This is a genomic window from Rhizobacter sp. Root1221 (assembly GCF_001425785.1).
Taxonomy (GTDB): Bacteria; Pseudomonadota; Gammaproteobacteria; order Burkholderiales; family Burkholderiaceae_C; genus Rhizobacter.
In genome coordinates this window covers 1-55756 of the sequence record NZ_LMDI01000029.1, presented here as the reverse complement: position 1 = coordinate 55756, position 55756 = coordinate 1, and the positions used below count along the sequence as shown (strand labels likewise).

At 65.8% G+C, this 55756-nt stretch carries 52 protein-coding genes, 3 tRNA genes and 1 pseudogene (1 of these 56 cut by a window edge); 14 read left to right on the top strand and 42 right to left on the bottom strand.

The window, feature by feature from the left end; genetic code table 11:
* Nucleotides 1–600, bottom strand: the 5' portion of a protein-coding gene (locus tag ASC87_RS19905) for a TetR/AcrR family transcriptional regulator (protein ID WP_056666191.1). It extends 57 nt beyond the left edge of the window; the window shows 600 of its 657 coding nt (coding positions 1–600); the start codon lies at nucleotides 598–600; its stop codon lies off the left edge, out of view.
* A gap of 92 nt (nucleotides 601–692) precedes the next feature.
* Here ASC87_RS19905 and fabF point away from each other — a divergent pair, with 92 nt between their 5' ends.
* On the top strand, nucleotides 693–1991 hold the full coding sequence (gene fabF, locus ASC87_RS19900; RefSeq protein ID WP_369820778.1) for a beta-ketoacyl-ACP synthase II: 1299 nt from the start codon (nucleotides 693–695) through the stop codon (nucleotides 1989–1991).
* Nucleotides 1992–2126: 135 nt separating this feature from the next.
* On the opposite strand, the gene ASC87_RS19895 is transcribed toward fabF, so the two are convergent.
* Both ASC87_RS19895 and ASC87_RS19890 read right to left on the bottom strand, forming a co-directional pair.
* Entirely contained in the window at nucleotides 2127–2675 is a 549-nt protein-coding gene (locus ASC87_RS19895) for a kinase inhibitor (RefSeq protein WP_056666188.1), read from the bottom strand.
* A gap of 62 nt (nucleotides 2676–2737) precedes the next feature.
* Complete coding sequence (locus ASC87_RS19890) at nucleotides 2738–3754, bottom strand: alpha/beta hydrolase (RefSeq protein WP_369820777.1); 1017 nt, start codon at nucleotides 3752–3754, stop codon at nucleotides 2738–2740.
* A 242-nt stretch (nucleotides 3755–3996) separates the two neighbouring features.
* On the opposite strand from ASC87_RS19890, the gene ASC87_RS19885 reads away from it, so the two are divergent.
* The 3 genes from ASC87_RS19885 (at nucleotide 3997) to ASC87_RS32015 (ending at nucleotide 6735) form a co-directional block, all read left to right on the top strand.
* Nucleotides 3997–4935 (top strand): AraC family transcriptional regulator, encoded by a 939-nt coding sequence (locus ASC87_RS19885; RefSeq protein ID WP_082568785.1) that lies wholly within the window; start codon nucleotides 3997–3999, stop codon nucleotides 4933–4935.
* 494 nt (nucleotides 4936–5429) lie between these two features.
* Nucleotides 5430–6104 (top strand): hypothetical protein, encoded by a 675-nt coding sequence (locus ASC87_RS19880; protein WP_157604152.1) that lies wholly within the window; start codon nucleotides 5430–5432, stop codon nucleotides 6102–6104.
* A gap of 151 nt (nucleotides 6105–6255) precedes the next feature.
* Nucleotides 6256–6735, top strand: coding sequence for a hypothetical protein (locus ASC87_RS32015; protein ID WP_157604151.1), 480 nt, complete (start codon nucleotides 6256–6258; stop codon nucleotides 6733–6735).
* Nucleotides 6736–6900: 165 nt separating this feature from the next.
* Here the strand turns inward: ASC87_RS32015 and ASC87_RS19870 are convergent, their stop codons facing one another.
* From ASC87_RS19870 to ASC87_RS19855, 4 genes are all read right to left on the bottom strand, one after another.
* The gene (locus tag ASC87_RS19870) at nucleotides 6901–7545 is read right to left on the bottom strand and encodes a glutathione S-transferase family protein (protein ID WP_056666173.1); all 645 of its coding nucleotides are present in this window, start codon (nucleotides 7543–7545) and stop codon (nucleotides 6901–6903) included.
* Between the two features lie 98 nt (nucleotides 7546–7643).
* Nucleotides 7644–7730, bottom strand: a tRNA-Ser gene (locus ASC87_RS19865).
* Between the two features lie 28 nt (nucleotides 7731–7758).
* Nucleotides 7759–7835: transfer RNA gene (locus ASC87_RS19860), tRNA-Pro, on the bottom strand.
* Nucleotides 7836–7987: 152 nt separating this feature from the next.
* A tRNA-His gene (locus tag ASC87_RS19855) sits at nucleotides 7988–8062 on the bottom strand.
* Between the two features lie 721 nt (nucleotides 8063–8783).
* Between ASC87_RS19855 and ASC87_RS30895 the strand changes: the two genes are divergently transcribed.
* A complete protein-coding gene (locus tag ASC87_RS30895) occupies nucleotides 8784–10337 on the top strand; it encodes an ankyrin repeat domain-containing protein (RefSeq protein ID WP_082568784.1) in 1554 nt (517 codons plus the stop codon).
* Between the two features lie 66 nt (nucleotides 10338–10403).
* Here ASC87_RS30895 and ASC87_RS19840 read toward each other — a convergent pair whose 3' ends face one another.
* Both ASC87_RS19840 and ASC87_RS19835 read right to left on the bottom strand, forming a co-directional pair.
* Nucleotides 10404–10787, bottom strand: coding sequence for a hypothetical protein (locus ASC87_RS19840; protein ID WP_056666164.1), 384 nt, complete (start codon nucleotides 10785–10787; stop codon nucleotides 10404–10406).
* A gap of 11 nt (nucleotides 10788–10798) precedes the next feature.
* The gene (locus ASC87_RS19835) at nucleotides 10799–11149 is read right to left on the bottom strand and encodes a hypothetical protein (RefSeq protein WP_056666161.1); all 351 of its coding nucleotides are present in this window, start codon (nucleotides 11147–11149) and stop codon (nucleotides 10799–10801) included.
* Nucleotides 11150–11549: 400 nt separating this feature from the next.
* Here ASC87_RS19835 and ASC87_RS19830 point away from each other — a divergent pair, with 400 nt between their 5' ends.
* Entirely contained in the window at nucleotides 11550–12497 is a 948-nt protein-coding gene (locus ASC87_RS19830) for a PEP-CTERM sorting domain-containing protein (protein WP_056666158.1), read from the top strand.
* A gap of 107 nt (nucleotides 12498–12604) precedes the next feature.
* Here the strand turns inward: ASC87_RS19830 and ASC87_RS19825 are convergent, their stop codons facing one another.
* The 4 genes from ASC87_RS19825 to ASC87_RS19810 form a co-directional block, all read right to left on the bottom strand.
* A complete protein-coding gene (locus tag ASC87_RS19825; protein WP_056666156.1) occupies nucleotides 12605–13483 on the bottom strand; it encodes a hypothetical protein in 879 nt (292 codons plus the stop codon).
* Between the two features lie 112 nt (nucleotides 13484–13595).
* Nucleotides 13596–14042, bottom strand: coding sequence for a hypothetical protein (locus ASC87_RS19820; RefSeq protein WP_056666153.1), 447 nt, complete (start codon nucleotides 14040–14042; stop codon nucleotides 13596–13598).
* Nucleotides 14043–14403: 361 nt separating this feature from the next.
* Nucleotides 14404–14970: a hypothetical protein gene (locus tag ASC87_RS19815; RefSeq protein WP_056666149.1), complete on the bottom strand. Its 567-nt coding sequence runs from the start codon at nucleotides 14968–14970 to the stop codon at nucleotides 14404–14406.
* Between the two features lie 42 nt (nucleotides 14971–15012).
* The gene (locus ASC87_RS19810; protein ID WP_056666146.1) at nucleotides 15013–17007 is read right to left on the bottom strand and encodes a serine hydrolase; all 1995 of its coding nucleotides are present in this window, start codon (nucleotides 17005–17007) and stop codon (nucleotides 15013–15015) included.
* 716 nt (nucleotides 17008–17723) lie between these two features.
* On the opposite strand from ASC87_RS19810, the gene ASC87_RS19805 reads away from it, so the two are divergent.
* A complete protein-coding gene (locus tag ASC87_RS19805) occupies nucleotides 17724–18302 on the top strand; it encodes a PEP-CTERM sorting domain-containing protein (protein WP_056666141.1) in 579 nt (192 codons plus the stop codon).
* A gap of 74 nt (nucleotides 18303–18376) precedes the next feature.
* Here the strand turns inward: ASC87_RS19805 and bioB are convergent, their stop codons facing one another.
* From bioB to ASC87_RS19755, 10 genes are all read right to left on the bottom strand, one after another.
* A complete protein-coding gene (bioB, locus tag ASC87_RS19800; RefSeq protein WP_056666138.1) occupies nucleotides 18377–19432 on the bottom strand; it encodes a biotin synthase BioB in 1056 nt (351 codons plus the stop codon).
* A 16-nt stretch (nucleotides 19433–19448) separates the two neighbouring features.
* Nucleotides 19449–20345 carry a hydroxymethylglutaryl-CoA lyase gene (locus ASC87_RS19795; protein ID WP_056666135.1) on the bottom strand — a complete coding sequence of 299 codons (897 nt, stop codon included), beginning with the start codon at nucleotides 20343–20345 and terminating at the stop codon, nucleotides 19449–19451.
* Nucleotides 20345–22345: an acetyl/propionyl/methylcrotonyl-CoA carboxylase subunit alpha gene (locus ASC87_RS19790; RefSeq protein WP_056666132.1), complete on the bottom strand. Its 2001-nt coding sequence runs from the start codon at nucleotides 22343–22345 to the stop codon at nucleotides 20345–20347. Before ASC87_RS19790 ends, ASC87_RS19795 begins: the two co-directional genes overlap by 1 nt.
* Nucleotides 22346–22357: 12 nt before the next feature.
* On the bottom strand, nucleotides 22358–23152 hold the full coding sequence (locus ASC87_RS19785) for an enoyl-CoA hydratase/isomerase family protein (protein ID WP_056666128.1): 795 nt from the start codon (nucleotides 23150–23152) through the stop codon (nucleotides 22358–22360).
* 7 nt (nucleotides 23153–23159) lie between these two features.
* On the bottom strand, nucleotides 23160–24767 hold the full coding sequence (locus ASC87_RS19780; protein ID WP_056666125.1) for a carboxyl transferase domain-containing protein: 1608 nt from the start codon (nucleotides 24765–24767) through the stop codon (nucleotides 23160–23162).
* 22 nt (nucleotides 24768–24789) lie between these two features.
* Entirely contained in the window at nucleotides 24790–25431 is a 642-nt protein-coding gene (can, locus tag ASC87_RS19775; protein ID WP_056666123.1) for a carbonate dehydratase, read from the bottom strand.
* A gap of 7 nt (nucleotides 25432–25438) precedes the next feature.
* Nucleotides 25439–26614, bottom strand: a complete 1176-nt coding sequence (locus ASC87_RS19770; RefSeq protein WP_056666120.1) for an isovaleryl-CoA dehydrogenase — start codon at nucleotides 26612–26614, stop codon at nucleotides 25439–25441.
* A 32-nt stretch (nucleotides 26615–26646) separates the two neighbouring features.
* Nucleotides 26647–27858 carry an ABC transporter substrate-binding protein gene (locus ASC87_RS19765; RefSeq protein ID WP_056666119.1) on the bottom strand — a complete coding sequence of 404 codons (1212 nt, stop codon included), beginning with the start codon at nucleotides 27856–27858 and terminating at the stop codon, nucleotides 26647–26649.
* A gap of 73 nt (nucleotides 27859–27931) precedes the next feature.
* On the bottom strand, nucleotides 27932–28603 hold the full coding sequence (locus ASC87_RS19760) for a glutathione S-transferase family protein (protein ID WP_056666116.1): 672 nt from the start codon (nucleotides 28601–28603) through the stop codon (nucleotides 27932–27934).
* A 13-nt stretch (nucleotides 28604–28616) separates the two neighbouring features.
* The gene (locus tag ASC87_RS19755; RefSeq protein ID WP_056666113.1) at nucleotides 28617–30350 is read right to left on the bottom strand and encodes an AMP-binding protein; all 1734 of its coding nucleotides are present in this window, start codon (nucleotides 30348–30350) and stop codon (nucleotides 28617–28619) included.
* A 130-nt stretch (nucleotides 30351–30480) separates the two neighbouring features.
* On the opposite strand from ASC87_RS19755, the gene ASC87_RS19750 reads away from it, so the two are divergent.
* On the top strand, nucleotides 30481–31500 hold the full coding sequence (locus tag ASC87_RS19750) for an AraC family transcriptional regulator (RefSeq protein WP_056666110.1): 1020 nt from the start codon (nucleotides 30481–30483) through the stop codon (nucleotides 31498–31500).
* A 66-nt stretch (nucleotides 31501–31566) separates the two neighbouring features.
* On the opposite strand, the gene ASC87_RS19745 is transcribed toward ASC87_RS19750, so the two are convergent.
* Entirely contained in the window at nucleotides 31567–33147 is a 1581-nt protein-coding gene (locus tag ASC87_RS19745) for a tannase/feruloyl esterase family alpha/beta hydrolase (protein ID WP_056666106.1), read from the bottom strand.
* Between the two features lie 203 nt (nucleotides 33148–33350).
* Between ASC87_RS19745 and ASC87_RS19740 the strand changes: the two genes are divergently transcribed.
* On the top strand, nucleotides 33351–34094 hold the full coding sequence (locus tag ASC87_RS19740) for a Crp/Fnr family transcriptional regulator (RefSeq protein WP_056666104.1): 744 nt from the start codon (nucleotides 33351–33353) through the stop codon (nucleotides 34092–34094).
* Nucleotides 34095–34128: 34 nt separating this feature from the next.
* Here the strand turns inward: ASC87_RS19740 and ASC87_RS19735 are convergent, their stop codons facing one another.
* The 6 genes from ASC87_RS19735 to ASC87_RS32010 are packed head-to-tail and all read right to left on the bottom strand — an operon-like array spanning nucleotide 34129 to nucleotide 39533.
* On the bottom strand, nucleotides 34129–34500 hold the full coding sequence (locus tag ASC87_RS19735) for a c-type cytochrome (protein WP_235582222.1): 372 nt from the start codon (nucleotides 34498–34500) through the stop codon (nucleotides 34129–34131).
* Nucleotides 34501–34513: 13 nt separating this feature from the next.
* Entirely contained in the window at nucleotides 34514–35620 is a 1107-nt protein-coding gene (locus tag ASC87_RS19730) for an XdhC family protein (RefSeq protein ID WP_082568782.1), read from the bottom strand.
* A gap of 8 nt (nucleotides 35621–35628) precedes the next feature.
* The gene (locus ASC87_RS19725; protein WP_056666102.1) at nucleotides 35629–37869 is read right to left on the bottom strand and encodes a xanthine dehydrogenase family protein molybdopterin-binding subunit; all 2241 of its coding nucleotides are present in this window, start codon (nucleotides 37867–37869) and stop codon (nucleotides 35629–35631) included.
* 12 nt (nucleotides 37870–37881) lie between these two features.
* Complete coding sequence (locus ASC87_RS19720) at nucleotides 37882–38355, bottom strand: (2Fe-2S)-binding protein (protein ID WP_056666099.1); 474 nt, start codon at nucleotides 38353–38355, stop codon at nucleotides 37882–37884.
* A 45-nt stretch (nucleotides 38356–38400) separates the two neighbouring features.
* Nucleotides 38401–39390, bottom strand: coding sequence for an aldo/keto reductase (locus ASC87_RS19715; protein WP_056666097.1), 990 nt, complete (start codon nucleotides 39388–39390; stop codon nucleotides 38401–38403).
* On the bottom strand, nucleotides 39387–39533 hold the full coding sequence (locus ASC87_RS32010; protein ID WP_157604150.1) for a hypothetical protein: 147 nt from the start codon (nucleotides 39531–39533) through the stop codon (nucleotides 39387–39389). Before ASC87_RS32010 ends, ASC87_RS19715 begins: the two co-directional genes overlap by 4 nt.
* A gap of 113 nt (nucleotides 39534–39646) precedes the next feature.
* Between ASC87_RS32010 and ASC87_RS19710 the strand changes: the two genes are divergently transcribed.
* Nucleotides 39647–40537, top strand: coding sequence for a LysR family transcriptional regulator (locus tag ASC87_RS19710; RefSeq protein WP_056666092.1), 891 nt, complete (start codon nucleotides 39647–39649; stop codon nucleotides 40535–40537).
* A gap of 89 nt (nucleotides 40538–40626) precedes the next feature.
* On the opposite strand, the gene ASC87_RS19705 is transcribed toward ASC87_RS19710, so the two are convergent.
* Complete coding sequence (locus tag ASC87_RS19705; RefSeq protein ID WP_056666089.1) at nucleotides 40627–41640, bottom strand: alpha/beta hydrolase; 1014 nt, start codon at nucleotides 41638–41640, stop codon at nucleotides 40627–40629.
* Nucleotides 41641–41791: 151 nt separating this feature from the next.
* Nucleotides 41792–42262, bottom strand: a complete 471-nt coding sequence (locus tag ASC87_RS19700) for a MarR family winged helix-turn-helix transcriptional regulator (protein WP_056666087.1) — start codon at nucleotides 42260–42262, stop codon at nucleotides 41792–41794.
* A gap of 515 nt (nucleotides 42263–42777) precedes the next feature.
* On the opposite strand from ASC87_RS19700, the gene ASC87_RS33620 reads away from it, so the two are divergent.
* The 3 genes and pseudogenes from ASC87_RS33620 to ASC87_RS19685 all read left to right on the top strand — a co-directional run bounded on the left by ASC87_RS33620 (nucleotide 42778) and on the right by ASC87_RS19685 (nucleotide 46868).
* Complete coding sequence (locus tag ASC87_RS33620) at nucleotides 42778–45255, top strand: fibronectin type III domain-containing protein (RefSeq protein ID WP_157604149.1); 2478 nt, start codon at nucleotides 42778–42780, stop codon at nucleotides 45253–45255.
* A gap of 238 nt (nucleotides 45256–45493) precedes the next feature.
* Entirely contained in the window at nucleotides 45494–46300 is an 807-nt protein-coding gene (locus ASC87_RS19690) for a CsgG/HfaB family protein (protein ID WP_056666084.1), read from the top strand.
* 68 nt (nucleotides 46301–46368) lie between these two features.
* Nucleotides 46369–46868, top strand: a pseudogene (locus tag ASC87_RS19685) (O-acetyl-ADP-ribose deacetylase).
* A gap of 62 nt (nucleotides 46869–46930) precedes the next feature.
* Here the strand turns inward: ASC87_RS19685 and ASC87_RS19680 are convergent.
* The 9 genes from ASC87_RS19680 to ASC87_RS30880 form a co-directional block, all read right to left on the bottom strand.
* A complete protein-coding gene (locus tag ASC87_RS19680; RefSeq protein ID WP_157604148.1) occupies nucleotides 46931–47944 on the bottom strand; it encodes a right-handed parallel beta-helix repeat-containing protein in 1014 nt (337 codons plus the stop codon).
* A gap of 163 nt (nucleotides 47945–48107) precedes the next feature.
* The gene (locus tag ASC87_RS19675; RefSeq protein WP_056666081.1) at nucleotides 48108–48866 is read right to left on the bottom strand and encodes a 2OG-Fe(II) oxygenase; all 759 of its coding nucleotides are present in this window, start codon (nucleotides 48864–48866) and stop codon (nucleotides 48108–48110) included.
* Entirely contained in the window at nucleotides 48863–49615 is a 753-nt protein-coding gene (locus tag ASC87_RS19670) for a Stf0 family sulfotransferase (protein WP_056666076.1), read from the bottom strand. The genes ASC87_RS19675 and ASC87_RS19670 overlap by 4 nt, the downstream gene beginning before the upstream one ends.
* Nucleotides 49612–50499 carry a polysaccharide pyruvyl transferase family protein gene (locus ASC87_RS19665; protein ID WP_056666073.1) on the bottom strand — a complete coding sequence of 296 codons (888 nt, stop codon included), beginning with the start codon at nucleotides 50497–50499 and terminating at the stop codon, nucleotides 49612–49614. Before ASC87_RS19665 ends, ASC87_RS19670 begins: the two co-directional genes overlap by 4 nt.
* Complete coding sequence (locus tag ASC87_RS19660; RefSeq protein WP_056666070.1) at nucleotides 50496–52220, bottom strand: ATP-binding cassette domain-containing protein; 1725 nt, start codon at nucleotides 52218–52220, stop codon at nucleotides 50496–50498. Before ASC87_RS19660 ends, ASC87_RS19665 begins: the two co-directional genes overlap by 4 nt.
* On the bottom strand, nucleotides 52217–53281 hold the full coding sequence (locus tag ASC87_RS19655; protein WP_056666067.1) for a glycosyltransferase family A protein: 1065 nt from the start codon (nucleotides 53279–53281) through the stop codon (nucleotides 52217–52219). The genes ASC87_RS19660 and ASC87_RS19655 overlap by 4 nt, the downstream gene beginning before the upstream one ends.
* 275 nt (nucleotides 53282–53556) lie before the next feature.
* A complete protein-coding gene (locus ASC87_RS19650; RefSeq protein WP_056666064.1) occupies nucleotides 53557–53988 on the bottom strand; it encodes a hypothetical protein in 432 nt (143 codons plus the stop codon).
* A gap of 226 nt (nucleotides 53989–54214) precedes the next feature.
* Complete coding sequence (locus ASC87_RS19645; RefSeq protein WP_056666061.1) at nucleotides 54215–54490, bottom strand: YgjV family protein; 276 nt, start codon at nucleotides 54488–54490, stop codon at nucleotides 54215–54217.
* Nucleotides 54491–54517: 27 nt separating this feature from the next.
* Nucleotides 54518–54727 carry an SEC-C metal-binding domain-containing protein gene (locus tag ASC87_RS30880; protein ID WP_082568787.1) on the bottom strand — a complete coding sequence of 70 codons (210 nt, stop codon included), beginning with the start codon at nucleotides 54725–54727 and terminating at the stop codon, nucleotides 54518–54520.
* A 353-nt stretch (nucleotides 54728–55080) separates the two neighbouring features.
* Here ASC87_RS30880 and ASC87_RS19640 point away from each other — a divergent pair, with 353 nt between their 5' ends.
* The gene (locus tag ASC87_RS19640; protein ID WP_056666058.1) at nucleotides 55081–55278 is read left to right on the top strand and encodes a hypothetical protein; all 198 of its coding nucleotides are present in this window, start codon (nucleotides 55081–55083) and stop codon (nucleotides 55276–55278) included.
* 90 nt (nucleotides 55279–55368) lie between these two features.
* Here the strand turns inward: ASC87_RS19640 and ASC87_RS32480 are convergent.
* A partial coding sequence (locus ASC87_RS32480; RefSeq protein ID WP_200954428.1) for a hypothetical protein occupies nucleotides 55369–55756 on the bottom strand: 388 nt, incomplete at its 5' end.

The following is a 55756-nucleotide window of genomic DNA, read 5'->3' as shown; positions in this document are numbered from 1 at the left end:
CCAGGTGACCGCAAGATGGTGGCGCAAGGTCGCGAGAATCTCGTCCGACAGCGCGGGCAATCCACGCGCAGTGGCTCGGGCGAGGATCAACCCGCCCACCATGGTCGACAGCATCGAAATGGCGCGAACCCGGTCCTCGGGTTCGGCCTGCGCGACCTCGGTGCCATCGGGCCGCCGCTGCGCGAAGAGCGCCATGTAGCGCCCGATGCCTTGGGCGAAGGCGTCGGCGATCGCACCGGTTTCGCGTGCCGCGTCTGCCGCCAGCGCCGCCACCGGGCAGCCTTGGCCCACGCTGTCGCGGTGCCGTGGCGACAAGTAGTTTGTCACTCCGGTTCGAAGGAACCTGCCGGCGCCTGCGCTCGCATCGGCAGCGGGGGGCTCCAAATCGGAGAGTTCCCACTCGAACGCGTATTTGGCGGCCTCGGCCGCCAGCGCGTCCTTCGATTCGAAGTGCCGGTACAGCCCGCCGTGGGTGAGCCCGGCCTCGCGTGTGATGTCGGCCACGCCCACGCCGGTGAAACCGCGCTCGCGGTACAGCCGGGCCGCGGCCTGCAGGATGGACAGGCGGTTCTCGGTCACTTGCGCCTTCGAGACTTTCATGAAAATCCTTTCGTGTGCACATGGCACTGCATTTTGATGACGATCATACGCAATACCGTATGATGCTGATCATCATCAATAGGCTGGCCAGGATGGAATCCATGCACATCACTCTCGCTGCGAACCACCGGATCGTCGTCACCGGCATGGGAATGGTCTCGCCGCTGGGTTGCGGCGTCGAGCTGGCCTGGCAGCGGCTGCTGGCCGGCCAGTCAGGCTTGCGCCTGCTGCCGGATTCGATGACGGCCGACATCGCGGCCCGCGTGGGCGGTGTGGTGCCTGATGTGCACGAGGATGTGTCCGGCGGCTTCGACATCGACCGCTTCGTGTCAACCAAGGACCAGCGCAAGATCGACCGCTTCATCGCCTTCGCGCTCGCCGCAGCCCAAGAGGCACTCGGGCAGGCGCAGTGGGCTCCGGTTGACGAAGCGTCCCGGCGGCGTACGGCCACGGTCATCGCGTCGGGCATTGGTGGCTTTCCGGCGATTGCGGGCGCGGTGCGCACGTCCGAGACGCGCGGACCGAAGCGTCTGTCGCCGTTCACGATCCCCTCGTTCCTGGTCAACCTTGCCGCGGGCCACGTGTCGATCAGGCACGGCCTGAAGGGGCCCGTTGGTGCCCCGGTGACGGCTTGTGCCGCGGGCATCCAGGCCATCGGCGACGCGGCACGGCTGATCCGCTGCGGCGAGGCCGACATCGCGGTATGCGGTGGCGCCGAGGCCGCCATCGATCGCGTCAGCCTGGGCGCCTTCGCCGCGGCGAAGGCCTTGTCCACCGGCTTCAATGACACACCAACCCGCGCATCGCGACCTTTCGACCGCACCCGCGACGGTTTCGTGATGGGCGAAGGCGCTGGCATGCTGGTGATCGAATCGCTCGAGCACGCGCTTGCGCGCGGGGCCATGCCCCTGGCCGAACTCATCGGCTATGGCACCAGCGCCGATGCGTTTCACATCACCTCCGGCCCCGAAGATGGCAGCGGCGCGCGACGCGCAATGCAGACGGCGCTGACGCAGGCCGGCCTGGCCACGGCCGACCTGCAGCATCTCAACGCTCACGCCACCTCGACGCTGGTCGGCGACCTGGGCGAATTGGCCGCTGTGCGCGACCTGTTCGGCGTCGACGCCTCACTCGCCATCACCTCCACCAAGTCGGCGACGGGCCACTTGCTGGGCGCCGCCGGTGGCGTAGCGGCGATCTTCGTGGCCCTGGCCTTGCGCGACCAGATCGTCCCGATGACGCTGAACCTCGACCAGCCGGACGAACTCGCCGAGGGCCTGGACATCGTGCATGGCGCGCCGCGCCACATGCCGATCATCCACGCGATGGCCAACGGTTTCGGCTTCGGCGGCGTGAACGCCAGCCTCGTCTTCAAGCGTTGGGTCGCTTGATGCCTGCGCCGCGTTTGCGAAACGGACTGATCAAGGCCCCGTACGCGGCGCTGGTGTTCCAGCTCCTGGGTAAAGCGTAGCTGCTGCACCTCATGATCGACCTGGCGCTCAAAGCGGCGGTCCCCCAACCCTCTTCTATCGCGTGGAGACGGGAACAAGCTCCGCTGTCGCGGCACCGTTCAGATTCAGCAGGTAGCCGACCAAGGCGCCGCTCGATTCTGAGTCGATCGGCAGTCGATCCACCTTCACGGCCCAGACCTTGAACTGATACCGGTGGGTCTTGTCCCCGGCTGGCGGGCATGGACCGCCGTAACCTGGGCCGCCGAAGTCCGTTCGGCCCTGAATTGCTCCCTTGGGGAGATTCAAACCGCTGCGGTTGCCCGCATCGGGCGCCAGGCTGTGAACGTCCTTCGGGATGTTCACGACCGTCCAATGCCACCAGCCGCTCCCAGTGGGCGCGTCGGGATCAAACATGGTGATGGCGAAGCTCTTCGTCGATGCGGGCTCGCCGGACCAGGACAGCTGAGGGGACCGGTTCCCGCCTGAGCACCCGGAGCCAACCAGCACCTGTGAATCCTTGACCTGCACTCCGGTGCTGACATCATCGCTTGTAAGGCGAAATACTTGCGCATGGGCGGCCATCGACAGCAGCGAGGCCGTCGCAGCAACGAGCAATCTGTTCATTTCCATTGTCTCCAGTTTGAGATGAAGTCACGACGCTTCCCGAAGCGCCGCGGACACTTCGGTCACTTCAGGTTCGACTTGAAGAACTCGGCCAGCTTGCCGAACGGGATCAGGTTGGTACGGTCATACAGGTCGACGTGGCCGGCGCCGGGAACGACATACAGTTCCTTGGGTTGTCCGGCGCGTTGAAAGGCGTCCTCGCTGAATTCGCGCGAGTGCGCCTCCGATCCCGTGATGAACAGCATGGGCCGCGGCGAGATGGTCTCCATGTCGTTGAAGGGGTAGAAGTTCACGAACTTCACCTCGCTCGAGATCGGGCGGTTCTGCGTCAGTTCGAGGGTGCGGCCTGCGGGGACCGCCGCGCCGCGCGGCGTGCGGTAGTAGTCCCAGAACTCCTTGCGCGTGTCGTCGGCGTCGGCAGGGAGCTGCAGGGGCAGATAGTCGACCCACTTGGTCGGACCGCCGGTGAACTCCACGTAGCGCTGCTCGGCGGCGCGGGCGATCATTGCCTTGCGTTGTTCGAGTGACTGACCCTTGCGCAGGCCGTTGCGGGTGACCGCACCCATGTCGTACATGCTGACGGTGGCGATCGCCCTGAGGCGGGGATCGATCTTGGCGGCGCTGATGGCGAAGCTGCCGCTGCCACAGATGCCCAGCACACCGATGCGCTTGCGGTCAACGAAGGTGCGCGTGCCGAGATAGTCGACGGCCGCGTTGAACGACTCGGTGTACATCTCCGGCGCGACGGCGTTGCGAGGCTGGCCGTCGCTCTCGCCCCAGAAGGACAGGTCAATGGCCAGGGTCACGAAGCCCTGTTCGGCGAGCTTCTGACCGTAGAGGCTCGAGGTCTGCTCCTTCACGGCGCCCATCGGGTGGCCAACGATGATCGCCGGGCTCTTGGCGCTGGGATCCACGCCTCTGGGGATGTAGAGGTTCCCCACGACGTTCATCTGATACTGATTCTTGAAGATGACCTTTTGTGCGGTCACCTTCTCGCTCTTGTAGAAATTGTCAGCGCCATTCGACATGTCAGCTCCTATTGCGGTTAAAGATGCGATGGAAAGCCCGAGGGCCAGCATGAGTCGTTTCATGAATAATCCTTGCCAGTTATTTGGTTGGCGACGCTGCGCGAAGCGCTGCTTCGTCAGGCCGCCGCCGGCGCCGCCACCACGTCGACGTCGTTGTCAGGATTCTGAAGAGACGTTCGAATTTCCGTTATTGCATTTCGTCGGTTTTGTTGCCTGATTCGATGAATCGGAATCGCTTTCCACGCATGAAAAGGTCGTGCCTCCTACACTGAAGGCCAGACGAAGATCGGCACATGACTACTTCTCGAATCAGCACCAGCGCGACGGCTCCACTGATCACCGCCATGGTCGACGCCATCGCATCCCGTACGTCGGGAACGGGCGACTTCGACACCGCCATCCCGGGGCTGACGTTCTTCCGCCGAGAGGTTCTTGCTGGTCCGACTGTGTGCATGACGGAGCCCAGCGTCGTGCTCGTGGCCCAAGGTGCGAAGCGGCTCTGGCTCGGCGGCACGGCCTACCGTTACGACGCGGATCACTTCCTGCTCACATCGCTGGACCTGCCCGCCAACTCCGAGGTGCTCGAAGCCGACTCGCGCAAACCGTGCTTGGGACTGACGATGAAACTCGACCTGCGGGTCGTGGCTGACCTGATTGCGCAGGGGAGTATTCCTCCGACACGAGATCGAGCCGTCGGTGCGTGCGTGGGCATCGGCGACGCAACGCCCACTCTCCTGCGTCCGTTTGACCGGCTGCTCGGACTACTTGACGAGCCCGACGCCATTCCCGCGCTCGCGCCGCTCATCCAGCGCGAGATTCACTATCGTCTGCTTGTCAGCAGCCAGGCTGCGAAGCTGCGTCGGATTGCCTTGGTAGATGGTCAGGGGCATCGCATTGCCAAGGCGATCGACTGGGTGAAGCTGAACTATGCGGAGCCGCTCCGTGTGGAGGACCTCGCCGCCCGGGTTCAGATGAGTGCCCCAACGTTCCGCCAACACTTCCGGCAACTCACGGCCATGAGCCCCCTGCAGTATCAGAAGTGGCTCAGGCTCAACGAGGCCAAGCGTCTGATGCTGAATGAGCACTTGGACGCTTCCAGTGCGGCATTCAAAGTGGGCTACGAGAGCCCGTCCCAGTTCAGCAGGGAGTACCGCCGACTGTTCGGCAGTCCTCCCAAGAAGGACGTCTCATCGCTGCGTGGCCTGGCCGTAGCACCCACCTCTGGCCAGTAGAGGCGCGGTGAGTGACGGCGGTGGCATCCAGTGCTGAATGACCGACCAGCGTCGGGTCAGCTCAACATAGGGCGATGTGGCCGATCGCACCATTTCCTGAAGTGAGGATCTGGCTCGATTCATGTTCGATCAGATTGCCGGCCGGCAATATGTCCAGCAAGCACCGGGTACCAGTTGGCGCTGATCAAACGGCCCCGTTCGTTCGAGCTGGACCCCTGCGCTATGCGACCGGAAGTGTGCTGCTGCTTTCGAGCACGTTGCGGCCCAATGAGAAAGGGTGGCGACCATGGCACCTCACGCGACGATGCCACCAGGTGAAGTCGGTGCCTCGGTCCTCTCGTGAGGACCGATTGCCCGCGTGCCCTCATTCCACATCGGCATCACCGGCATGAACGACAGCCGGTTGCCCGTTGCCTTGTCCTGCAGATTGATGATGGCCGATGAATACGTGGGGGCTACTCTGAGTCGAGCAGGCCTTAGCAAGGAGGACGGCGATGAATATCGGCTCTGTCGCACGCGCGGTGATCATCGCGCTTGTCTCCGGTGTCGCAGGGTATTCGCTTCGGCAACCCGATCCGGCACCACCGGGCGCCACCACGCATGGCGGTGAGATGGCGCATGCAAGCAGCAGGTCGAACTCGCCTCCCGCAAGCCCGTTGATCGCTGTGGCCAGCGATGGCAACGTGACGCTGCGCGTTGATCAGCAGCCGCTGGCGTGGGTGCTGGAGCAGATCGCCCTTCAGGGCGGCAACGTGAAGGCGACGGAAACTGCGGTTGCCATCCGGCCGCCTTCGTCGGCTGAGCCCTCGTGCCGGGAGCCGACGGGCGCTGATCGCATCGAGTCCGCGAAGCTTCTGCAGGAGATTGAGCGCGGCAGCGAGGAGCAGCGTGTGCAGGGCCTGCTCGAAGCCCGCTCCGCGGGTGTGTTCGTGCCGGACGGCACATTGAAGACTTTGTTCGAGACCGACGCCTCGGAGCGGGTACGCCTGCATGCGTTCGAGGCCTACCTCGAACGGCAGACGGGCGACAACGCTGCCTTGCGCCGCACGTTGGAAGCGGCTGCGCTGATCCCCAGTGCGTTGATTCAACGGGAGGCACGGGTGCGCCTGAATGAGCTGACCGACATGGAGCGCATGGAGGCATTGTTCAAGCAGCGAACCGGTTCTTGACACATCCACGACGCCTGGCGCGCAAAGGGCCTCCCTGTTCGGGTCCCGATCCCGCCGTTTCCCCTCTCGCAGCGGCAGTTCAACGGCGTTGTTCGGGTTGGCGCCGTTGGTGTTCTTCACAAACCCTCGTACCCACCATGAAGGAAGACAAATGAACATCAAGATGAACTGGCTGAAGTCACTCGCTGTTGCGGCAGTTGTCGCGATGGCCTCCGCAAATGCCTCGGCTGTCGTCGTGGCAGCCGTGACGGCCAGCGGCCACGTCTGGTTGGTAGACGCACCGTTGACTATCCCGGGGATGACAACGCCGGCATTCACACACCCAGGGGGGCAAGTGGTCGCGACGTATTCGGCCGAATGCTATGCCGCTGAAGGACCGCCAGCCAGCAACAGCAACCTCGTGGACGTCGACATCGTCGTTCTCGATACAACGCTGACGCAGGTGGCCGCGTTCTCGCCTTCACAGGAACACAGCGCCTTCTGTTCGTCCGGTGGTGCGCCGGGCACGTTTTCCATGACCGGTGTCGCCAACTTGCCCCGGGGCACGTACCGCGTCTTGGTGCGCGGCCGGTTCAGCGAGGAACGTGCGTCCGGTTGGATGGGCGCACGGTCCCTCGTCGTCTTGCGCTGACGCCAAAAGCGGGGTTCACTGGGGCGCCGGGGTCAAGTCTTGGACCTGACCCCGGCGTCCGTTCATGCCGGACCGTGGCAGACGTGCATCCACCGGACTTCGCTCGCAGCCCCCGGCGCCCTGACGAGAATCCCGTTCGCCGAGAACACAGAGGTGTGATCGCGTTCAAGCAGGGACCGGCGGCAACGCCGGCGCGCTCAGTCCGGCAAACGGGTCGGCCCACGCCGGCAGGGACATGAGCCGTCGGTGCCAAGCCTCCACGGCCGGGTAGTCGCGCAGGGGCAATCGCGCCACGTCGTTGAAGGGCAGGAAGGTGGCCATCCGGAAGTCCGCGTAGCTGAGTCCGCTGGCCAGGAGCCAGGGGCGCTGGCTCAACCGTGTTTCCAGCACCGTGGCGCTGGCATGGAAGAGGGACAGGCCCTGGGCCACCACGGCCTGGTCGACCGGCCCCAGGTTGTAGCGCTGCTTCGTGCCGCGCTCGAAATGCACCATGTCGCAGGCCTGCATGAAATGATCGCGCGTCCAACTGATCCAACGGATCATGTCCGGCATGTCGGCGCCGACCCGCCAGAAGTCCGAGCCGTGCCACTGCGAGAGGCGGCAGGCGATGGCATCCGCCTCCCACAAGGTGTCGCCATCCTCTGCGAGGATGGGCAGGCGCAGCGACGGGTTGAGGTGCCGGAACTTGTCAGCCTGACCGGGGGCGAGGGGCGCGGCCCACTCGAACGCCACCTGGGACTGCAGATGCCGGGCCACCGCGACCGCGAGGCGTGGATTGGGGTTGCGAGAGAAGTAGAGCGTGCCGTTCATGTGCAAGCCTGGAACGAGTGCCGTCTGGGACCCGCGAGTATTGGCAACCCCGCGCCCGACGTCAATCAGGAGTCCGCGGCGAGGACCGGCACGCCTTCTGGCGGAAGATGGAGGGATCGAACCTCCGAGCCCCGTGAGGAGCCACGGTTTAGCAAACCGTTGCATTGCCACTCTGCCAATCTTCCAAATGCTTGAAGCCTGAACTGCGATGACTGGTCGGGGCGACACGGATCGAACGTGCGACCACTCGCTCCCAAAGCGAGGGCTCTACCAGGCTGAGCTACACCCCGAAGAAACTCTGAAAATGCGTTGACGTGGGCCGGCTGGTGCGACTCGAACGCACGGCCTGCGGCATCGGAAACCGCTGCTCTGGCTATCGCTTGCCGGGCGATTGTTCCGATGCGGTTGAGCTTCTCGCCAACTGGCGTCCTTCAATCGTCTTTGGGGTGGCCGATGGGACTCGAACCCATAGCCGCCGGGACCACAACCCGGCGCTCCACCATTGAGCTACGGCCACACCAAAGACGACTGGATCGCAGGAGCGCGACGGAGAGATGGTGCCCAAGGTAGATGACTTCTGTCAGGATGCCGCGACAGCAGTGGATTTGTGAACGAACTGGACTACCTTGTTGTCTTTGACCATCTCTTTGATGCGCAGCATGCTCACCTCCATGGGTTGCTGACGGTTGATGAAAAATCCAGAGCTGAATTGCAAAGAGGCCCGGTCCTTGTGGGAACCGGGCCTCTCGTTCGAGAGATTCGAGGGGGTGCTTACGCGCTCCCCTTTCCCGGTTTGGTTTGATCCGCATGGCCCTGCTGATGGACCGTCTCCGAAATCGAAAGACTGGCGGCACTGTTCATGGGGTGCAGATGACGAGCGGCCCGCATGGATCCGATGGACCGCGCAATCACAATCGCACAGACGTGAGCTGGCTGCCCGGCATGGGGCGTCAGTTGCGTCGAGGATGCGGTTGCGAGTTTCACGATCAGGTCCAGGTTTCAGGTGTTCGGTTGGTGTGACCGCATTGAAGCGGTCTGTGTTCAAGCAAAGACTGCAGGTTCTTGCAGTCGACAGAAGAATAGTAAAGTAACTTTACTGTGCGCGTCAACGGGCGCGACAATGAATGTTGCAGGAAAGTGAAGACTATTTACTGACCACACCGGATCCCGCTCAATTGAGCGACCAGGCGCAAGGCAAACCGCCTGCGAATGTCACCACCACACGTTAGCGTCACGACATGACAAACGACAACCGCAACCTGAGGCCACATGAGCCAAGCGCTGCTGCTTTTTCGCAAGCCCTGGCGGCGGGCGATCCTCAAGAAGTCAAGGCCTTGATCGCGCTGGGCGCCGATCTGCACTATCGACTCGATGAGGGGTACGACGCCCTGGTCAATGCCGTGCACGGACGCAACGTCTTTCTCGATGAGAGGTTGATCGATCTGCTGCAAGTGTTGATCGACCATGGAGCCGAGCTCAGCAATGTGACCAGCTACGGCGAATCTGGACTGCGTGTTCTATCGCGGCTAGGGCGCTTTGATGCTGTGCGGCTTCTCCTGAATGCGGGTGCCGATGAGTCCCAACTGGAATGGACACCTCTCATCAAGTCGGTAGCGCTGGGTACGCTGGATGAAGTGCAAGCGCTATTGGCCGCCGGCGCGCCACTCGAGGATCGCGATCGATGGTCGCGCACGGCGTGGCTTGTCGCCTTGCAGGTCGGTGATCTCGGAAAGGCTACGCTGCTTCGGGATAGCGGTGCGGACATGGACGCGGTCGGCCGCTGCGGCACACCGCCATTGTTTTATCCGATCCAATGCCGTCGCACCAATGTTCTGCGTTGGCTATTGGATCTCGCATTCGACGTTGAGCGAACTGACGAGTTTGGCGCTACAGCGTTGATCGAGGCCGTCGAACAGGGTCACGACGAGGGTGTCGAACTCTTGCTTCAGGCTGGCGCTGCCGTTGATCGTGAGCACCATGGCGGGACCGCTCTGGGAGCCGCACGGTCTCGTCGCATGGTGATTCGCTTGCTCGACGCGAACGCGAATCCTCGGTACCTGTCGAGCGAGGGGCGCCGTGCACTGGTCGGTCTTCCTGCCGATGCGGACGAGTCCCTGCTCGATGGCGTGACGGCAGATGAGTTCTTGCGTGTACGCGGCCGCCGGTTCGGCGCGAGCAATCCAGAAAGAATGGATGAGCGGTTCTGGCTGGGAATGATCCGTTCAGGCATCACCGGTTATCAAGCGAACGAGCGGTTCAAAGGCCCTTCGTCATTCCGTGGACAGCCCGTTTGGTGCGCCCAACGCTTTGGCCAGTCGACAACGCTACTGCCTGATGGGCGTGTCGTGCAAATCGCAGGCGAGCATGAAGATCACTACGACCCAGATTTCTGCATCTACAACGACGTGTTCGTTCACGATCCGGACGGCACGATCCATGTTTACGGCTACCCCCCACACGTTTTCCCACCCACGGACTTCCACACCGCGACGTTGATCGGTGACGCGATCTACATCGTCGGATCGCTTGGCTATTCGACTCAGCGAATGCACGGGAGAACGCCCGTCTATCGGCTGGATACCCAAAGTTGGCGCATTCGGCCTGTCCAGGCGAGCGGCACGGATCCGGGTTGGATCAACGGGCATCGGGCCACGCAGTTGTCGATCCACGAGATACGCGTGAGTGAGGGGCGGGTTCTGACGCTGGAGGGCGATGAGGAGAAGCAGTCGGGCAATGTCGGGGCCTTTGTGCTCGACATTGAGCGTGGGGTCTGGCGGAAGCTGCCTGCGTAGCGGATGGCCACGTGGCGCAGGGAACGCAACAACCCCAAGGTCGTGTCGGGCCGCCGCTGACCAGGGTCACTGTCGCCCTGGCGAGAGATAACTCGCGAGGGCCATCACGCCTTCCCACGCAACTGCAGTGGCCGCCTTCAGGTTCGACACCGAATGCGTTGCCCGCAGCCTGCCATCGCCGCACACCTCCGCCACGATCGCCTTCACCTCGTCCTGAACGAGGCTGTCCGTCCGCGCAGGCGGAACGGGAGTCAGCTTGGCCAAGGCCATCCGCGGCGGTGCCGCCGCTTCTCCCGCGTGCCGCTGCTGCGGACGCTCGGTCAGTGCGGTGCGAAGCGCGTCGCTCGCGCCCGGGGCCGGCGGCATCCTCCTCTCCGCACCCGTGCCGTCGGTTGCCACATGGGGCGCCGGCGCAGCGTGGACAGGGCGGCTCAAACGATTGATCGACATGAGCGATCTCCTTAGGCTCTCAAGAATGCGGGACCGCTGCCGGCAGGCGATGCCATCTTTTGCTGCTCTTCGAGCAGCAAGTACATCAGCGGACTTTCGGAGCGTTCGGCGGGCGCATCGACATGCAGGCTGGTGGCAATCAGCAGTGCGATGGCATCCGCGCGGCAAGTGCCTCGATCCAGGTCCTGTCCTTTCATCAACTCGTCCGTCACTTCCTCGATCAACGCAAGAAAGCGGCGGATGAATTCGGGACTCAGCGCCTGCGTCCGGGAAGAAGGACGTGCCGGGTCGCGCGCGTATTCCCCGTGACCGGCGCTGTCACCAACCACGCCGCGGACCGGAATGAACCTGCCCAGCTTCATGATGCTGAAGCATGCGCGCAGTGGGCGGCATGCGCGAAAACCGACAGGGTGGCGAGCGAAGATGGATCGATGGCTCGCGCCTCCAAGCCGGTGGGGGGCGTTCGGACGTAGCGAATGTTTCTCATTTTTCAGGATCCTGGTTTGTCACCGAACGCTGCGTTTCCTCTGCGACAGGATTCGTGCACGGACAGTATCCGGTGCCGTGGCCAAGGTGGATGGGCGCATGCGAAGTCGAGAGGGGCCATGCGAAGTTGCTCGGGGGCGCGCTGAGCCGTGTCGCTTGCCGATACCTGACCCGATGCGTTGCGCTCACCGGCCCGGTCTTGTAGGGAACCTGGGGATGGCGCTGCGACCGCGCAGTGCCTATGTTGGTGGTGTCCACCGCCTCCGGAGATCCGCCATGCGAGTTTGTTCCATCCCGCGTTCCATTCGCTGCGCGCTGTGGGGCATCGTGCTGCTGCTCTCACCCGCGACGGTGCTGGCGCAACTCGAGGCTGGCACCTCTTGTGGCGCCAACTTCGAAAGCGAACCAGGACCGCGCACCGCGACCACCAGCACGTGCGAGATGCACCGCTCGTTCCCGGATGCCCTCGACCCTGCGATCATCCACCAGGGCACCGGCACCGCGGCATCGCAGGTCTCCTACGGTGTCCTGATGGCGCGCGCCTCCGCTGTGAGCGACGGAGGGGAAGCGTCCGCGTTCAGTTTCGCGGACGTGAACAGCGGCTTCTCCGTCCAGAGCGCCGACGAGTCCCGCCTCGGTGAAGAGGTCTACGTGACGTTCGGCGCGCACCGCATCGACGCCCGCACGCAGCGCGAGGCCGTTGTCCCTCGTCCCGACGGCGACATCGCCTTCGAGTCTTCCTTCGCCGCCACCACGTTGCGCTACGAGTTCGACATGTTCACCACCCTGAGCGGCTCGACGCTGCGATGGGCCTGGTCCGACGAAGCACTGGAGCGCAACGGTGCCGGAACCGAAAACGACATGAGCTCCCACGACGTCACCGGCTCCCTGACGCCCATGGTCGTGCCCATGTTCCTCGGTGAACTCGCATCGTTCAGGCTGACGCTGTCGGCAAGGAGCGACGTCCGGGGCACGGGGCACGCCCTCGTCGATGCGTTCCAATCGGCATACTGGGGCGGCATCACCGGCGTGGTCGACGCGGCCGGGCGGCCCGTCGACTACGTGGTCCGGTCACCCGATGGGGCGGACTGGGGGCGGTCGCATATCCCGGGGGTTGCCACCCCGGTGCCCGAGCCGGGCAGCGGGCTGCTGCTCGGCATGGGCGTGGCGATGCTGGTGATCGGCGAACGGCGCCGGCGTACGCTGCCCGAGGAAACCGGCTGACAGCCCCTGGTCCACTTGTGGCATCTGCTGTTGGGCCTCAGGTTTGAGTTCAGAGATGTCTGGCAGGCCCGGGGCGATTCACACCGGGTGCTCAACCTGGAGCGACCCTACTTGGTTTCCCGAGCCACCGGCCCGTTGTCGAAGGTGTACTGCTTGTCGTCCTGGAAGACGACCGCGGTGTAGACCGTGCCCGAGTCGCCCCAGCCGTTGCGCAACACCAGGTGGCCCTGCGGGTTGCGTTCGATGTCGCCGGGCAGGCCGATGCCCAGCACCCGAGACTTGACCCACGCGATGTCGCGTTTGGGCAGCGGGCCGGGGGCGAGGTCTTTCTTGATCTCGACGAGCAGTTCGGCGTAGGCGCTGCGGATGTCGGCGCGGAGCTTCTCGGCACGTTCCGGGCTCATCGGCGCGGTGAGCGTGGTGTACGGGAGGACCTCGCGGGTGTAGACGGAGTAGTTGCCAACCCAAGGTACGGTCTTGCCGGCCACGACGATCTCCGACTCTGCACGCACCTTGACCAGCACGTCGATGCCCTCCTTCTCGCCTGCGACGAAGTAGACGAGGTGGGGCTTGAGCGCGATGCTCGCGACGCCGGCCGCCCGCGGCACCTTCGCGATGGCATCGCCGATGGCCGCGGTCGACTCCGCCTTCGCGTCGAACTGGTACAGCGTCGATTGCAGGCCGGACTGGCCAGTGGCGTTGGTGATGCGGTCGATGTTGGCCGCGTTGGCGAGCGCGCCGAGCGGTCCGAAGAGGATGCCAACGGCGAGGCTGCCCCCGGAACCCTGCAGCACGTAGAGCGACTTGCCCGCGACCTCGAAGGCGCGGGGCGCGACTTCCTCCTTGGTCGGCCGAGTCTCGCTGATCGCCACCGGCTTGCCGACGAGGGAAGGGTGAACGGCGGCCACGTTGACCATCTGCAGGTTGCCGCACGCGGCGAGGAAAAGCGGGGCAGCGAGGGCCGCCAGGCGGATCGTTTGGATCAAGAGGAACTCCGTAGGGACAGGGATGGTTTCAGCGCGCCGGCACGTCAGTCGACAAGGGATGACGTGCGAGCACGCGCCGACCGCGCTTTGCCGGCTGACCGGTCGCGCGGCGTCAGTGCACCTTGCTCGGCGCCGCGAGTGCCGACCTGGCCCGCGAAGCTTCATCGGGCGAAGGCGTGTAGGTCGTCCACGCCTCGTCGGCCGTCATCCGGTACTTGACCACGCGCTGGTCGAGGTCGAACTCGTAGTGCGGGTACACCTCGCGCAGGTTGAAGAAAGTCGCGGGGGCGAAGAACAGGATGTCGAGGGCCAGGTAGCCCCCGTTGAACTTCAGCGGCAGGAGGCCGTACATCGGCTCGCGGCCCGTCGCGTCGGCGCGGAACTCGTACTGTCCGAACGTGGTGGCTGCGAACGACTCCGAGCGCGGTGCGGTCACGGCGGTGCCGGTCTTGATCGCGACCGTGGTGCCGGCCTGCGGCGACGAGATCGTCGTCATGGCAGTGCAGCCGGCCAAGGACACGGCGGTGGCTGCGGCGAGCAGGCGAATGGTCTGGTTCATGGTTTCCCTCCCTCGTGATGAATGAATGACCTCGTGCACCGCGGTTCTGGAGTCCGTCTGGTGCGAGGTGGCCAGTATTCTCGTCACGGTTTGAGGCTCAGCCGTTCAACGCTTCGCCGACTTCGCGGACAACTGCACGAACGGTGATGCTTTCGCTATCAGGGCGGGCGTTCGCGGGCTGCAGGGTTCGACACCGAACAGACCGCGCGATCCGCCAATGGCATTGCGCGACGAATCGGCACCGCCGGCGTCACTCGGCGATGGCCTCGTCGTGGCGGTCGAGCAGCAGCTGCGTCCGCTTTCGGCACCCGACCTCGGCAAGGCCCTGGCGTGCGCTGGCGCCCAAGCCAGGGCCACCCGATCAGCCCGTTGACGGCATGTCAGACACCGGATCGGGTTCGCCGGGTGTCTTGTCGTTGTCGTCAGGCTCGGTTGGCACGTTCATCGGTCCAATGCGCGGGGTGTCGCTGCCCTCCTGCGGGCCGGTCAGCACGCTGGCCGGCATGGTTGCGGCAAGGTCGACATCGCCCCCGTCGAGCGTCACCAGCGAGGCCGTGTCCGGGATCGCTGCCGACGTGCTGTTCGCCGCCGGGCTGCTCGCGGGCGGGTTGCCCGCTGGCGCAAGGGGCACCGGCGCCGCGTCCGCGGTTTCGCCGGACGGAGCCGATGTGAACCACGGATGATGCGCCGGCTGGGTGGCTGCGACGGTGGGCGGCGGTGCGTCCACGTGGGCCGGGTGCAGGGCCAGCAGCATGGCCGCGGCCGTTGCCAGCAACGCCAGGCCTGCCGCCAGCATCTTGCCCTTGTTGAGGCGCCCGCCTTGCCACGGCTTCGGTGGTTGGACGCCATGAAACCGGTTGGCGTCGGCCTCCGCGGCACGAAGACAGTTGCCGAGCGCGCTGCCGGAGAAGTTCGAGGATGGCTTCATCACTGGAGTTCCTTTGCCTGAGTGTTTCATGGCGCCCTCCGCTTACCAGGTGGCCAGTGCAGCGCGCACTTCGTCGCGGTACAGCTCGCTCGCGGCGGCGCCGTAGGCATTGGTGTAGACGGTATCGATCGGGCAATCCATGGACGGGGTGGTGCTGTCTTCGAAGCAAGTCACCGGCACGTCCGAGATGAAGCGCGCGTACGAGTAGGTGCGGAACTGCGTGATACCTGCCACCTTGATGGGGAAACGGATGAGGCCCGTGCCCGAACGGATGATCACGCGCTGTCCGCAGCCGCCATCCGCATCCGGCAGGCAGGTGCCGTAGCTGCCGCCCTTGCTCCAGTTCCGCACGGCCGCGCCGAACTGCGACGCCACGCTGGCCGACTTGCCGAGTTTGGCCGCCTCCTGGTTGATGATGACCTGCAATGCAGCACCGACACCGGTGGTCGGATTGGCCGACTCGAGGAACTCGGTGCGGCCCGAATTGGTGTTTTTCAACAGCGTGGAGTTCCAGACCCCTTCGTAGATGCGAGCCAGGTCAGAGGCCGTGGTGTCGTTGCGGCGGTTCGCCGGGTCCATCTTGTTCGTCTCGAGGTTCCGGTAGCCGCAGCCGATGTTGTGGCGCACGGTCGTTCCGGTCATGCCCACCGCGGCGGCGGTGTTGTTGAGCCCGGGGAAGCCACCCGTGCGCAGCGTCACGCCGCGGGTCGTCCGGTTGTCGGAGATGCTCATCATCTCGTCCAGGCCCTTCTCGAAGTCGTAGTCGAGGCGCATGTTCAGCGGCGTTTCGAGCGACGGATTCGGGCAGGCGTTCTTGCGCTGGGTCAGCGTACCGGAGATGTAGTCGTAGTAGATGAAGGGGGTGGGCAATGTGTCGGTACCCGCGTCGACGCGGCGGAGCGAATGCAGCAGGTGCAACGACTTCAGCGAGCTGGCCACTTCGGCGCGGCGGTGGCCGTTCAGGTCCACCTTCGTGGCGCCGCCCACTTCCTTCAGGTAAGCCGCGAAGATGCCGCGGGTCGGGTTGCCGTTCCCATCGAGAAAGGCCTTGCCGAACTCGCCGCGCATGCGGGCCGTGCTGGCGTTCGCGTTGTCGATGAAGGCCGCGTCATAGCGGCGAACGCCGGAGCCGTTGAGGTAGCTGACGATGTCGACGGGGCGGGCGGACACCTGGTTCGCATAGTTCACGAGCGCAGACATCGACGAGAACCCGTACTGGTACCACCATGCCGAGTTGTCGGCGCCGGTGTTCTTCACCTGCACGAAGTTGTAGGTCCCATCGGCCTGGCGATCCAGCTTGACGATGCGGCCACTGAACGAGCTCACCTTGGCGGCGATGTCGGCCGGCGTCTGGTTCAGCCACCACTGCCATGCCTTCGCATCGGCGCCGGTATTGGCGACCGAGATCATCGTGAACTTCTTGACGCCGTTCACCACGTAGCTGTCGAGGTCGACCAGGCGGTGACCCGTCGAGGACAAGTGGGCGCTGATCTGTGCGGACGACACACCGCCGAGGTAGCCCCAGGCGCGGGCGGCGCTGCCGGTGTTCGAGACCATCACGGCGGCGTAGCGGATTTCGCCGCCGCCGATGTCGTACGGCTGCAGGTCGATCAGGCGTGCGGTGTTGGCGTTGAGCTTGGTCTGGATGTCGGCGAACGTGAGGCCGTAGTACCACCACCACCCGGATGCCGCGTAGGCGCCGCTGTTGCTCACCATGCGCACGGAGAAGAGCGGCGCGCCATTGCTGACGGAGTTGACTTCGAGCGATGCGATGCGGGCGCCGTTGTTGGTCAGGTAGGTGCCGATCTGTGCGGCCGTGACGCCGGTGTATGCCCACCAGCCGGTCGGCTTGTTGATCGAGTGGTCGGTCGTCATCGACGTGGCATCGAGCGCCATCGGCGAGACGGCGAGCGCCGAGGACGCCACGTCGTCCTCCACGGCAAGGGGCTCGGACGCCACGGCGCCAGCGCACAGGAAGCCGGCAGCCAGGGTAGCGGCCAGGGAGCGGGTCAGAAGGTTCAGCGAGTGCATGTTCATGTCTTTCAGATCGTGATTTGGAGATCGCCCGCGAGCCACCGGTTCAGTGGCCGCTGCATGTGTTGTCGGCCTTGCGGTCGCATGCATGGAGCGGGAGGAAGAGCCCGTTGATCGGGAGAGGGCAGTGTCTGGATCCAACGTTTCAATGGCGCTTCGTTCAACGCGTGCTGGGTTTCAGATGTTCTGTCGGCACCCCCTTTCGAGGGTTCGCCGAAATCCGTACGACGCACATGCGAACGCATGGGATGGACACGTGCGGATGCAGGCGACTTCGCGGATGACCGCGTCATGCAGGAGCTGGTGGCTCACCGAGTGAGCCAGCAGTGCGGCGGCCTGATTTGTCGGTGTCCGATCGGGCCGGGAAGATCAGGTCGCCGACTTCCGGTCGACAGGTTCGACGCGACGCTCAGGGCGCGCGCTGTGTTTCAGATGTTGTGTTGGCACCCCCATCAGGGGGCGCACGGAATGCAGTGCGATGCACACGCCCACGCACCGATGGAAACGTGTGAATGCAGGCGCCGTGGCGAATGGCGGCGTGTCAGGCGCGTAGTGGCCAGCACCTGCGCGATGTGTTCAGGCCGCAGCGGCAATGGGGGTGAGTCGGGATACGATGATCGAGATCGGCAACTGCGATGGTGGCGGCTTGGCAGTGATGCAGTGCTGCTTGCGTCGCAGCCTGCCTTGTTCGACGTTTCCAACAATCGGAAGGAAGATGCATGACGACGAAGACCGCAAGATCTCGCGTATCCAAACCCCGTTCCCTCCTCGCGGCGGCTGCCGCAGCGATGGGAATGCTCTGCACGGGGAGCGCACAAGCCGCGCTGTTGTGGGACTGGGGCTATACCGGTGCGGGCGTGAATGCGTGGGGCACCCTCACGACGTCGGACGTTGCGAACAGCGAAGGATTCTTCGAAATCACCGGCATCACCGGGATGCGCAACGGCGACGTGATCAACAGTCTTCAGCCGGCCGGCACGTCGATCCCCGGTAACGAGCCGTTCCTGGTGGACAACCTGATCAAGGCCTCCGGCGGTCTGAGTGGAGACGGGTTCGGCTACGGCACGCAGTCGGGCTCGTTTGCAAATGTCTTCTTCGCTGACTGGGCATCCCCGCCCGGGGTCGTCGAGTTCGGGACGCGCCCGTCCGATCAGACAACCTCCGAGCTTGGTGTTTCATTCCGATTCGCGCCCAGTTCCGAGGTGGCGCCGAGCGTTCCAGAACCGTCCAGCGTGGCGCTTGCGGCGATTGGCGGATTGGTGCTTCTTGCGCGGCGCAGGTATGCCCGCCTGAGTTGACTTGGCATGTCAGCCAGGCGCGCGTCGAATTCATCCAGCCAGCTCATCGCCGCACGCCGCGTGCAGCAGCGAGTTCACCCGAGCGTCGACTTCGCCGACTTCATGCCCAATCTCGCGAGCAAGGCACGGTCTTGGTCCCCCTCGGGGTTGCCGGTGGTGAGCAGCTTCTCGCCGTAGAAGATCGAGTTGGCACCCGCGACGAAACACATGGCCTGCAGGGCCTCGTTCATCTGCTGCCGCCCGGCCGACAAACGCACTCGCGCGAGGGGCATGGTGATTCGGGCCACTGCAACGGTGCGAACGAATTCGAAAGGGTCGAGCTTGGCGCTGCCGGCGAGCGGCGTTCCCTCGACCGGCACCAGTTCGTTGATGGGCACGGACTCGGGGTAGGGGGCCAGATTGGCCAGCTGCGCGATCAGCCCGGCGCGTTCGGCCCGGCTTTCGCCCATGCCCACAATGCCGCCGCAGCACACGGCCATGCCGGCGTGGCGCACGTTCGCCAGGGTATCGAGGCGATCCTGGTAGACACGCGTGCTGATGATGCGGCCATAGGCCTCGGGTGCGGTGTCGAGGTTGTGGTTGTAGTAGTCCAGCCCCGCCTCCTTCAGCGCGAGCGCCTGAGGCTCGCTGAGCATGCCGAGCGTGCAGCACGTCTCCAGCCCGAGCGACTTGACCTCGCGCACCAGCGCGGCGACCTTCTCGATGTCGCGGTCCTTCGGCGCGCGCCAGGCGGCACCCATGCAGAAGCGCGTGGCCCCCGCATCGCGCGCGGCAACAGCCGCTTCGCGCACCGCGTCGACATCGAGCAGCTTGCTGGCCTCGACACCCGTGTCGAAGTGGACCGACTGCGGGCAGTAGCCGCAGTCTTCCGGGCAGCCCCCGGTCTTGATCGACAGCAGCGTGGCCAGCTCCACCTCGCAGGGATCGAAGTTTTCGCGATGCACGCCCTGCGCCTGGTACAACAGCTCCGGCAAGGGCAGCTCGAAGAGCGCCTCGATCTCGACGACCGTCCACCGGACGGAACCCGCAACAGGCGTTCTGGCCTGAACGCGAGGAGGGTGGAACGTGACCTGGTGGACCTCGGCGGGCGGGGACGCAGGGGTCGCGGTGGAAGCCTGTCCATTCAGCATTGGGTACTCCTGGATGTCAACGGCGCTTCGCGGCGAGCGCCTTGCCCACCCTCGATCCGTTGTCACGGTTCAGCTGAGCCGAGATCCACTCGCCGCAGTCCACCAAGGCATCGAGGTCGATGCCGGTATCCACGCCCATTCCGTGCAGCAGGTAGACGACGTCCTCCGTCGCGACGTTGCCCGTTGCGCCCTTGGCGTAAGGGCACCCGCCAAGGCCCGCGACCGAGCTGTCGAAGACACGCAGGCCGAACCCGTACGAGGCGTGGATGTTGGCAATGGCCATGCCGTAGGTGTCGTGGAAGTGACCGGCGAGATGCTCGACCGGCACCTCGGCCGCCACGGCTTCGAGCATGCGCAGCACCGAACCTGGCGTGGCAGTCCCGATGGTGTCGGCCACGGACACCTCGTAGCAGCCCAGTTCGTGCAAGCGCTTGGTCACCCGTGCCACCTGCAACGGGGCGATCGGGCCGTCATACGGGCATTCGACGGCACACGACACGTAGCCCCTGACCCTGACGCCCAGGCGCGCCGCGGCATCCAGGACAGGCACGAAGCGCTCGATCGACTCGTCGATCGAGCAGTTGATGTTCTTCCGTGAAAAGCCTTCCGATGCCGAGGCGAACACCGCAACTTCGGCGGCGCCTTCCGCCACGGCAGCCTCGAACCCCTTGAGGTTCGGCGTCAGCACCGGGTAGTTCATGCCGGGGCGGCGGCGCAGGCCGCGCATGACCTCGGCCTGGTCCGCCATCTGCGGCACCCACTTGGGCGACACGAACGACGTGACCTCGATGTCGCGCAGCCCCGCCACCGTGAGCCGCTCGATCAACGCCAGCTTGATCTCGGTCGGTACGTTCTGCTTTTCGTTCTGCAGTCCGTCGCGCGGACCGACCTCGACGATGCGGACGGATGCCATCAATCGGCCCCTTCGAAGTCCACCAGCTCGGCGCCGTCGGAGACCTGGTCGCCCGGCGCAAAATGGAAGGCCTTGACGACGCCCTTGCGCGGCGCGCTGATGGTGTGTTCCATCTTCATCGCTTCAAGTACGAGGAGCGGCGCACCTTTTTCGACGATGGCGCCTGGCTGGACTGCCAGGGCGATCACCCTGCCGGGCATCGGCGCGCGCAGCCCGCCCTCGACCTCCTCGCCCGCTCCACCGACATGCAGCGTGTCGACCAGCGACAGCGGCCATGAGCGGCCATCGAAGAACACGTGGCGCCGTTCGCTGCTCGCCACCACGGCGGCGCGCAAACGGCGCTCACCGAGCTGGGCCTGCAATTCACTGTCAACGCCGAGCGACCCGCGCGCGACCACCTGCAGGCCACCCACGGTCAAGCGGTGCCCGCCCGGAACAAACTCGATGCCGACCTCTTGCACGGCGTCGCCGAGACGGAAGACGAGCTGGCGGCCGGAACGCCCGTTCAAACGCCAGCCGTCGAGCGCGCGCCAGGGCGAGTTCGGGTCAGCCGACTGCGCCGCTTTCTTCTCGGCCAGGCGCCGCTCCCGCAGCAGCTCGGCGAGCGTCGCGAGCAGCCAGATGTCGGCCGGCACGTCACCCGCCGGCGGGAACAGCCGAGCCTGCTCTCGCTCGATCAGGCCGGTGTCGAGCTGGGCGTTGGCGAAGGATGGAACCGCGACCAGGCGCGCCAGGAAGTCGACGTTGCTCGACACGCCCACGACCCGGTACTGGGCGAGCGCCTGGCGCATCCGGGCAAGTGCCTCGCGCCGGTCAGCGCCCCAGACGATGAGCTTGGAGATCATCGGGTCGTAGTGCGGCGTGATCTCGTCACCCTGTTCAACGCCGGTGTCGACCCGGACGTGGTCGGACTCGGGCGGCGGCAACAGGTGCACGAGCCGGCCGGTGGAGGGCAGGAAGCCGCGGTCAGGGTCTTCCGCGTAGATGCGCGCCTCGATCGCGTGACCGTTGATCTCGAGCTGCTCCTGCTTGAGCGGAAGGGGCTCACCGCTGGCCACCCGAAGCTGCCACTCGACCAGGTCCAGCCCGGTGATCATCTCGGTCACGGGATGCTCGACTTGCAGGCGTGTGTTCATCTCCATGAAGTAGAAACCACCGTCCTGGGTCGCGATGAACTCGACCGTGCCCGCGCCGACGTAGCCCACCGCCCTGGCGGCCTCGACCGCCGCCTGGCCCATTGCCGCGCGGCGCTCGGGCGTCATGCCTGGCGCTGGGGCTTCTTCGAGCACCTTCTGATGCCTGCGCTGAACCGAGCAGTCGCGCTCGAACAGGTAGACGCAGTTGCCATGCGTGTCACCGAAGACCTGGATCTCGATGTGACGGGGCTGGAGGATGTACTTCTCGACCAGCACGTCATCGTCGCCGAACGCATTGCGTGCCTCGCGCTTGCACGACTCGAGCGCCGCTGCGAACTCGGCAGCGGCGTCAACGCGGCGCATGCCTTTGCCACCACCGCCGGCGCTCGCCTTGATCAGCACCGGATACCCGATGGACTCGGCCTGACTGGCGAGGAACAACGGGTCCTGGTTCGCGCCGTGGTAGCCGGGCGTCAGCGGCACCTGGGCTTTTTCCATCAGGGCCTTCGACGCTGATTTCAGGCCCATCGCCCGGATGGCCGATGCGGGCGGGCCGATGAACACAATGCCGGCCTTCTCGCACGCCTCGGCAAACTCGTCGTTCTCGGACAGGAAGCCGTAGCCAGGGTGAATGGCTTCGGCTCCGGTGTTTCTGGCGACTTCGATGATGCGCTCACCGACGAGGTAGGACTCGCGCGCGGCTGCAGGGCCAATCAGCACCGCTTCGTCGGCCAGGCGCACGTGCCGCGCGTTGGCGTCGGCCTCGGAGTAGACCGCCACCGTGGCGATGCCCAGGCTCCGGGCTGTCTTGATGACGCGGCAGGCAATCTCGCCGCGGTTGGCGATCAGAATCTTCTTGAACATGCCGTGTCTCCTTCAAGCCTTCGCAGGCACCCAAGCCGCCGGACGCTTCTCGAGGAACGCGCTCAGTCCCTCCTTGGCCTCGGGCATGGCGCGCAGCATCGCGATGCGGCGTGCCGTGTCCTCGAGCACCGCGTCGTCGACCGCGCGATGTGCCACGGCGCGGATCAGGTCGGTGGCGGCGGCCTGGGCGGCTGGACCACCGGCGAGCAGTGCGCCAACGATCTCCATGACCTTGGCGTCCAGCGCGTCAGGCTCGGTCACCTCGTGCGCCAGGCCCATCTCGCGCGCCCGCTCGCCGCTGATGCGTTCCGCTGTCTGGAAGTAGCGATAGGCATGGCGCTCACCGATGGCGCGCACGACGTACGGGCCGATCGCCGCAGGGATGATGCCAAGGCGCACCTCGGAGGTTGCGAAGAGTGCCTGGGTCGATGCGATGCAGATGTCGCATGCCGCGGCGAGTCCCATGCCGCCGCCGAGGGCCGCTCCGTGCACGCGAGCGAGTGTGGGCGTGGCACACGTCGAGATCGTGCGGAACAAGCTGGCGAGTTTGCGTGCATCCGACAGGTTCTCGTCCTGCGGTGCGGCGCCCTGGCGCTTCATCCAGTTCAGGTCGGCACCGGCGGAGAAGCTCTTGCCTTCACCCGCCAGCACGATCGCGCGCACGGTGGGGTCGTGGTCCAGCACGGTGAACACCTCGGACAGCTCGGCGATCAGTGTTTCGTCGAACGCGTTGTGCACTTCCGGGCGTGCCATCCACACCCATGCCGCGTCTCCGCGACGTTCGATCTTCAGAGTGGTGTAGTTCATTCCTGGCTCACATCCGGAAGATGCCGAACTTCGTCGGCGGGATCGGCGCATTCAGCGCGGCGGCGAGCGAGAGCCCGAGCACGCGCCGGGCTTGCGCCGGATCGATCACGCCGTCGTCCCACAGGCGCGCCGTGGCGTAGTAAGGGTGACCTTGGGTCTCGTACTGCGCCCGGATCGGTGCCTTGAACGACTCCTCGTCCGCAGCACTCCACGCGTTGCCCTTGGCCTCGATGCCCTCCCGGCGCACCGTGGCAAGCACGCCTGCGGCCTGCTCGCCGCCCATCACGCTGATGCGCGAGTTGGGCCACATCCACAGGAACCGCGGGGAATAGGCGCGACCGCACATGCCGTAGTTGCCGGCGCCAAAGCTGCCGCCGATCAGCATGGTGACCTTCGGCACCTGGGTGGTGGCCACCGCGGTCACCATCTTGGCGCCGTGCTTGGCAATGCCCTCGTTCTCATACTTTCGGCCGACCATGAAACCGGTGATGTTCTGGAGGAACACGAGCGGAATACCGCGCTGCGAACACAGCTCGATGAAGTGGGCACCCTTCATGGCGGATTCGCCGAACAGGATGCCGTTGTTGGCGACGATGCCCACCGGCATGCCGAAGACGCGTGCGAAGCCGGTGACAAGCGTGGTGCCGTACCGCGCCTTGAATTCGTCGAAGCGCGACCCGTCCACAACGCGTGCGATGACCTCACGCACGTCGTAGGGCTTGCGCGTGTCCTTCGGGATCACGCCGTAGATCTCCTGCGGGTCGTACAGCGGCTCCTCGCTGGCCTCGAGGGTGACGGTCGCCGGCTTGCGGCGGTTGAAGTTGGCAACGATGCGCCGCGCGATGAACAGCGCATGCGCGTCGTTCTCTGCCAGGTGGTCCGCAACGCCGGAAATGCGCGTGTGGACGTCGCCGCCGCCCAGGTCCTCCGTGCTGACGATCTCGCCGGTCGCGGCCTTCACGAGCGGCGGTCCGCCCAGGAAGATCGTTCCCTGGTTGCGGACGATGACGGTCTCGTCGCTCATCGCCGGAACGTAGGCGCCGCCAGCGGTGCACGAGCCCATCACCACCGCCACCTGCGGAATGCCCTGGGCACTCAGGTTCGCCTGGTTGTAGAAGATGCGGCCGAAGTGGTCGCGGTCGGGGAAGACCTCGTCCTGCTTCGGCAGGAAGGCGCCCCCGGAGTCGACCAGGTAGATGCACGGCAGGTGGTTCTGCTCCGCGATTTCCTGGGCGCGCAGGTGCTTCTTGACCGTCATCGGGAAGTAGGTCCCGCCTTTGACGGTGGCATCGTTGGCCACCACCATGCAGTCGACACCCTGGATGCGGCCGATGCCGGCGATCACGCCGGCGCTGGGCGCTTCACCGTCGTACATCCCGTGTGCGGCAAGCTGGCCGATCTCCAGGAACGGCGTTCCCGGGTCGAGCAACTGCGTGACGCGGTCGCGGGGAAGCAGCTTTCCGCGCGACACGTGTTTGTCGCGCGCGGCGGGGCCGCCCCCCTGTTCCACTTGGCCAGCCTTCGTGCGCAAGTCCTCGACCAGCGTCCGCATCGCCTCTGCGTTGGCCCGGAACTCGTCTGAACGAACATTGACGGCCGTCTTCAGAATCTGCATGTCTCGCTCCTTGGCGCTCTGCTCAATTGATGGTCTCAAGGGACGCCCGATAGCGTTCGTCCCATGCCTGCCCGGCGCTGACGCTCACGCCCACCCGGTGCAGCAGGCCGTCGGACAGGCCGTAGACGAGGCCATGCACTTCGACGCGCTGGCCGCGGTACCAGGCGCGCCGCAGGGTCGTCGTGCGGCACACGTTCGCGACTTGCTCCACCACGTTCAACTCGACCAGCCGCTTGCCCCGGTCTGCGTCAGTGTGTCCGTCCAGCCTGGCCTCGTGCTTGTTCGCGATGTCTTCGATGTGGCGCAGCCAGTTGTCCGCGAGTCCCGTCGATCGATGCTCGGCCACGGCTTGCACGCCGCCGCAGCCGTAATGACCGACAACCATGATGTGCTCGACCTTCAGCGTCTCGACCGCGTACTGGATGACCGACAGGCAGTTGAGGTCCGAGTGCACGACGACGTTGGCGATGTTTCGATGCACGAACACTTCTCCCGGCGCCAGCCCGAGGATCTCGTTGGCCGGCACGCGGCTGTCGGAACATCCGATCCACAGGTAGTGCGGCGACTGCTGCGTTGCCAGCCGGGTGAAGAATTCCGGGTCCCCGGCGACCTGCCGGTCCGCCCAGGCCCGGTTGTTCGCGAACAGGGTGCCGAGAGTGCACATGGCGGCCTCACAGGGTCTCGCTGTAGAGTTCGCGCCCGATCAGCATGCGCCGGATCTCGCTGGTGCCGGCGCCGATCTCGTAGAGCTTGGCGTCGCGCCACAGCCGCGGCGTCGGGTACTCGTTGATGTAGCCATTGCCGCCCAGCACCTGGATCGCCTCGCCTGCCATCCAGGTGGCTTTTTCGGCGGCGTACAGGATCGCGCCAGCGGCGTCCTTGCGCAGGGAGCGTGCATGGTCCGAACGGTCGCATGCCTGTCCCACGGCATACACGTAGGCGCGGCAGGCCTGCCACGTGGTGTACAGGTCAGCGAGCTTGCCCTGCATGAGCTGGAATTCTCCGATGCTCTGGCCGAACTGTTTTCGGTCGTGCACGTAGGGCAGGACGACATCCATGCATGCGGCCATGATGCCAAGCGGTCCGCCGGACAGGACGGCCCGCTCGTAGTCGAGGCCGCTCATCAGCACCTTGACCCCATTGCCCACGCCGCCGAGCACGTTCTCTTCCGGCACCTCGCAGTCTTCGAGGAACACCGGGTAGGTGTTCGAACCGCGCATCCCGAGCTTGTCCAACTTCGTGCCGAACGTCAGGCCCTTGAAGCGCTTCTCCAGGATGAAGGCGGTGATGCCCTTGGCGCCTTTCTCGGGATCTGTCTTCGCGTAGACGACAAGCGTGTCCGCGTCACCGCCGTTGGTGATCCACATCTTCGAGCCGTTCAGCACATAGCGGTCGCCACGCTTGTCGGCACGGAGCTTCATGCTGACAACGTCCGAGCCCGCATTCGGCTCGCTCATCGCCAGTGCGCCCACGTGTTCGCCCGATACCAGCTTGGGCAGGTACCGCTGCTTCTGCGCCGGATCGCCGTTGCGATGGAGTTGGTTGATGCACAGGTTGGAGTGCGCCCCGTACGACAGTCCGACCGCCGCAGAGGCACGCGACACCTCCTCCATGACCACCAGGTGCGCGAGGTAGCCCAGCTGAGTGCCGCCGTATTCCTCGCTGACCGTCATGCCGTGCAGGCCCAGGTCGCCGAGCTTCTTCCACAGGTCGGCGGGGAACAGGTTGTCGTGGTCGATCTGGGCGGCCCGCGGCGCGATCTCGTTCGCGGCGAAGTCGCGTACCGTGTCGCGCAGCATCTCGATGGTTTCGCCCAGGTCGAAACGGAGGCTTGGCAGGTGTGTCATGCGAATTCCTTTGCGTTAGGTGAGTCCGTGCATCACTTCTTGACCAGCGGACAGGTCGATTGCGACAGGGGTTTGAACGCCTGGTCGCCGGGGATCACGTCCCTGACGTGGTAGTAGTCCCAGGGTGCTTTCGATTCGCCCGGCTTCTTCACCTGGAGCAGCAACATGTCGTGCACCAGCCGGCCGTCCTGGCGAATCTTGCCGTTGGGGATCACGACATCTTGAACAGGCGTTTCGCGCATCTTCTTCAAGACGGCATCCGTCGAATCGGTGCCCGCGGCCTTGACCGACTTAAAGTAGTGCGTCACGGCCGAGTACACGCCCGCTTGCGCCATCGTCGGCATCCGCTTGTGCTTCTCGAAGAAGCGCTTCGACCATGCACGCGTTTGCTCGTTCTGGTCCCAGTAAAAGCCTTCGGTCAGGAACAGGCCCTGTGAAGCAGGCAGGCCGAGGCTGTGGACATCGGAGATGAACAGCAGCAGCGGCGCCACGATCTGGTTTCGCGTCAACCCGAACTCGCTTGCCTGCTTGATGGCGTTGACGGCGTCGCCACCCGCGTTGGCAAGACCCACCACCTTGGCTTTCGAGCTCTGTGCCTGAAGCAGCACGGAAGAGAAGTCCTGCGTGTTGAGCGGGTGCCTGACCGCGTTGACGACCTTGCCGCCCGAGGCCACCACGACGTCGCTCACGTCCTTCTCGAGCGCCTTTCCGAAGGCGTAGTCCGCGGTGATGAAGAACCAGGTGTCGTTGCCTTTCCTGGCCAGCGCGCGCCCTACACCGATCGAGCTGGAGTAGGTGTCGTACATCCAGTGCATGCTGGTCGGCGTGCATTTTTCGTTGGTGATCGGTGTCGAGGCAGAGCCGACGACCACGGCGATCTTGTTCTTCTGCGCGGCAATGTCCATGACCGCCAGTGCGACGTTGGTGGGCACCAGGTCGAGGATCGCATCGACGTTGCCGGTGTCGAACCACTCGCGTGCCTTCGTGGACGCAATGTCGGCCTTGTTCTGACTGTCTGCAACGACCAGTTCGATGGGCTTGCCGAGCACCTTGCCGCCGAAATCCTCGACGGCCATGCGACCCGCGATGACCGATCCTGGTCCGGCCAGGTCGGAGTACGAACCGCTCATGTCGATCAGAAGGCCCACCTTCACGATGTCGGCGCTGACCTGTGCATGCGCAACCGATCCCAGGGACAGGGCAAGCGATGCCGCGACGCTGAGTGCTGAGAGTCTTGTGTTCATCGGTAGGTACCTGGGGAGGAGAATTCGGGGAAGGGGTCTGGATCGAATGGAAAGTCTCGTGGGTGCGCGTTGTTCATTCGCCCCCGGTTTCAGGCGCTGGCGTGGTGGACACGCCCTGCGCCTCTGCCGCAGTGCGCTGGGCCGCCATCGCGCGCCGATAGGCTGGCCTTTCATGCAGCCGTTCCCAGTACGAGAGCACGTTCGTGGGGAACTGCGCGTGAAGGGCGAGGTGTTCCGCCAGCATCAACGCGTAGCCCACGGAGACGTCCGCCGCGGTGAAGCGGCCGCCACACAGGAACTCGCCCTGGGCGAGCGCCGCCTCGATGGCCCGCAGGCGCGCCAGGAACCAGCGCGTGTAGTCTTCGACGACCTGTGGGTTGCGACGCGCAGCCGCCTCGAAGCGACCGTAGCGAAGCACAAGCGATTGCGGAAACGTCAACGTCGACTCGCCGAAGGACAGCCAGTTGAGGTAGGCCGGGAACGCCGGCTCATCTGCACCGACATCCAGCGGCGTCGGCCGTGATTGCGCGGCCAGGTACTGACAGATCGCCGCCGACTCGGTCATCCGGACATCGCCGTCGATGAACAGCGGCACGGTGCCAAGGGGGTTGAGCGCGAGGAAGCCGCGGGCGTGCGTGCGGGGAGGGAACGGCCAGATCTTCAACTGATACGGCAGGCCGAGTTCTTCGAGCATCCACAGCGGCCGGAAGGACCGGGCGCTGATGCAGTGATGAAGTTCGATCATGGATGCGCCGTGCTCAAGCGTTTTTTGCTGCCGCGAGCTTCAGCTCTTCCACCATCTGCTCGCGCATCACGAACTTCTGGACCTTGCCGGTGATCGTCATCGGCATGTCCGGCACGAAGCGGATGTAGCGGGGAACCTTGAAGTGCGCGATCTGCTCGCGGCAAAAGGTCCGGATGTCTTCTTCGGTCGCCTGTTCGCCTGGCTTGAGAACGATCCAGGCGCAGACCTCCTCCCCGTACTTCGGGTCGGGAACGCCGAACACCTGCGCCGACTGAACCTTCGGATGCCGGAACAGGAACTCCTCGATCTCGCGCGGGTAGATGTTCTCGCCGCCGCGGATGAGCATGTCCTTGAGGCGCCCGACGATGTTGCAATAGCCCTCGGCGTCGATCGTCGCGAGGTCGCCGGTTCGCATCCAGCCGTCGACGATGGCCTCGCGTGTCCGCTGCTCATCGCCCCAGTACCCTCGCATGACCGAATAGCCGCGCACCCACAACTCACCTGGTTGACCGATCGGCAGCACCGCGCCGCCGACGTCCACCACCTTCGCTTCGAGGTGCGGCTGGATTCGGCCCACCGTGGACACCCGGCGCTCGAGCGGATCGTGGGTGGCGCTCTGGAACGAGACCGGGCTCGTCTCGGTCATGCCGTACGCGATGGTCACCTCGCCCATGTGCATCTGCGAGACAACACGTTTCATGGTCTCGATCGGACACGGCGCGCCGGCCATGATGCCGGTGCGCAACGTCGTCAGGTCGAAGGCTGCGAAGTCGGTGTGATCGAGTTCCGCGATGAACATCGTTGGCACGCCGTGCAGGGCCGTGCAGCGCTCGGCCTGGACCGCAGCCAAGGTCGCGCCGGCATCGAACACTTCGCCCGGGAACACCATCTGCGAGCCGGTGGAGACGCAGGCCAGCACGGCCAGCACCATGCCGAAGCAGTGGTACAGCGGCACCGGAATGCAAAGCGAATCCTGCTCGCTCAACCGCATGGCCTGGGCGACAAAGCGGCCGTTGTTCACCACGTTGTGGTGGGTGAGCGTCGCGCCCTTCGGGTTGCCGGTGGTCCCGCTGGTGAACTGGATGTTGATGGCGTCGAAGCAGTCGAGTGCCTCGCTGATCTCGTCGAGTGCGGCCGTGTCGATCGCTCTCCCTGCGCCGTTCAGCACCGCGTCGTAGCCCAGCATGCCGGGTGTTCGCTCCTGCCCCAGCCGGATCACGAACTGCAGCAGGGGCAGCCGCTTCGACATGAGCTTGCCCGGCTCGCACGTGGCAAGCTCCGGCGCGAGTGTCTGCAGCATCTCGAGGTACATCGAGCTGCGCAGCCGCTCCGCCGCAATGATGGCGCGGCAGCCCGACGCGTTGAGTGCATATTCGAGTTCGGCGATCCGGTACGCAGGATTGATGTTGACCAGGATCACGCCGATGCGGGCCGTGGCGAACTGGGCGACCAGCCACTCCACGCGATTGGGCGACCAGATGCCGATCCGGTCGTCTCGCCGAAGTCCCAGCGCCAGAAGGCCGGCAGCGAAGCGATCCACCTCGGACTTGAACTGCGACCACGTCCAACGCACGTCCTGCTCGCGGAACACGACGGCGGGGCGGTCGGGCCACTGCGCCGCGGTGGCCGACAACAGACCGAAGATGGTCGACGTCGACAGCGCCGTTTCCGTCGAGCCGGACACCTGGGACATGCCGTCCGCCGGGGCGATGCCCTGATGTCGCCCTTGGTTGATGGATTCGCTCATCTCGTCTCCTGTGGGTCCACCCTGGTTTCACGATTCGTCTGGATCGCTGGTCTGACAAGAGTAGGTCGTCGGCGGCGTCACGTGCGCCAGATTGGTTGCAGATCGTGCCAATCAGGTGCAGACTTGCGGCATGGCCGAAACCCGCTCCGCCGCCACGCCGATGGCGTTCATTCGCGCCATGGTGCTGGCCTATGAGAAGTACGGCGCCAACCCGGCCGAAGCCCTTGAACGGGCACGAATCGCGCCGCTTTCGCTGCACCGAACCGATGCCTGCATCACTGCCGAGCAGATGATGGCGTTCTCCGAAGCGGCAATGCGCGAGCTGGACGACGAGGCACTCGGCTGGTTCGGCCGGCGGCTTCCCTGGGGCAGCTACGGCATGCTGTGTCGCGCCTCCCTCGGTTCGCCGAACCTGGGTGTCGCGCTGAAGCGATGGTGCCGGCACCATCGACTGCTGGTCGACGACGTGCTGCTGACCTTGCGATCCGCGGGCCAGCGGGCGGAACTGACGATCGAGGAGTGCCGCCCGGGCGACGCGCGGATGCGCGAGTTCTGCCTCCTGACGTTGCTGAGGTACGTCCATGGGTTCGCCTGCTGGGCAACCGACTCCCGCATTCCCTTGCTCGCCGTGTCGTTCGCCCACGCGCCCCCGATCCATCACGCCGCGTACGCGTTGATGTTCCCGGGGCCCGTTCGATTCGGCGCCGGCGTGACCGGCATCAGCTTCGACGAGCAATACCTCCGGTTGCCCATTCGGCGCGACGAAGCGGCGTTGCGCGCGATGTTGCGCCGGGCCTTGCCACTCACGGTGCTCCAGTACCGGCGCGACCGGCTGCTCGTCCAGCGCGTGCGCGAGCTGCTCTCCGTTCAGCAGACGGCCGACACCTTGGCCAGCGCCCTCAACATGTCGGTGCGGTCGCTGCACCGACAGCTCAAGGAGGAGGGCACCTCCCTGCAGGCGCTGAAGGACCAGGTGCGCCGCGACATGGCCATCGAGATGCTGACGCGAACCAGCCGGTCGGTGAAGCAGATCGCACTGGCCGTGGCGTTCCGCAACGAAAAGAGTTTCACCCGCGCCTTCGGCCAGTGGACGGGTGAGAGTCCGACGGAGTACCGCCGCAAGCTGTCGACGGTCGCCCGATCGGCCTGAGGGTTCCCGGCGGACACCTCGATTCGATGGGGCCGATCCCGCCCGCCCCACATGCCGCGGGCCCACTCAAGGCGTCGTGCACGTGTAGTTGGTTGCAAGCTTGGCGGCCGCGGCGTCGTTGACCGGGCCGGTATAACGCGGGTACTGCGGGTGCTGGCACAACGGCCGGGCGAAGGCCACCCCACCCGCCGCGTCAATCTTCTCCGCACGCAAGGTGGCGGGCGCAACGCTCGCGGTCACCCACTGGTCCAGCGCGGCCAGCAGGTCCGACGTGTCCGCGCCGGGGCCGCCCGCGCAGTGGTCGACCCCGGGCGCGATGTAGAAGCGGGTGGCGGCATCCGCGCTCGCAGCACCGACAGCGCTGCGCATGTTGGCGACGTACTCGGCGGTCGAATTCGAACTCAGTGCCGCGTCGTTTCCGCCGTGCCAGACAATCAGCTTGCCGCCGCTGTTGAGGAACGGGCGGATGTCGGTGTTCGTCGCGTCATTGAGCGCGGCCAGTGCATAGAGGGCATTCTGGTTCTGATCCCACGGCGCATAGGTCAAGGAGTTGGCCGCCGGATCACGCGCGAGGTAGTTCTTGACGGTGGTGTCCTGGAAGAGAAACTGCAGCGCGCCGGTGACGTTGCCGTTGCCGGTTTCCCACGCTCCCCAAGCTCCCGGGTCGTCTTCATTCCCCGTCAAGTTCCACCCCTTGTTGCGGAAGGTGCTGTTGCCGGCGAAGACGGCGTCGGTGGTCCACGAGGTGACCACGGCGAGTTGCGCGTCCGAAAGGCAGGTGTTTCCCGTATCGGTACCTCCGCCGCAACGCAGGGCGGCGATGTCGAGGACCGCAGGCGTGCAGGCCGCGGGGTTCGACACAACGCCGTCGACGATTCCGTCCAACGCATCACAGGTGTCGCGCACGTGCTTGGCCAGCAGGGCGGTTTTCTCTGCACTGAACGCCCCTCCCGGGGCGGCCAGCGCCTTGGCGGTGCGGTTGAACGCCCCCATGAAACCCACCCAGTTGTATGCGGGAGCTCGAGCGATCACGCCGTCGAATAGATTCGGATGGCGTTGCACCGTCATCAGCGCCTCCCGCCCGCCGTTGGAGCAGCCCTCGAAGTAGGACTTGGACGGTGGCACGCCGTAAGCCGCGGTCACCGATTCGAGCGCGGAGGACATCACCGTCGGTACCGAAAGGCTCCCGAACAGCTGGGCCGCGAAGGTGTCGGTCAGGGCGAAATCCGCGGACAGCCCACTTCCCTGGTGACCCGAATCGCTCGCGACCGAGGCATACCCCTGGGCAAGCGCCGGCAGCACCAGCGGTGGGATGGACCCGTTGTAGCCGCCACCGCCACCGTAGTACAGCTTGCCGTTCCAGGCGTCCGGCAGCCGCATCTCGAAGTTCAAGGCCGGGGCGATGGTGCCGTTGACCTTGCAATAGGTCGGCACGGACGCGCTCGCGGGCACCATGGCAGCGGTCAGCGCCGCGCCTCCGATGACCTTGCCAGACAGGGCGTTGCAGGCCTGCTGCGCGTTCACCACTTGTGCGGGTGCACTGCTGTCGCCGTCCGAGCCGCACGCGGCAAGCAGGAGCGAACACAGTGCCGCTGCAGCGAGCGCGGTCGATCGAATCCGGTGCGTCTTGCGATTCTCTGCGTACATGTCACGTCCTTCATGGTTGGCGCGTTGTCACGGGATCGGTGCGCACTGATTCTGGAATCGCCGGTGCCGATTGACTGTCGGCCGGCGTACATTTCCGTCGCGTCGACTTAGGGGAAGACCCCTGGACTGGATTGCCCTCATTGCCAAGCCAGGCTGTGCGGGTACTGTCAGAATTTGCTCCGCCGAGTTCCTTCGAGAAAGCCATGTCTCCCAGTTCCCTCGAGATGCGCGACCGCCTTCGGGAAGCCCCCTGGGCCAGGCACCTCACTGCCGAACAATGGGTGCGGGTGGACGCAGAGACGCAAGTGGTGCAGTACGCTGCTGGAACCGTCGTGAGCCGGGAGGGCGCGCGCGCGCAGCATTGGGTGGGCGTCCTGGACGGCATGGTGAAGGTCGACACCGTATCCGCCGACGGACGGGGCACCACGTTCATTGGCGTCTCTTCCGGAGGATGGCTGGGGGAAGGATCGATCCTCAAGCGCGAGCTCAGGCCCTATGAGGTGATCGCGCTGCGCGACAGCTGGATCGCGTTGATGCCGACGAGAACGTTTGACTGGTTGTTCGAAACGAGTTTGGCGTTCAACCACTTCCTCGTCCACCAGTTGAATGCTCGCCTCGGCCAGTTCGTGGCCGTCGTGGAAAGTTATCGCATGCAGTCGACCACGGCGCAGGTGGCCGTGTGCGTGGCTGAGTTGTTCAATCCAGCGCTTTGCTCGGTCACGTCGGATGCGTTGTCCCTGTCGCAAGAGGAGATTGCACGCTTGTGCGGCCTGTCTCGGCAAACCGCGAACCGTGCCTTGCATGAGCTTCAAGCGGCCGGGTTCGTGCGAATCCAGTACGGCACGATCCACGTCCTGGACGTGGAAGGCCTGCATGCTTTTGGAAGAGGCGTGTCGTCAAGGCAGGGCGTGTTGCAGCCCGCGACCGGTTTCATGCGCTCACGTTGACGGTCCGCCGGACCGCATCACCGCACCGAGGCGACTACTTCGCGCCGGCAAGCAGCCATTGCGCAATGGCTTGCAGATCGGCGTCGGGAACCTGAGCCTGCGGCGGCATGGGCATCGGCCCCCACTTGCCTGTGCTGCCGGCTTTGATGCTGGCAGCCAGTTGCGCGGCGGTCCCTTTCCCCTGGCCATACCTGGCGCCGATGTCTTTCCAGGATGGCCCCACCACTTTGACCGCGGGTTGGTGGCATGCGACACAGGTGTACTTCTGCGCCAGCGCCTGGCTGGCCACGGCCTGCGCGGGCAGCAGGGCACTCGCTGCCAACCCCACGAGAACCGGGGCTGCCAGCATGCGCCGGGCGGCGACAACAAGGCGGTCACCGCGATGCGGTTTCGGATCTTCGGTCATCTGAGTTCTTTCTTCATGTCACCGTGTTCGTGACGCTGTTGGCCAGTGGGAAAGTTGGGGCGGGACACACCAAGGCAGAGGCCGCGGCCGGATGCGGATCGCCAGGTGAGCCCGCCGCTTCCAATCGCCATTTCGCCTTGGCGACTCGCGCGGATTCGCTCATCGGGACCCCGTTTTTCGCCGCGACCACCTCGGCCATGATGGACAGGGCGATCTCGGCCGGCGTCTTGCTGCCGATGTAGAGGCCCGCTGGCCCGTGCAAGCGTTCGAGGGCGGCATCGGAAAGATCGAAGTGCACCTTCAATCGCTCCCGGCGCTGGGCGGTGTTCCGGCGCGAGCCGATGGCTCCGACATAGAAGGCGTTCGACTGCAACGCATCGATCAGCGCGAGGTCATCGATCTTCGGATCGTGCGTGAGCGCGACGACGGCGGTGCGGCCATCCGGCTGCAGCCGCTGCACGAGATCGTCAGGCATCTCCTGGGTCACGACCACGCCATCCAGGTGCCAGTCCGACAGACGAGTCTCACGCGGGTCGCAGACGATCACCTCGAAGCCGAGGCTCATGGCCATCTGGCACAGGTAGCGAGAGAGATCACCGGCGCCGATCACGATCAGGCGGGCCCGCGGACCCACGAAGGTGGTCAGCCGGGCGTCCTCGAGCAGCGGCACGCCATCGTGCCGGCCATCCCGAAGCACGACCTCGCCCGTCAGCAGGTCCAGCACGCGCTCGGTGGCGCGCCGTTGTTGGCAGGCCAACAACAGTTCGTTGATTCGGCTGAGCGCTGACACCGGCTCCAGCACGAGTTCGATCGTGCCGCCGCAGGGCAGGCCGAAGCGATGCGCCTCTTCGGCCGAGATGCCGTAGCGCAGGACGGTGGGCACCGCCGCGGCACACAGCGCCCGGACACCGCCGACCCGAACCTGTTCGATCAGGTCGTCCTCGATGCACCCGCCGGAAACCGAACCAACGGTTTCGCCCCGTTCGTTGATCGCCATCAGTGAGCCCGGAGGTCGTGGCGAGGAGCCCCAGGTTCGCGCGACGGTGACCAGGGCCACGGGCGAGCCCGACGATTGCCATCGTGCGACGGCGCGCAAGACCAGCGTGTCCAGGTCCTCCATGTCGCTCCTTACGCCAGATTGAACGGCAGCTCGCGCAGCGGCTTGCCAGTGAGGCGTGCGATCGCATTGGCGAAGGCTGGGGCCAGTGGGGGCAGGCCGGGCTCCCCCATGCCAGTGGGCGGCTCGGCGCTGGGCACGACGTGGACGGCGATCTGCGGCATGTCGGTAATGCGCGGCACGCCGAAGTCGCCGAAGTTGCTCTGCTGCACTTCGCCATCCTTCAATGTGATTGCGCCGCCACCCGGCAGGCACATCGACAGGCCCATGAGCGCCGCACCCTGCACCTGGGCCTCCACGCTGCGCGGGTTGACCACGAGGTTGCAATGCACGCCGGCGGTGACGCGGTCCAGCACGGGAAGTCCGTCTTTCACCGACGCCTCCACCACGTAGGCCACCACCGAACTGAAGCACTCGTGCACCGCCACGCCCCAGGCGCGGCCCGCGGGCAACCGGGTCTTGCCATAGCCGCTCTTGTCCACCGCCAGTTGCAGCGCGGCGCGGTGGCGCGGGCTTTGATCGCCGAACAGCTGCATCCGATAGGCCACCGGATCCTGCTTCGTGGCGCGCGCGATGTCATCGATCAAGGTCTCCATGACGAAGGCGGTGTGGGTCGAGCCCACGCTGCGCCACCACAGCACGGGCACGTTGACCTTCGGGTGGTGCACCGTCAGGCGCATCGGCAGCGGGTACGGCGCGCGCATGCCCTCGGTGGCCGTCGGGTCGATGCCGTTTTTCACCCGGCCGCCGAACATGGTGCCCGTGACGATGGACTGGCCGACCAGGACGTGGTCCCACGCGAGCACCTTGCCGCTGTCGTCGAATCCGATGCGTGCGCGGTGCAGGTGCATGGGGCGGTAGTAGCCGCCCTTGATGTCGTCCTCGCGGCTCCAGAGCGTGCGCACCGGGGCGTTCAGGCCTGCCGCGCGAGCAGCCTTCGCAACCTCGCATCCCAGGACAACGAAGTCACTGCTGCCTACGCCGCGCCGGCCAAAACCGCCACCGGCCGTCTGCACGTTGATCCGCACCTGCTCGGGTTTGAGGCTCAGCACGCGCGCAGCCGCCGCGCTGTCGGCGCCGGGGAACTGGGTGCCGACCCACAGCTCGGCACGTCCCTCGGACAGCTGGACGGTGCAGTTCAGCGGCTCCATGGGCGCGTGGGCAATGTACGGGAAGACGAACTCCGCTTCCAGTTGGTGAGGCGCCGTCGCCAGTGGCGCCATGTCGGCCTCGAAGTGGTGTGGGCCCGGGCGACCGGCCAACTCCCTGTACTGGGCCAGTTGCTTCTCGCTGTCCACTTTCTCGACCGCTGCCAGATCCCATTGCAGGTTCAGTGCGTCGCGGCCGAGTTTGGCCTGCCAGTAGCCATCGGCCACCACGGCCACGCCTTCTGCGCCGCCGTCCAGCGGCACACGCAGCACCGCCTTGACGCCCTTGACGGCGCGCGCCGCGGTGTCGTCCACGGTGGTGAGCTTGGCGCCGAACGCCGGCGGGCGGGCCACCACGGCGGTCAGTTGCCCCGGCAGGCGGACGTCGATGCCGAAATCCTGTCGGCCACTGCTCTTGGCTTTGGCATCGATCCGCGTCGTGGCGCGGCCGATGATCCGGAAGTCCTTGGGGTCCTTGAGCGTGACTTTTTCTGGAACGGGCAACGCCATGGCGGCCTCGGCCAGCTCGCCATAGCGTGCCCTGCGGCCTGCGGGACCGATCACAGTGCCGGCCTGTGTGCGCAGGCTCGCCGCGTCCACGTTCCAGCGGGCCGCGGCGGCACTGAGCAGCATGGCCCGGGCGCGGGCACCAAGCTCGCGGTACTGGGTGTAGCTGTTCTTGATGGAATTGGAGCCACCGGTGATGTGCATCCCGAAGCGGGGGTCCTGGTAGGCGATGTCGCTGGTGCCGTTGCGGCTGCGCACCAGGCGCCAGTCGGCATCCAGTTCCTCGGCCAGGATCATCGGCAGGCCCGTCTGCACGCCCTGGCCGAACTCGAGCCGGTTGATGGTCACGGTGACCTCGCCGTTGGGCGCGATCTGCACGAACGCGGACGGCTGTTCGGTGGGTTTCAGGCCGCCGGCCGCCGAGGCGGAGCCTTGTGCCGTGGCAAGGTGCGGAAAGGCGCCGAGCGCGAGACCACTGGCGCCGACCACTTTCAGGAAGCTGCGCCGTTGCAGCGTGGCAGGGGCGTCCGTCCGCTCACGTTCAAGCATGTGCTGCAGCGCGCGCGGCAGTTCAGCCGGGTAGGTGTCGTTCAACATGGCGGGCTCCAGTCAGGCGAGGGCTTTGGCGGCATCCACCACCGCGGCGCGGATGCGGGCGTAGGTGCCACAACGGCAGATGTTGCCGGCCATCGCGCCATCGATCTCGGCGGGGGTGGGCTGCTTGCCCTTGGGCAGCGACTTGAGGAATGCGGTCGCGCTCATGATCTGGCCGCTTTGGCAGTAGCCGCACTGGGCCACGTCGTGCTTGACCCAGGCGGCGTGCACGGCCGCCCCGACCCGGTCGCTGCCGTCGGTCATGGCTTCGATGGTGCGGATCTTCTTGCCTTCGGCGGCAGAGATCGGCGTGATGCAGGAGCGGATGGCCTGGCCGTCGAGGTGCACGGTGCACGCGCCGCAGAGCGCCGCGCCGCAACCGAACTTGGTGCCGGTCATGCCCAGGGTATCGCGCAGGGCCCAGAGGATGGGGGTGCCGGGGTCGGCATCGATCGTCTGGTTGCGGCCGTTGATGTTGAGTGTGCTCATGGTGCGCGTATTTCCGTTGGGGGAATCAAGAAAGCTCGACGCCGCTCACCGGTACGAGAGCCGCAGCATCGCTTCCCCCAAACGGGCACCGCGCGCCTCGATGGTGGACCCGATCGCCCCGATCCGAGACAGGTCGTCGGCGCTCAGCGTGATGCCTGCCGCGCCCAGGTTTTCCTCGATACGATCGAGCCGGCGCGTGCCGAAGATCGGGACGATCCAGGGCTTTTCCGCGAGCAGCCAGGCCAGCGCGACTTGAGCCGGCGTGGCACCCTTCTCAGCTGCGACACGCCGAAGCAGATCCACGATGGCGCTGTTCGCTTCACGGGCCTCGGATGTGAAACGCGGCGAGTTGGCGCGGAAGTCCTTGGGGTCGATGGGCGTGCTGGTGTCGATCTTGCCCGTCAGGAAGCCGGCGCCCAGCGGGCTCCAGGGCACAAACCCGATTCCGAGCTCTTCACACAGTGGCAGCACCTCGGGCTCGGGGTCGCGGGTCCACAGCGAGTATTCGCTTTGGATGGCCGAGACCGGCTGCACCGCGTGGGCGCGACGGATCGTATCGGTGCCGGCCTCGGACAGGCCGAAGTGCCTGACCTTGCCCTGGGCGATCAGGTCCTTGACCGCGCCTGCAACGTCTTCGATCGCCACATCGGGGTCGACCCGGTGCTGGTACAGCAGGTCGATGCAATCGATGTTCAGCCGCTTCAGCATGCCCTCGGTGGCGAGCTTGATGTGGTCCGGGCGGCTGTTCAGTCCGCCCCGTCGCTCGCCCGTCTCCAGATCGACGTCCCAGCCGAACTTGGTGGCGATCACGACCCGATCGCGGAAGGGGGCAACGGCTTCCCCGACGAGCCGCTCGTTGGTGAAGGGGCCGTAGACCTCGGCGGTGTCGAAGAATGTGACACCCAGGTCATGGGCCCCGCGAATGACCCGAATGGCTTCGTCGCGGTCCGGGGATGGGCCATAGGTCGACGCGAAGCTCATCGTGCCGAAGCCGATCTCCGAGACTTCGAGCTTGCCCAGTTTGCGTGTCTTCATTGTTTCTCCCTGGATTCCAAGCCGAAGCCTTGCAGGCTCGGCGCTCGCGGCCGGAGCCCTCCGTAGGCGAAACTCAGGCCCATGCAGCCGAGTCCGATGGCCGAGCCTTCCAGGCCGCCTGCTCCAAGTGTTCGTTCGATCATGCCCAGGTTCCTTGCTCGAAAACGTGCCGTTGTTCAACGCAGGAACTGTAGGCACCACGCGATCGATCGACTAGACCGCGGGACAGACATAGACTTATAAGACGGGCTACTCAATGACACGATTCGACGACCTGGCGGCCTTCGCGGCCGTTGTCCGCGAGGGCAGCTTCACCCGCGCTGCCGCGCAAATGGGCGTGACGCAGTCCGCGCTCAGCCAGACGATTCGGACGCTGGAGCGCAAGCTGGACCTGAAACTGCTGAACCGCACGACGCGAAGCGTGTCGACCACCGAAGCAGGGGAGCGGTTGTACCAGGCCGTGGGGCCGCGCTTCGCGGACATCGACGCAGAGCTGGCCGCGCTGAGCGAGTCGCGTGACACGCCGGCAGGCACGGTGCGCATCACGGCCACGGAAACGGCGGCGCGGATGCTGGTCTGGCCCAGGCTGCAGCCGTTGCTTTCCAGGTACCCCGACATCAAGATCGAGATCAGCAGCGAGAACCGCTTCATCGACATCGTGGCCGAGCGGTTCGACATTGGCGTTCGCCTGGGCGGTGACGTTGCCAAGGACATGATCGCGGTGCGCATGGCACCGGACATGCGCATGACGGTTGTCGGGAGCCCTGGCTACTTCGAGCGCCGCAGCCCGCCTCGCACGCTGCAAGATCTCGCCGAACACGACTGCATTTGTCTGCGCCTGCCTACCCACGGCGCGCTGCTGCACTGGGAGTTCAAGCGCCGCGGAAAAAACACCAATGTCCAGGTCACCGGGCGTCTCGTGTTCAACGCGACAGACTTGGTGGTTGCCGCGACGATGGCCGGGCACGGGCTGGCCTGGGTTCCCGCGCCCGCCATCAATGAGCATGTTGCAGCGGGGAGCCTGACGCCTGTGCTGGATGATTGGGCAATCACCTATCCTGGCCATCACCTGTACTACGCCAGCCGAAGTGCATCGCCCGCTCTGGCACTGGTCGTGGAGGCATTGCGCGTTCCGAAGAACAAGTGATGGGCACGCCTGCCGGTCTATGTCGGCTGTCACCGGCCAGGCGTGAGGGAGCCTCCACCCGTGCGAGTGCCGCTCCCATCACCCCAGGATCAACGCAGACGCGCCTTCAGTTCCTCGCTCGCCTGGTGCAGCGCCGCGCGGGTTGCGGGCAGGCCGCTCAGCACGTTGAGCAAGCCGAAGTCGTGGATCATGCCGTTGTAGCGCGTGGCCACCACGGTGACGCCAGCGGCGTCGAGCTTGCGGGCATAGGCCTCGCCTTCGTCACGCAGCACGTCTTTCTCGGCCGACTGCACCAAGGCGGGCGGCAACCCCTTCAGTTGGTCGGTGGTTGCCAGCAGCGGCGACGCGTAGATGTCCTGCCGTTGCTTCGGGTCCGTCGTGTAGGCGTCCCAGAACCACTTCATCATGTTCTTGGTCAGGAAGTGGTCGTTGGCGAATTCGTCGTATGAGGCGTTCTCGAAGCTGGCGTTGGTCACCGGCCAGAACAGCACTTGCGCCCGCAATGCCGGCGCGCCCTTGGCCTTGGCCATCAGCGCCACCACCGCCGCCATGTTGCCGCCCACGCTGTTGCCGGCCACCGCGAGGCGCTTGCCGTCGACATTGATCTGCGCGCCGTTGTCGGCCACCCACTTGGTGGCGGCGTAGGCCTCGTTGATGGCCACCGGGTAGCGCGATTCGGGCGATGGTGTGTAGTTCACGAACACCGCCGCGGCGCCGGAGTCGGCCACCAGGTCGCGCACGAAGCGCTCGTGTGTCGGGAAGTCGCCGAGGATCCAGCCGCCGCCGTGGAAGAACATGAACGCAGGCAGCACGCCCTTGGCACCAACCGGCCGCACGATGGTCAGCTTGATCGGCTTGCCGTCCACCGTGATGGTCTTCTCGCTCACGTCAGCCGGCGGCAGCTTGGCCCCGGCCTGTGCGCCAACCAGCACGGCGCGCGCGTCGGCGGGAGAGAGGGCCTCGAGCGGCTTGCCGCCGCCTTTGGCCAGCGCCTCGAGGAAGGCCTGCGTGTTGGTTTCGACGCCAGGGCTCCCGGCGGCCAGCGCGGCACCAGCGGCCAGCGAGAGAAGGGACGTGGCGAAGACCTTGCGGATGCGTTTCATATCGGTGCCTATTGAAGGTGGAGTGGAAGGACATCGCGTCTTGAACTGCGACCGGTGCGCGACGCCGGTCTGCTTTATCGTGCGAATAAATCGCGTGCGAACGAATTGGCTGGAAAGTGGGCGCACGTGGCGCCCGTCTTCATCGAACGTGTCAGGCGGCGTTCTTGTAGAGCTTCGACCTCATGTCCTTGAGCCGCGATCGAAGGGTGTCGATCTCGTCAGGAGCGCATTCCATCGCGGCGGCCACGCAGGTGGGGATGTCTTGCGCGCGTTGGCGCAGGCGTTGACCCGCCGCGGTCAGTGAGACGATGACCTGCCTTTCGTCGGCAGTCGATCGGTTTCGTGCAATGTGGCCTGCCACTTCCAGGCGCTTGAGCAACGGGGTGAGGGTGGGGGAGTCGAGGTACAGCCGCTCGCCGATCTCCGAGACCGTCATGTCATTGCGCTCCCACAGCACGAGCATCACCAGGTATTGCGGGTAGGTCAGCCCCAGGTCTTTCAGCAGGCCTCTGTACACCTTGTTGAGGCCCAGCATGGTGGAGTAGAGCGCGAAGCACAGTTGCTGATCCAGCGCGAGTGCGGGCGCTGGCAGTGATGCTGGCGATGGCTGTTGCTTCTTCATGGGAAGGCAGTATACATAGCGTGCTATCTATTTGCAAGCGATTCAGATTGCGCCAGGGAAGAGGTGTGGCGCATGGGTGCTGGAGCCCGACCGGCCGCCGGCCTGCGCCCCCTGCACGCCGTTGAGCGGCGTGCGCGACTTGGGCGTGGCACCCGTTGCCTCACCGGCATCGGGCCTCGAAACGGCATCGCATCAGGCTCCCACCAGCCCACCGACCGCGTCGTTCGTAACGAAACGTTGTTGGCTGTGCGGCGCGAACGACGCGCTCGCCGACCCGCCCGTGAGTTTGTCCTTGACAACCCCGCCCGCATGAGACGGCCGTTTCCGGCGGGTTGTGGGGACATTTCACGGCGTGACGCAGTTATCACGCACCCAAAGTTGTTTCAATCCCTATCTTGCAAAAGCTTACCCCCGCGTTCAAGGGGGCGCGGTCCAATTCGGGCTCTGAAATTGATCTGTGGGTGGGTTTGATGCAAGCGGTACATCGCAAAGAACTTCTGAGCCGTCTGGCCGTCATGAGCGCTGTGGTTGCGCTGACGGCCTGCGGTGGTGGCGGCTCGGACGTCGCTTCCGATACGCCGGCTACGTCGGTGACGGTCGACACGGCCGCACCGGCACCTGGCCCGGTCGACTCGCCGGCTCCGGCGCCGACGGCAACCGAAGGCACCGCCACGGCGCCCAAGATCCTCAGCGCATCGGCCGTGACCGACGCGCGCATCGACGTGACTTGGACCGCCGTGGGCGGTGCCGCCCGTTACGTGGTGTCGCGGTGCGACACGGACGGCTGCACGCCGTCCACCGGGATCGCCGAGGTCGACGGCACCAGCTTCTCCGACACCGGCTTGACCGCTGGCGTGTCGTACACGTACAGCGTCGCTGCCATCGCCGATGATGGCAAGGCCACGTCCTCGGGGCCGTACGTCGCAACGCGCGACATCGGTGACAGCGTGCTGGCGCTCGACACCCAGGCGCCCAGCACCCCGTCTGCACTGACCGTGAAGGTGCTGTCGCCCACCCAGGCGACGCTCGCCTGGACCGGCAGCACCGACAACGTCGGCGTCGAGAGCTACAAGATCGAACGCTGCGAGACCTCGGCCTGCACGAACTACATGCAGCTCAACCCGAACACGAGCACCAGCTACACGACGACCTCCCTTGTCGGCGGGCGCCTCTACAACTTCCGCGTGCGGGCGTACGACAAGGCCGGCAACGTGAGCTGGCCGTCGAACAGTGTGTCGGCGACGACGCCCACGACGGCCCCCGCACCGGCACCGGCACCAGCACCAGCTCCGGCTCCGGCTCCGGCTCCGGCTCCGGCTCCGGCTCCGGCTCCGGCTCCCGCGCCCGCGCCCGCGCCCGCGCCCGCCCCGGCGGTCGTGGTCCCGGCGAACGTCAGCGTGCCCGGCACGATCACGACGCCGTTCCCCACGATGCAGAACCTGACGGTCGAATGGGCCTTCTCCGGTGACGCCAATGCCAACGCGGTCGTCAACGTGCGCTACCGCGCGCAGGGCACCACTGCCTGGCGCAACGGCATGCCGCTGCGCCGCGTGCAGGCCGGCAGCACCACGGGCTTCTCGTGGACCACGCGCCACACGGGCAGCGTCTTCGACCTGCAACCCGCGACGACCTACGAGGTCGAGCTGTCGCTGGTGGACGCGGACGGTGGCAGCACCACCCGCACCGTCAGCGCGACCACGCGCGCCGTCCCCGCGCCGATGGCCAACGCCCCGGTCAAGGCCGCCACGCCGTCCACGCTGTCGAGCGTGCTCGCGTCGGCCGTGCCGGGCGACATCGTCCAGCTTGCCGCAGGCACCTACACCGGTTTCACGATGAGCAAGGACGGGTCGGCCGGCAAGCCGATCGTCATCCGCGGCGTGCCCGGCACGGTGTTCAACGGCGAGCTGTTCTTCAACGGCCGACAGCACGTGATCCTCGACGCCGTGCAGGTCAATGGCACCGTCCGCTTCGACAGCACCAAGCACTTCGCGCTGACACGCAGCACTATCAAGTCGGTGCCGACGGTGCGTGGCGGCAGCACCGTGGTGGCGTACATCCGCGCCGAGAACGCCTACATCGCGGACAACGTCGTGACCGGCACCACCGCGTGGGCCGAGGCCGCGCTCGGGGTCAACGGTGCCAACGTGGGCGAGGGCATCGAGTTCACCGGCCCGGGCCACGTGGTGATGAACAACAAGGTCAGCGGCTTCCGCGACAACATCTCGCTGCTCGAGCAGAGCGAGGCCGTGGACCAATACAGCATCGACATCCTCAACAACGACCTCTCGATCGCCGCCGACGACGGCGTGGAGGCCGACTTCTGCTTCCACAACTGCCGCGTGATGCGCAACCGCATCACCAACGCGTTCATCGGGCTGTCGTCGCAACCGGGTCTCGGTGGCCCGACCTACTTCGTGCGCAACGTGCTCTACAACATCGCGCACGTGTCCTTCAAGCTGTACCGTGGCAGCTATGGTGATGTGCTTCTGCACAACACCGTGGTCAAGGGCGGTGACGCGATTGGCATCTATGCCGGCGTTGCGATCAACAGCCTGTACAGCCGCAACAACCTGTTCATCGGCGGTCCGGGCGGCGCGTACGGCGGCTACGACAACGGCTCCGGCAAGGTGCTGCAGATCCCTGACCTCGTGTCGTCCAACGCGAACATGAACTACGACGCCATCGGTTCCACGACGGGCACGTTCAGCGGCCGCTTCGGCAGCACATCGTTCAGCGACCTCACGCAGCTGCGCAGCCTCACGACCGAGAAGAACGCGGTGCAGGTTTCGCTCGCGGTGTTCAACAGTGCCGTGGCATTGCCGACCAACGCGATGAGCACCTACGCGGCGCCGGACCTGCGCCTGAAGTCGGGCTCGGCGGCCGAAAACGCCGGCGTGGCGATCCCCGGCATCAACGACGGCTTTGCGGGCACCGCCCCCGACGCCGGTGCCTACGAAGTGGGTGCGCCGTTGCCAGTGGTGGGGCCGCGCTGACCGCAAGGCGCATTTCCTGGCGCGTGATCAAGGCCCGGGCATTGCCCGGGCCTTTTTTTGTGCGCCCGGCACGGGCGCACTCCTGGAGGTGCACGTCCTCCCGTAAGTGATCACAGCGAACGCGTCCTGTTGCATTTCCTCCCCATTCCAGGGGGGCACGCCAGGCCCGATCACGCGGCCTGCGCTGGCATCATGGCCGGGTTGTGACTCGGCCCACAGGGCCATCGTGGGAGCGTTGATGAGCAAACGACAGTTGGCCTCGGTGTGCATGCTCGCGGCCCTGGCCGCCGGATGCGGCGAGAAGAAGACGGAACTGGGCGAAGGCGGGTCGGTGGTGAGCGGCTCGGCAGGGCCGGCCGGGGCAAGCGGTGCCGCGCCCGAGCTGACCCATTGCGATGCGCCGGTGGCCACGCTCGCGCTTGCCGAGAACCCGCAGGGCTACACGATGCGCGACAACTACCAGCTGCCGGCGTCGCCGGTGCCGTTGATCAAGCTGATCGCCCAGCAAAGCGGCTGCTTCCGCGTGGTGGACCGCGCGGCCGGCCTGCGCAGCACCATCCAGGAACAGGAGCTCAAGGAGGCGGGGATCGTTCGCTCGAACTCCACCGTGGCCAAGGGCAAGGGCTATGAGGCGCAGTACACGCTGGTGCCGAGCCTGACCTTCAGCGAGCAGGACGCCGGGCGAGGCCTGGTCGGCATCATCGGCGCGATCCCGGTGCTGCGCGACATCGCCGGCCTGGTCGGTCTCGTCGAGCAGGTCAAGCTGAAGGAAGCCCAGGTGGCACTGCTGCTGACCGACAACGAGACCACCGAACAGCTGGCCGCGTCCACCGGCTCGGCACGTGCCACCGACCTGGGTGTGGGCGGGCTGCTCGCAGGCCGCCTCGGTGGCGGCGGCGGGCTCGGCTGGAGCAACACCAACGAAGGCAAGGTGATCGCTGCCGCGTTCTTCGACGCACACAACAAGCTGGTGGTGCAGGTGCGGGAGTTGAAGGCGAAGGAACTGCCGCCGGCGGTGCCGACCAAGGGGAAGACGGGCGGCTGACGCGATGCCCCCGGAGCCGGTGGCATCAGACGCCGGGGCCGATGAAAACCGCCGAAGGACCAACAGCCATGATCAGCCTGAGCGCCGTGCGCGCCGACATCACGACACGCCGTGTGGACGCCATCGTCAACGCGCCAACAGCTCGCTGCTGGGCGGCGGTGGCGTCGATGGTGCCATCCACCGGGCTGCGGGCCCCGACCTCCTCGCCGCCTGTCGGCGGTTGAATGGCTGCGCGACGGGCCAGGCGAAGATCACCCCGGGGTTCCGACTGCCGGCACGCTACGTCATCCACACGGTAGGGCCCGTGTGGCATGGCGGCGCACGTGGCGAGGCCGCGCTGCTGGCGTCGTGCTACCGGGAAAGCCTGGCGCTGGCAACCGCACACGGCCTCCACACATTGGCGTTCCCGAGCATCAGCACGGGCGTGTACGGTTATCCGATTGCGCTGGCGGCGGAAGTCGCCGTGTCGACGGTCCGCGGTTTCAGTCCGGATGCCGGGGACGCGCTGGACGTGACGTTCTGCTGCTTCTCGGAAGCCGATCTGGGGGTCTACACGGCGTTGCTGTGAAGGCCCGTCGCCGGCCAGATCGGCGCTGTGGCTTCATGTCCTCGCGCAGCGGGCCCATCCGATCAGAGCTGTGATACCACTTGGGTAGGCACGCCGTCTGAAATGGTATTCCCGATCACCCGGTTGTTCCCGAAAGACACGTAGGTGCCGCCGCCGGCCGGCGGAAAGAAGCCGTAGGCGTTGCTCGAAAGCAGCGTGTTGGCCAGCCAGACGATTGCGCCCGAACCTTTGGCGAGCACCCCGCCGTCGCGGTTGCCGGACGAGACCACGCGGTCCAGCATGATCGTGGAGGCGGCACCGGTCGAGGACGCGGCAGCACCCGAGGAGCCGTTGCCGGTCAGCAGGCTGTCGCTGACGCTGGCTGAGCAGTTGTCGTTGAGCCGGAGGCCGGTCAGGCCGTTGGCGGCCAACGTGGAATTGAACACCGCCACCCTGGCGGAGGCACCTGACGTCGGCGCCGCCCAGATGCCGTGCTGCACGTTCTCGCGGATCAGGCTGTTGGTCACGGTGACATTCGTGGCGGCCGACGACACCACGTCGATGCCGTTGCCGGTCTGCCCGCGAATGACGACCTGATCGATCTGGACGCTGGCCGCTGCCAGCACGCGAATGCCCGCGAAACCGGTGCCGGCGCCGTCGATGGAGATGTTGCGCAGGGTCACCTGTCCGACGCCGGCGTTGATGGTGATCCCGTTCGTGCCGGCATTCAGCACCCCCGCCAGGACACCCTTGCAGTCGATGATGATGGACTTCGTGATCGTGACGGCGCCAAAACCTCCGGCGTCGATGCAATTGATCTCGCCGTTGATGGCGGTCTTGCTGATCGCCCCCGCGAATGTCTTGCAGGGCGCTGTCCGGCTGCAGGGGTTGGCGTCGTCACCCACCCCGGAGACCCATGTGCGTGTGGCTTGAGCCGACGCGAGTTGCGGCGTGACCAACATCACGAGCGTCGCGAGGACGGCCGCTGACGAGGACGCAATAGCTCTGATGATTCCCATGGGGTGATCCGGTGGCGTGAGGATTGAGAAACAGGCGCTCGATGTCCCGCTGAAAGCAGAGGTCGATGTCACTTTCACCGCGTCGCGCGCCTGCGCGTGAAGGAGCGCACGATTGTCGTTTGACTCACCTGCTTCGCGATCATGTGATGACCCTGGCGCGCCTCGGGTGAATCACGACTTGGGGATACACATCGATCAGGTGGGCGCGCGCCGGAGAACCAGAACGTATTTGCCCTAGGCATCAGCGAACGCGGGCGAGCGTCTTGAAACCCTCGCGAAGCCTTGACCCGAGTCCCAGTGGGAGTGGCGGCCACAGATCCACCGAGCTGGACAACGTGACCTGGAGAAAGTTGCGCGGATGGTCCTGGCGAACGATGGGCGACACCGAATGCCAGGACGCGTTGTTGCACGGGAACATGACGAGTCGGTTCGCGCGCGGTGAGACGGTGGTCGTTCGGTCGCCAGGGCCATGGAGCGACAGGTCCCCGCCTTCCGTACCGGATGGGTCGGTGAAGTACAGCAGCATCGTCGCCGCCCTTCGGCGGTGATCAACATGGACCTTGCGCCTGTAGCCGACTCGCCCCTGCATGAGATCGAACCGGACCCACAAATCGTCAGGGGCATGCACTACCCGCAGTGGTAGCCGACTTTCCTTCTCCGCCCTCGACTCCACGTGCAACACATGGCGCGCGCGATCCAGGTTCACCGCGGCATCCGTCGCGAAACACGCCGCGAACTGTTGCAGCACGAAATTGGTGAAGGTCTGGTTGTTGCAGGCCATCCACAGGTCCCGCCACGCGCCTCCCTTGGCCATGAGGTGTTCGAACTCGGCATCGCCGGGGTGGATCGTGAATCCGGTCGGGCCCGTGGCAGGGGGGCACTCCGGAAAGGTCGACGCCAGTTCTTCGAACAGGTCTTGCGGCAGAAAGCCGTCGACGCACAGATGGTCGAACGGTTCCTTGCACAGCGGATACACGGGACGATTCCAAAGGTCGTTCATGAGTTGATCCTTTGCCGAAGCCGTGAGAGTTGTCGCTGGGTCCACAGTGTGGCAGCCGAAGGCAGTGAATCGAGGCGCGTCATGTCCTGCTCGCGGGCGAGGAATCGTCGCCGCCACTGGTCGGAGAGGGCATCGCGCTGGACTTCGAGTGTCACGTGCTGCGCCTGGACGGGATGAGCCCCCTCCAGGCCCACGAGGCGGGCGATGGCGTCGACGGTGCCTTGCGGGTCTGCGGCGACAGCTTCGTAGGTCAGGTGCAGGGGCACGATGCCGTTGCGCCCGAAGAACAGTGTCCAGCGTCCGTGGTCGCGGGCGGTACGCGCCAGCGAGTCGCGAATTGCGCCGTGCCCGAACTTCGGTTGTCCCTGCACGCGGGCCGTGGATCGATATTGCCGGGTCTGCTTCGAGCGCACGTCGGAGATGGCCTGGCCAAGCAGGTCCAGGCGCTCAAGATGGATCCAGCGCAGCTCCGGCAACGCGGAAGGCCAGTCCAGCCCTGCGATGCGGTCGAAGCCTTCGCAGAACATCTTCATGCCGTACACGCCATTGTCAGTGACACCCCGTGCCAGCACCTGCTGAAGTTGGACGTGAGGCTCCAGGGGATAGGCCGCGTCCTCGCGCGCCCGGATGCCCTTGCCGTTGAACCAGTCCTGGGGGCGGCCCAAGGTCCCCGTCGACGCCAGGAGCTGGCACAGGTAGTTGGAACCGCTGCGCGGGTAGGAACAAATCACGTAACCTCGGATCGTCATCGGGTGACTTCCGGGATGCGGGAGGGCACGGACTGGATGAAGTCCTGGCATCGCTCGGCAAGCTGCCGTGCCAGCGGCCGCCAAAGCTCCGGGTTCGGCGGGGGGGCATCGAAGTCGAAATCGAAACGCCCCGACAAGAAGGCGGATGGCTTCGCGATGTGCGCCAGCTCGAATGCCGGCTGCAGCCGCCTGCGATCGGGAGCGGTGGGCACGAACAGCACCGGCGTGCCGAACGCCAGGCAAGGCAGCGCGCAATGCAGTCGGGTCGTGACTACCGCGCGCGCGCGCGCGTAAAGATCGAGCAGGGCCTGTGCCTTTGCCATCCGCTGTGCGTGGCCGCTCGTCATCAGGTCGAGGTGCGTGACGGAGGTGACCGGGGAAGTCGTGCGGCGCTTCATCGCGGTGAGGTAGGGCTCAGGGAGATCGCAGGCCACCACGACGTCATCCCTCGCTGCGTTCGGCGTGGGGAGTGTCAAGGTGAGGCATCCGGAATACCAGCTCGGGATGCGGTGGCGCTGCAGCAGTTCGAGCGTGGCCGGGTCGCGCGCACCGACCGGGCCGTGCGCAATCAGCCATTCCCTGCCTTGCGGACTCAGCATCTGGGACGCTGGCGAAGGAATCCAGAATTGCCTGAGCATGCGCCGGGTGTCGAAGTGCATCGACACGAGCAGGGGACGGATGCGGGAATGCGGCGGCCAGTTCACGGGTCGTTCGAGATACCACCCGTTGAGGATGGCGTGAACCTGGCCCTCGCCACCCGGTTCCAGCTGGAGAGCGTCTCGCTGCAGGAGAACATCGACATGCGGCAGGAAGCGCTTCGCAGCGATGCTCTGGACGTGATCGCCCAGATTGATCGTTTCGTAGGTGAGCAATCCGAAACTCATGCGGAAGCCTCCATCACCCGCTCCGCCACGGTGCCCTGGCGAACGTCGAGAATCCGGGAACAGCCGCGAAGCGCCGCGTCGCGGTGAGTGACGATCAGGATGGTCATGGACTGCCCGAGTGCATCCAGGGTGTCCAGGATGCTGGCTTCCGTCGCGGCGTCGAGTTGGCTGGTCGCTTCATCGAGTACCAGCACCGGCGCCCGCCGGTACAGCGCTCGCGCGATGGCGATCCTCTGCCGTTGCCCGCCGGACAGGAGCACGCCACCGTCACCGATGCGGGTGTCCGCGCCCGACGGCAGCGACGCCAGGAACGGCCGGAGCCCGGCGCCGGACACGGCGCTGTCGAACTGCGCGATGTTGACGGGGCTGTTTCCTGCCGCGTTCATGATGACATCGCGAATTGGCGCGTCTCGCAGGTACACGTTCTGCGCGACGCACGCCACCTGACTCTGCCAGGCCCACAGCCGCTCATGCGAATCGAGTGGCATCCCGTCGACCAGCAGGCGCCCGGCCGTTGGCTCGACCAATCCAAGGAGGATGTCCAGCAGGCTGCTCTTGCCACTTCCGGATGGCCCCACGATGGCGACGCGTTCGCCTTTGCGGATGGTGACATTGACATCGCGCAGGATCACTTCACGGTCCTCGTAGCGCATTTCCACGTGTTCCAGGACCACCGCCCGTTCGAACGGCAAGACACCGGGTGGAAGATGCGGCATTGGCAGCGCTGGCCGTTGCATCAGGCCCAGCGTGTCTGCGAGGACATCGCTGTTGGTGCGAAAAAGGCGCCACCCCGCATGGCAACCGTTGATCAACGGCATCAGCCGTTGCATGCCGAGTGCGGCCACGCCGATGACCGGAATGCCGGACGTGATGCCGTCTGGCCGGCGCGACAACAACCAGACCAGGGCGATCGCCGCCAGCACGACGACCATTTCCACGACGTGACGCGGGCCCAACGCGGCGAAACGATCACGCGCCTGCCGTGTCCGGAAGTGCGCTTCCGTCTGCTGGAACTGCGCCGTGACCCGCATCTGCTCATGCGAAAGCACGAGGTCGCGATAGCCGCTCTGGGCTTCATGGGTCACCTTGAACCGCCGCAAGGCAAGCGATTGCAGTGTCTGCCCCCCGTGTTCGGAACGGCGCGTCGCCAGCAGGCCCACGGCCCAGCAGGTCAAGGCGAGCAAGCCCAGCACCGGCAGGACGATCAATGGCGCGATGACCACCAGATAGGCCAGTAGCGCAACGGCCAGCACGGCGCTGACCATGGCTTGCACCAGAGGCCCGAGGGCGCCGTTGACGAGGCGTTGCATGTTCTCGAGTGCTGCGAACAACTCCGCGGACTCGCGCTTCACATGTTGCAGGTAAGGCTGCCGAAGCGCGCGGGAGAAGATTTCCGAACTGGCGTCGGACGCGAAACCCAGCACGAGCCCATCCTGCAGTTTCAGGGTTGCCAGCCTCGCCAGGGCCACCGCAATGACAGAGAAGGCAAAGACGAGCAACGGGCCCACGGAGTGCCACTGGTCGACCGCGTGCATGACGGCGTGCAGGAACTGCTTCAAGGCGACCAGCGCCCCGAGTTCGGCAACGCCGGCAACGACCGTCACACCCACGGTGAGCGCCACCGCGTGTCGGCGGGGGCGCGACAGCACACGCCAGAGCGTCACCAGCAGCGTTCCGACCCGCGGACGCTCACCCGGCCCCAGGCGGTTCGGCTGACTCATTTGGCTATCGGCGGATCGATGCGCCCGAGGTTGATGGACGGACCATCAGGCACCCATCGAAAGAGATGCCCCGAGGGAACGCGCCGGCGTGCGCGCCAGTTCCGCCAGGACAGCCGTGCGCGGGTGGCCCGACGCGCCATCGACGGCGACAGGCTGCAAATCAGGGCCCAGGCAATCACGCGGACACTGGCGCTAAGAGGCAGAAGCCGCATGCGGGTGGCCATGTTTTTCAGGATTTCCGGCGGCAGGTTCGCCCACAGGCGGAGGCTTCCCAGCGTGCGGAAGACTTCCGGTTCGAGCTTGTCTGCGTCATCGTGCCTGGACTCGCGCAGCCGGAGCGTGGCGGGCATCGCGTTCAGAGCCTGTTCGACCACTGCCCGATCATCGGTCAGGCGAGCGCTTGTTCCAGCGAACCGGTACAGGAGCAAGTCGTCGGCAATGACCAGGATCTCGCCCACCTGGGCGAGCCGGCGGTACAGCTCGGAATCTTCGAAGTAGCTGGACTTCTGGCAGTACCCGCCGACCTGGTCGAATGCCCACTTGCGGTAGAGCACCGAGGAATGCGCGATCGGAGGGGTGGGCCTGCCGAGAAGCGTCGACCGGTCCACGCCGCGGATGGGGCGATCGGCGCCATCGATGAGGCTGTAGAGCGTGCCGACGAGCACGGCGGACCGATGTTCGGCAAGGGCCCGCACTTGAAGTTCAAGCCGGCGCGGGTGGCACAGGTCGTCGGCGTCCATGCGGGCGACCAGAGGCGCACGCGCCTCGTCCGCCACCCAGTTGGAACTGCCGGCCGGCCCCAGTCGGATGGCACTTCGAAGCACGCGAATGCGGGGATCGCGCTTGGCGAAGGCCTCGGCGCAAGCGGCGGACCCGTCTGTCGAGCAGTCATCTCCGATCACGAACTCGAAATCGCCGAAGCTCTGCTGCAGGATCGCTTCGATGGCTGCGCCAAGATACGGCATGGCGTTGTGAACCGGCATCACGACGCTCAATGTCGGAATGCCGGAATGCATCTTGCGCAGCGTGTCGCGCTCGGAGGCTTCGATGGCCTTCGCCAAGTCATCCTCGCTGCGCGACCAGCCGTACGATCAGATTGATCATGCAGTGATGGTGCCACATCCGGTGGCCCGATCGCTACAGGTCGACCGCAGAAAACCCCTTTGCCTAAAGGCGAAAATCGGCTTCCCAGCTTTCCAGACTCTGCATGGGCGCTGCAGTTGAAACGGATCGGGAGGGCTCGCGAGATGTTCCCGAATCCATGGGATCGGGTTCAAAAGATCGGCGTCGAGCGGGTCAAGCTCCCGCGCGATTCCGTGCGCCGGGAGACATGCGGTCAGGAGCCGATGACCGCACGCGACCCGAGCCGCTGTGCCACACGCCGGAGGTCGGCCTCGAAGCGCTCCAGCTCGGCAACCGATGCAGGGAAGCGCAGCACACAGGATTCCGCCGGCGCGTGGGGCTCGGACGGGTTGGCCCGGAGCGCCACCTCGACGAGGACGCTGTCCGCGAACTCCTTGCGGTTCAGGCTCAGGCGCACGGTGCCGTACCCGACGAAATCCTCCTGGCCCAGCAGGAACTCGCGCCGTCCGCCGCGGCCGCTGAGGAACGGGCGGAGGCGGTCGGCGATGTCGCGGAGCTCGTCGGGGCTCGCGTACAGGCCGACCTGTCCCGCGAAGCGGTCGCTTGCGGCCGATACCGTCAATTCCTGCAAGTCGTCGTCGGCCTGGACCACGGCGAAGTCGAGATAGGGGGCGCTGGATGTCATCGGGAGGTCGGCACGAGGCAGGGCGGTCGGTGCGGGTCACCGCTGGAGACGAACCGCGGTGTGTGCGGCGCAGTATGGCCCTGGGGGGCATGGCCGTGCCGAACGCCTGGGCGAGACCTGACGAAAGGTGTGATCGAGTTCTCGAACGGCGGCTTCACCGTGTCGGCGCCCCGCGTCGGCACACGGGCCCTTGCGCCGCTGCCGGCGCACCACCGGTCCCAGCCCGTCAAGCCGCTTGAGGCGCACGCCGGTACAGGCGCCAGACCGTACTCAAGTTGACGACGGCCACCACCAGCTCGAGCGCGGTGCCCCCGATCGACCCCGCGATCAGGTTGTTGGCGATCCACAGGCACGTGCCACACAGCATCACGAGCCGCATCGCGATGCCCTGCAACAGGAACAGCGCCAGCGTGCCGAGGCACGAGGCCGCCAGCGGAAGCCAGTCGGCCGGGGCCTTCGCGAGCGCGAGTCCCAGCGTGATGTCTGTTCCATGCCGCGCCACAGTGGCGGCACCTGTTCACACGTCACTTCACGCGCCGTCAGCGCTCGTAGTGGTGGCGATTGACGCCATCGAAAGCATCCGCTGCGGAGGCAGCAGTGCTTGAAACGACCTCGCTGAACCGCAAGGGCATGGATCGTTGCGGCCGAGTTTCTCGGTCAGTTCCTTGGTGCCGCCGACGATGCGGCGCCCGCGCTTGACCCCGGTTTCAGAGGGGAAGCCCTTGCGGCGCTTGCTCATCACTTCGAAAGCACGCGTCGTCTTGTTGGTTCGGTTTCATGGCGAATCTCCTGATGGTTGGATGGACGGTTTCTCCTGCGGCCGGCACACGCGCAGCCGCCGAACGACCTGAGCGCCGCCGCAGGGGGCACGAACCTGGCCTGCCCCATCAAAGGGTGGTGGTTGGTGACGAGGCCTGCGGACATCGCGATGAGGTGCCGTGCGAAACGTGTTGCCTGGATCAGCGGAGGATGCGCACTGTAAATAGTCTTTACTTGCGCGTCAACCCCGGGCAACAATGAAGCACACGGCCATCCCGGCCATGCGTTTCCTGGAGGCCCGATGGGCAATTCGATTCACGCTCACCATGTGCGGTGGATGAAGGCGTTCCCGCCTACGACGTGGTCCTCCGGCGCCACGTGGATGGCCGGCAGGCGGAACTGCTGCGCGCCCGCTACGGACAGGCCAGGGTGTATGCCGTGACCAAGCGCCAACTCGGCGGTCCGGTGCTTCGTGCGCATGGCCTGCGCTCCGACGCGGAGGTGGGCGGCGCGGGTGCGCCGCCCACGTGACGCCCCGGCGCAGCCGCGCTGCGTGGCGGCCGGCAAGGGCGCTGAGGCCCACCCGCGGGCGGGTGGGCCTCATGGAACGGCAAGTGCCGTTCAGGGCCGCCAGGTCAGCGCGGTCTTCTTGTTGACGTCGGTGTCCGAGCCCACGTTGGACGTCTGGTCCACGAACCCCGACCGGTTGCCCGCACCAAGGTTGAGGCCCGCGCCGCGGTACTCGACGTCGCCGTGCAGGTTCAACGTGCCCGATGCGCCCTGGTTCGGCTCGAAGAAGCCGAGCGGGTAGAACGTGGTGCGCACCTGCGCGGAGCCGGACACCGTGAAGGCGTTGTTGCCCCACGGGCTGCCCGTCACGCCGATGACACTGAGGCCGCCCACGGTGCCGCCGGTGACCGAGCCGTTGGCCACGATGGCCTGGTCTTCGATGCGCGCGGTGCCGGAGGCCCGGCCGCCCGGCAGAAACTGAACGTGGGTGGCGCCATGT

What these genes read in the sequence shown, in the direction of transcription:
- ASC87_RS19665 (WP_056666073.1), bottom strand. Translation starts at nt 50,499, where the DNA reads ATGAGTTTCGGATTGCTCACCTACGAAACGATCAATCTGGGCGATCAC.
- ASC87_RS30895 (WP_082568784.1), top strand. Translation starts at nt 8,784, where the DNA reads ATGACAAACGACAACCGCAACCTGAGGCCACATGAGCCAAGCGCTGCT.
- ASC87_RS19780 (WP_056666125.1), bottom strand. Translation starts at nt 24,767, where the DNA reads ATGCAGATTCTGAAGACGGCCGTCAATGTTCGTTCAGACGAGTTCCGG.
- ASC87_RS19795 (WP_056666135.1), bottom strand. Translation starts at nt 20,345, where the DNA reads ATGGCATCCGTCCGCATCGTCGAGGTCGGTCCGCGCGACGGACTGCAG.
- ASC87_RS19820 (WP_056666153.1), bottom strand. Translation starts at nt 14,042, where the DNA reads ATGAACCAGACCATTCGCCTGCTCGCCGCAGCCACCGCCGTGTCCTTG.
- ASC87_RS19805 (WP_056666141.1), top strand. Translation starts at nt 17,724, where the DNA reads ATGACGACGAAGACCGCAAGATCTCGCGTATCCAAACCCCGTTCCCTC.
- ASC87_RS19785 (WP_056666128.1), bottom strand. Translation starts at nt 23,152, where the DNA reads ATGAACTACACCACTCTGAAGATCGAACGTCGCGGAGACGCGGCATGG.
- ASC87_RS19745 (WP_056666106.1), bottom strand. Translation starts at nt 33,147, where the DNA reads ATGTACGCAGAGAATCGCAAGACGCACCGGATTCGATCGACCGCGCTC.
- bioB (WP_056666138.1), bottom strand. Translation starts at nt 19,432, where the DNA reads ATGCTGAATGGACAGGCTTCCACCGCGACCCCTGCGTCCCCGCCCGCC.
- ASC87_RS19690 (WP_056666084.1), top strand. Translation starts at nt 45,494, where the DNA reads ATGAGCAAACGACAGTTGGCCTCGGTGTGCATGCTCGCGGCCCTGGCC.
- ASC87_RS19730 (WP_082568782.1), bottom strand. Translation starts at nt 35,620, where the DNA reads ATGGAGGACCTGGACACGCTGGTCTTGCGCGCCGTCGCACGATGGCAA.
- ASC87_RS19890 (WP_369820777.1), bottom strand. Translation starts at nt 3,754, where the DNA reads ATGCTGGCCCTCGGGCTTTCCATCGCATCTTTAACCGCAATAGGAGCT.
- ASC87_RS19790 (WP_056666132.1), bottom strand. Translation starts at nt 22,345, where the DNA reads ATGTTCAAGAAGATTCTGATCGCCAACCGCGGCGAGATTGCCTGCCGC.
- fabF (WP_369820778.1), top strand. Translation starts at nt 693, where the DNA reads ATGGAATCCATGCACATCACTCTCGCTGCGAACCACCGGATCGTCGTC.
- ASC87_RS19715 (WP_056666097.1), bottom strand. Translation starts at nt 39,390, where the DNA reads ATGAAGACACGCAAACTGGGCAAGCTCGAAGTCTCGGAGATCGGCTTC.
- ASC87_RS19815 (WP_056666149.1), bottom strand. Translation starts at nt 14,970, where the DNA reads ATGAAGCCATCCTCGAACTTCTCCGGCAGCGCGCTCGGCAACTGTCTT.
- ASC87_RS19670 (WP_056666076.1), bottom strand. Translation starts at nt 49,615, where the DNA reads ATGACGATCCGAGGTTACGTGATTTGTTCCTACCCGCGCAGCGGTTCC.
- ASC87_RS19660 (WP_056666070.1), bottom strand. Translation starts at nt 52,220, where the DNA reads ATGAGTCAGCCGAACCGCCTGGGGCCGGGTGAGCGTCCGCGGGTCGGA.
- ASC87_RS19710 (WP_056666092.1), top strand. Translation starts at nt 39,647, where the DNA reads ATGACACGATTCGACGACCTGGCGGCCTTCGCGGCCGTTGTCCGCGAG.
- ASC87_RS19765 (WP_056666119.1), bottom strand. Translation starts at nt 27,858, where the DNA reads ATGAACACAAGACTCTCAGCACTCAGCGTCGCGGCATCGCTTGCCCTG.
- ASC87_RS19675 (WP_056666081.1), bottom strand. Translation starts at nt 48,866, where the DNA reads ATGAACGACCTTTGGAATCGTCCCGTGTATCCGCTGTGCAAGGAACCG.
- ASC87_RS19830 (WP_056666158.1), top strand. Translation starts at nt 11,550, where the DNA reads ATGCGAGTTTGTTCCATCCCGCGTTCCATTCGCTGCGCGCTGTGGGGC.
- ASC87_RS19725 (WP_056666102.1), bottom strand. Translation starts at nt 37,869, where the DNA reads ATGTTGAACGACACCTACCCGGCTGAACTGCCGCGCGCGCTGCAGCAC.
- ASC87_RS19720 (WP_056666099.1), bottom strand. Translation starts at nt 38,355, where the DNA reads ATGAGCACACTCAACATCAACGGCCGCAACCAGACGATCGATGCCGAC.
- can (WP_056666123.1), bottom strand. Translation starts at nt 25,431, where the DNA reads ATGTGCACTCTCGGCACCCTGTTCGCGAACAACCGGGCCTGGGCGGAC.
- ASC87_RS32010 (WP_157604150.1), bottom strand. Translation starts at nt 39,533, where the DNA reads ATGATCGAACGAACACTTGGAGCAGGCGGCCTGGAAGGCTCGGCCATC.
- ASC87_RS19705 (WP_056666089.1), bottom strand. Translation starts at nt 41,640, where the DNA reads ATGAAACGCATCCGCAAGGTCTTCGCCACGTCCCTTCTCTCGCTGGCC.
- ASC87_RS30880 (WP_082568787.1), bottom strand. Translation starts at nt 54,727, where the DNA reads ATGAGCAAGCGCCGCAAGGGCTTCCCCTCTGAAACCGGGGTCAAGCGC.
- ASC87_RS19770 (WP_056666120.1), bottom strand. Translation starts at nt 26,614, where the DNA reads ATGACACACCTGCCAAGCCTCCGTTTCGACCTGGGCGAAACCATCGAG.
- ASC87_RS19835 (WP_056666161.1), bottom strand. Translation starts at nt 11,149, where the DNA reads ATGAAGCTGGGCAGGTTCATTCCGGTCCGCGGCGTGGTTGGTGACAGC.
- ASC87_RS19895 (WP_056666188.1), bottom strand. Translation starts at nt 2,675, where the DNA reads ATGAACAGATTGCTCGTTGCTGCGACGGCCTCGCTGCTGTCGATGGCC.
- ASC87_RS19740 (WP_056666104.1), top strand. Translation starts at nt 33,351, where the DNA reads ATGTCTCCCAGTTCCCTCGAGATGCGCGACCGCCTTCGGGAAGCCCCC.
- ASC87_RS19750 (WP_056666110.1), top strand. Translation starts at nt 30,481, where the DNA reads ATGGCCGAAACCCGCTCCGCCGCCACGCCGATGGCGTTCATTCGCGCC.
- ASC87_RS32015 (WP_157604151.1), top strand. Translation starts at nt 6,256, where the DNA reads ATGAACATCAAGATGAACTGGCTGAAGTCACTCGCTGTTGCGGCAGTT.
- ASC87_RS19760 (WP_056666116.1), bottom strand. Translation starts at nt 28,603, where the DNA reads ATGATCGAACTTCATCACTGCATCAGCGCCCGGTCCTTCCGGCCGCTG.
- ASC87_RS33620 (WP_157604149.1), top strand. Translation starts at nt 42,778, where the DNA reads ATGAGCGCTGTGGTTGCGCTGACGGCCTGCGGTGGTGGCGGCTCGGAC.
- ASC87_RS19810 (WP_056666146.1), bottom strand. Translation starts at nt 17,007, where the DNA reads ATGAACATGCACTCGCTGAACCTTCTGACCCGCTCCCTGGCCGCTACC.
- ASC87_RS19650 (WP_056666064.1), bottom strand. Translation starts at nt 53,988, where the DNA reads ATGACATCCAGCGCCCCCTATCTCGACTTCGCCGTGGTCCAGGCCGAC.
- ASC87_RS19885 (WP_082568785.1), top strand. Translation starts at nt 3,997, where the DNA reads ATGACTACTTCTCGAATCAGCACCAGCGCGACGGCTCCACTGATCACC.
- ASC87_RS19870 (WP_056666173.1), bottom strand. Translation starts at nt 7,545, where the DNA reads ATGAACGGCACGCTCTACTTCTCTCGCAACCCCAATCCACGCCTCGCG.
- ASC87_RS19880 (WP_157604152.1), top strand. Translation starts at nt 5,430, where the DNA reads ATGAATATCGGCTCTGTCGCACGCGCGGTGATCATCGCGCTTGTCTCC.
- ASC87_RS19755 (WP_056666113.1), bottom strand. Translation starts at nt 30,350, where the DNA reads ATGAGCGAATCCATCAACCAAGGGCGACATCAGGGCATCGCCCCGGCG.
- ASC87_RS19735 (WP_235582222.1), bottom strand. Translation starts at nt 34,500, where the DNA reads ATGACCGAAGATCCGAAACCGCATCGCGGTGACCGCCTTGTTGTCGCC.
- ASC87_RS19700 (WP_056666087.1), bottom strand. Translation starts at nt 42,262, where the DNA reads ATGAAGAAGCAACAGCCATCGCCAGCATCACTGCCAGCGCCCGCACTC.
- ASC87_RS19840 (WP_056666164.1), bottom strand. Translation starts at nt 10,787, where the DNA reads ATGTCGATCAATCGTTTGAGCCGCCCTGTCCACGCTGCGCCGGCGCCC.